At 62.5% G+C, this 57,205-nt stretch carries 50 protein-coding genes and 1 pseudogene (1 of these 51 cut by a window edge); 29 read left to right on the top strand and 22 right to left on the bottom strand.

The window, feature by feature from the left end:
- Positions 1–1,277, top strand: partial view of a methyl-accepting chemotaxis protein gene (locus OIN59_RS22630; RefSeq protein WP_274114113.1) — the 3' portion only. 385 nt of this gene lie to the left of the window's left edge; only the last 1,277 of its 1,662 coding nucleotides appear in the window; its start codon lies off the left edge, out of view; its stop codon occupies positions 1,275–1,277.
- A 246-nt stretch (positions 1,278–1,523) separates the two neighbouring features.
- Here OIN59_RS22630 and gntR read toward each other — a convergent pair whose 3' ends face one another.
- The gene (gntR, locus tag OIN59_RS22625; RefSeq protein ID WP_274114111.1) at positions 1,524–2,549 is read right to left on the bottom strand and encodes an HTH-type transcriptional regulator GntR; all 1,026 of its coding nucleotides are present in this window, start codon (positions 2,547–2,549) and stop codon (positions 1,524–1,526) included.
- Positions 2,550–2,717: 168 nt separating this feature from the next.
- Between gntR and OIN59_RS22620 the strand changes: the two genes are divergently transcribed.
- The 4 genes from OIN59_RS22620 to OIN59_RS22605 are packed head-to-tail and all read left to right on the top strand — an operon-like array spanning position 2,718 to position 6,119.
- Positions 2,718–3,239 (top strand): gluconokinase, encoded by a 522-nt coding sequence (locus tag OIN59_RS22620; protein ID WP_274114109.1) that lies wholly within the window; start codon positions 2,718–2,720, stop codon positions 3,237–3,239.
- The gene (locus OIN59_RS22615; protein ID WP_274114107.1) at positions 3,236–3,748 is read left to right on the top strand and encodes a TRAP transporter small permease; all 513 of its coding nucleotides are present in this window, start codon (positions 3,236–3,238) and stop codon (positions 3,746–3,748) included. The genes OIN59_RS22620 and OIN59_RS22615 overlap by 4 nt, the downstream gene beginning before the upstream one ends.
- A gap of 12 nt (positions 3,749–3,760) precedes the next feature.
- On the top strand, positions 3,761–5,053 hold the full coding sequence (locus OIN59_RS22610; protein WP_274114190.1) for a TRAP transporter large permease: 1,293 nt from the start codon (positions 3,761–3,763) through the stop codon (positions 5,051–5,053).
- 46 nt (positions 5,054–5,099) lie between these two features.
- Positions 5,100–6,119: a TRAP transporter substrate-binding protein gene (locus tag OIN59_RS22605; RefSeq protein ID WP_274114105.1), complete on the top strand. Its 1,020-nt coding sequence runs from the start codon at positions 5,100–5,102 to the stop codon at positions 6,117–6,119.
- 152 nt (positions 6,120–6,271) lie between these two features.
- Here OIN59_RS22605 and OIN59_RS22600 read toward each other — a convergent pair whose 3' ends face one another.
- Positions 6,272–6,565, bottom strand: coding sequence for a hypothetical protein (locus OIN59_RS22600; RefSeq protein ID WP_056058309.1), 294 nt, complete (start codon positions 6,563–6,565; stop codon positions 6,272–6,274).
- Positions 6,566–6,649: 84 nt separating this feature from the next.
- Complete coding sequence (locus tag OIN59_RS22595; RefSeq protein WP_274114103.1) at positions 6,650–6,940, bottom strand: DUF4148 domain-containing protein; 291 nt, start codon at positions 6,938–6,940, stop codon at positions 6,650–6,652.
- A 538-nt stretch (positions 6,941–7,478) separates the two neighbouring features.
- On the opposite strand from OIN59_RS22595, the gene OIN59_RS22590 reads away from it, so the two are divergent.
- Entirely contained in the window at positions 7,479–7,916 is a 438-nt protein-coding gene (locus tag OIN59_RS22590) for a CBS domain-containing protein (protein ID WP_274114101.1), read from the top strand.
- Between the two features lie 243 nt (positions 7,917–8,159).
- Here the strand turns inward: OIN59_RS22590 and OIN59_RS22585 are convergent, their stop codons facing one another.
- The 4 genes from OIN59_RS22585 to OIN59_RS22570 all read right to left on the bottom strand — a co-directional run bounded on the left by OIN59_RS22585 (position 8,160) and on the right by OIN59_RS22570 (position 12,414).
- The gene (locus tag OIN59_RS22585; protein WP_274114099.1) at positions 8,160–8,999 is read right to left on the bottom strand and encodes an ABC transporter ATP-binding protein; all 840 of its coding nucleotides are present in this window, start codon (positions 8,997–8,999) and stop codon (positions 8,160–8,162) included.
- A complete protein-coding gene (gene ntrB, locus OIN59_RS22580) occupies positions 8,996–9,958 on the bottom strand; it encodes a nitrate ABC transporter permease (RefSeq protein WP_274114097.1) in 963 nt (320 codons plus the stop codon). The genes OIN59_RS22585 and ntrB overlap by 4 nt, the downstream gene beginning before the upstream one ends.
- A 65-nt stretch (positions 9,959–10,023) precedes the next feature.
- Positions 10,024–11,268 carry a CmpA/NrtA family ABC transporter substrate-binding protein gene (locus tag OIN59_RS22575; protein WP_274114095.1) on the bottom strand — a complete coding sequence of 415 codons (1,245 nt, stop codon included), beginning with the start codon at positions 11,266–11,268 and terminating at the stop codon, positions 10,024–10,026.
- 519 nt (positions 11,269–11,787) lie between these two features.
- Complete coding sequence (locus tag OIN59_RS22570; RefSeq protein ID WP_274114093.1) at positions 11,788–12,414, bottom strand: ANTAR domain-containing response regulator; 627 nt, start codon at positions 12,412–12,414, stop codon at positions 11,788–11,790.
- A 256-nt stretch (positions 12,415–12,670) separates the two neighbouring features.
- Here OIN59_RS22570 and OIN59_RS22565 point away from each other — a divergent pair, with 256 nt between their 5' ends.
- A complete protein-coding gene (locus tag OIN59_RS22565; RefSeq protein ID WP_274114091.1) occupies positions 12,671–13,831 on the top strand; it encodes a branched-chain amino acid ABC transporter substrate-binding protein in 1,161 nt (386 codons plus the stop codon).
- Positions 13,832–13,891: 60 nt separating this feature from the next.
- A complete protein-coding gene (gene tsaD, locus OIN59_RS22560) occupies positions 13,892–14,941 on the top strand; it encodes a tRNA (adenosine(37)-N6)-threonylcarbamoyltransferase complex transferase subunit TsaD (RefSeq protein ID WP_274114089.1) in 1,050 nt (349 codons plus the stop codon).
- A 53-nt stretch (positions 14,942–14,994) separates the two neighbouring features.
- Here tsaD and OIN59_RS22555 read toward each other — a convergent pair whose 3' ends face one another.
- From OIN59_RS22555 to OIN59_RS22530, 6 genes are read right to left on the bottom strand one after another with little or no spacing between them, the layout of a single operon-like run.
- Positions 14,995–16,446, bottom strand: a complete 1,452-nt coding sequence (locus OIN59_RS22555) for an aldehyde dehydrogenase (RefSeq protein ID WP_274114087.1) — start codon at positions 16,444–16,446, stop codon at positions 14,995–14,997.
- 47 nt (positions 16,447–16,493) lie between these two features.
- The gene (locus OIN59_RS22550; RefSeq protein ID WP_274114085.1) at positions 16,494–17,204 is read right to left on the bottom strand and encodes an ABC transporter ATP-binding protein; all 711 of its coding nucleotides are present in this window, start codon (positions 17,202–17,204) and stop codon (positions 16,494–16,496) included.
- Positions 17,201–17,989, bottom strand: a complete 789-nt coding sequence (locus OIN59_RS22545; RefSeq protein ID WP_274114083.1) for an ABC transporter ATP-binding protein — start codon at positions 17,987–17,989, stop codon at positions 17,201–17,203. Before OIN59_RS22545 ends, OIN59_RS22550 begins: the two co-directional genes overlap by 4 nt.
- The gene (locus OIN59_RS22540) at positions 17,982–18,914 is read right to left on the bottom strand and encodes a branched-chain amino acid ABC transporter permease (protein ID WP_274114081.1); all 933 of its coding nucleotides are present in this window, start codon (positions 18,912–18,914) and stop codon (positions 17,982–17,984) included. The genes OIN59_RS22545 and OIN59_RS22540 overlap by 8 nt, the downstream gene beginning before the upstream one ends.
- Positions 18,911–19,789 (bottom strand): branched-chain amino acid ABC transporter permease, encoded by an 879-nt coding sequence (locus OIN59_RS22535; RefSeq protein WP_099730813.1) that lies wholly within the window; start codon positions 19,787–19,789, stop codon positions 18,911–18,913. The genes OIN59_RS22540 and OIN59_RS22535 overlap by 4 nt, the downstream gene beginning before the upstream one ends.
- A 4-nt stretch (positions 19,790–19,793) precedes the next feature.
- Entirely contained in the window at positions 19,794–21,002 is a 1,209-nt protein-coding gene (locus tag OIN59_RS22530) for an amino acid ABC transporter substrate-binding protein (protein WP_274114077.1), read from the bottom strand.
- A gap of 220 nt (positions 21,003–21,222) precedes the next feature.
- On the opposite strand from OIN59_RS22530, the gene OIN59_RS22525 reads away from it, so the two are divergent.
- The 5 genes from OIN59_RS22525 (at position 21,223) to OIN59_RS22505 (ending at position 27,330) form a co-directional block, all read left to right on the top strand.
- Complete coding sequence (locus tag OIN59_RS22525) at positions 21,223–22,218, top strand: AraC-like ligand-binding domain-containing protein (protein WP_274114075.1); 996 nt, start codon at positions 21,223–21,225, stop codon at positions 22,216–22,218.
- A 165-nt stretch (positions 22,219–22,383) separates the two neighbouring features.
- A complete protein-coding gene (locus OIN59_RS22520) occupies positions 22,384–23,838 on the top strand; it encodes an efflux transporter outer membrane subunit (protein WP_407655134.1) in 1,455 nt (484 codons plus the stop codon).
- Between the two features lie 158 nt (positions 23,839–23,996).
- Positions 23,997–25,352, top strand: coding sequence for an efflux RND transporter periplasmic adaptor subunit (locus tag OIN59_RS22515; RefSeq protein WP_274114073.1), 1,356 nt, complete (start codon positions 23,997–23,999; stop codon positions 25,350–25,352).
- Positions 25,349–26,125 (top strand): ABC transporter ATP-binding protein, encoded by a 777-nt coding sequence (locus OIN59_RS22510; RefSeq protein WP_274114071.1) that lies wholly within the window; start codon positions 25,349–25,351, stop codon positions 26,123–26,125. The genes OIN59_RS22515 and OIN59_RS22510 overlap by 4 nt, the downstream gene beginning before the upstream one ends.
- Positions 26,125–27,330 carry an ABC transporter permease gene (locus OIN59_RS22505; protein WP_274114069.1) on the top strand — a complete coding sequence of 402 codons (1,206 nt, stop codon included), beginning with the start codon at positions 26,125–26,127 and terminating at the stop codon, positions 27,328–27,330. Before OIN59_RS22510 ends, OIN59_RS22505 begins: the two co-directional genes overlap by 1 nt.
- Positions 27,331–27,501: 171 nt before the next feature.
- On the opposite strand, the gene OIN59_RS22500 is transcribed toward OIN59_RS22505, so the two are convergent.
- On the bottom strand, positions 27,502–27,894 hold the full coding sequence (locus OIN59_RS22500) for an Hsp20/alpha crystallin family protein (protein WP_274114067.1): 393 nt from the start codon (positions 27,892–27,894) through the stop codon (positions 27,502–27,504).
- Between the two features lie 92 nt (positions 27,895–27,986).
- Between OIN59_RS22500 and OIN59_RS22495 the strand changes: the two genes are divergently transcribed.
- Positions 27,987–29,330: a branched-chain amino acid ABC transporter substrate-binding protein gene (locus OIN59_RS22495; protein ID WP_274114065.1), complete on the top strand. Its 1,344-nt coding sequence runs from the start codon at positions 27,987–27,989 to the stop codon at positions 29,328–29,330.
- A gap of 148 nt (positions 29,331–29,478) precedes the next feature.
- On the opposite strand, the gene OIN59_RS22490 is transcribed toward OIN59_RS22495, so the two are convergent.
- The 6 genes from OIN59_RS22490 to OIN59_RS22465 all read right to left on the bottom strand — a co-directional run bounded on the left by OIN59_RS22490 (position 29,479) and on the right by OIN59_RS22465 (position 36,810).
- The gene (locus OIN59_RS22490; RefSeq protein ID WP_274114186.1) at positions 29,479–30,240 is read right to left on the bottom strand and encodes an ABC transporter permease; all 762 of its coding nucleotides are present in this window, start codon (positions 30,238–30,240) and stop codon (positions 29,479–29,481) included.
- A gap of 5 nt (positions 30,241–30,245) precedes the next feature.
- Positions 30,246–31,238, bottom strand: a complete 993-nt coding sequence (locus OIN59_RS22485) for an ABC transporter ATP-binding protein (RefSeq protein WP_274114184.1) — start codon at positions 31,236–31,238, stop codon at positions 30,246–30,248.
- A gap of 199 nt (positions 31,239–31,437) precedes the next feature.
- A complete protein-coding gene (mltB, locus tag OIN59_RS22480) occupies positions 31,438–32,394 on the bottom strand; it encodes a lytic murein transglycosylase B (RefSeq protein ID WP_407655133.1) in 957 nt (318 codons plus the stop codon).
- A 281-nt stretch (positions 32,395–32,675) separates the two neighbouring features.
- The gene (locus tag OIN59_RS22475; RefSeq protein WP_274114061.1) at positions 32,676–34,727 is read right to left on the bottom strand and encodes a transglutaminase family protein; all 2,052 of its coding nucleotides are present in this window, start codon (positions 34,725–34,727) and stop codon (positions 32,676–32,678) included.
- A 115-nt stretch (positions 34,728–34,842) separates the two neighbouring features.
- Positions 34,843–35,886 carry a DUF58 domain-containing protein gene (locus OIN59_RS22470; RefSeq protein WP_274114059.1) on the bottom strand — a complete coding sequence of 348 codons (1,044 nt, stop codon included), beginning with the start codon at positions 35,884–35,886 and terminating at the stop codon, positions 34,843–34,845.
- A gap of 3 nt (positions 35,887–35,889) precedes the next feature.
- Positions 35,890–36,810: an AAA family ATPase gene (locus tag OIN59_RS22465; protein ID WP_108498974.1), complete on the bottom strand. Its 921-nt coding sequence runs from the start codon at positions 36,808–36,810 to the stop codon at positions 35,890–35,892.
- Between the two features lie 53 nt (positions 36,811–36,863).
- Between OIN59_RS22465 and OIN59_RS22460 the strand changes: the two genes are divergently transcribed.
- From OIN59_RS22460 to OIN59_RS22420, 9 genes are all read left to right on the top strand, one after another.
- Complete coding sequence (locus tag OIN59_RS22460; protein ID WP_274114055.1) at positions 36,864–37,817, top strand: histone deacetylase family protein; 954 nt, start codon at positions 36,864–36,866, stop codon at positions 37,815–37,817.
- Positions 37,818–37,956: 139 nt separating this feature from the next.
- A complete protein-coding gene (locus OIN59_RS22455) occupies positions 37,957–38,745 on the top strand; it encodes an enoyl-CoA hydratase (RefSeq protein ID WP_274114053.1) in 789 nt (262 codons plus the stop codon).
- Positions 38,746–38,756: 11 nt separating this feature from the next.
- Positions 38,757–40,085, top strand: a complete 1,329-nt coding sequence (locus OIN59_RS22450) for a mechanosensitive ion channel family protein (protein ID WP_274114051.1) — start codon at positions 38,757–38,759, stop codon at positions 40,083–40,085.
- Between the two features lie 223 nt (positions 40,086–40,308).
- Entirely contained in the window at positions 40,309–41,058 is a 750-nt protein-coding gene (locus OIN59_RS22445; RefSeq protein WP_274114049.1) for an electron transfer flavoprotein subunit beta/FixA family protein, read from the top strand.
- Positions 41,059–41,991: an electron transfer flavoprotein subunit alpha/FixB family protein gene (locus OIN59_RS22440; RefSeq protein WP_274114047.1), complete on the top strand. Its 933-nt coding sequence runs from the start codon at positions 41,059–41,061 to the stop codon at positions 41,989–41,991.
- A 76-nt stretch (positions 41,992–42,067) separates the two neighbouring features.
- Positions 42,068–43,858 carry an acyl-CoA dehydrogenase gene (locus OIN59_RS22435; RefSeq protein WP_274114045.1) on the top strand — a complete coding sequence of 597 codons (1,791 nt, stop codon included), beginning with the start codon at positions 42,068–42,070 and terminating at the stop codon, positions 43,856–43,858.
- A 144-nt stretch (positions 43,859–44,002) separates the two neighbouring features.
- Positions 44,003–44,956, top strand: a complete 954-nt coding sequence (locus OIN59_RS22430) for an NAD(P)H-dependent flavin oxidoreductase (RefSeq protein ID WP_274114043.1) — start codon at positions 44,003–44,005, stop codon at positions 44,954–44,956.
- Positions 44,957–45,222: 266 nt separating this feature from the next.
- Entirely contained in the window at positions 45,223–46,353 is a 1,131-nt protein-coding gene (locus OIN59_RS22425; protein WP_274114041.1) for an ABC transporter substrate-binding protein, read from the top strand.
- 240 nt (positions 46,354–46,593) lie between these two features.
- Positions 46,594–47,712, top strand: a complete 1,119-nt coding sequence (locus OIN59_RS22420) for an acyltransferase family protein (protein ID WP_274114039.1) — start codon at positions 46,594–46,596, stop codon at positions 47,710–47,712.
- A 66-nt stretch (positions 47,713–47,778) separates the two neighbouring features.
- On the opposite strand, the gene OIN59_RS22415 is transcribed toward OIN59_RS22420, so the two are convergent.
- Positions 47,779–48,159, bottom strand: coding sequence for a hypothetical protein (locus OIN59_RS22415; protein ID WP_274114037.1), 381 nt, complete (start codon positions 48,157–48,159; stop codon positions 47,779–47,781).
- Positions 48,160–48,320: 161 nt separating this feature from the next.
- Between OIN59_RS22415 and OIN59_RS22410 the strand changes: the two genes are divergently transcribed.
- From OIN59_RS22410 to OIN59_RS22385, 6 genes are all read left to right on the top strand, one after another.
- Complete coding sequence (locus OIN59_RS22410) at positions 48,321–48,917, top strand: GspH/FimT family pseudopilin (RefSeq protein WP_274114035.1); 597 nt, start codon at positions 48,321–48,323, stop codon at positions 48,915–48,917.
- 1 nt (position 48,918) lies between these two features.
- On the top strand, positions 48,919–49,566 hold the full coding sequence (gene pilV / locus OIN59_RS22405) for a type IV pilus modification protein PilV (protein ID WP_274114033.1): 648 nt from the start codon (positions 48,919–48,921) through the stop codon (positions 49,564–49,566).
- Between the two features lie 7 nt (positions 49,567–49,573).
- Entirely contained in the window at positions 49,574–50,686 is a 1,113-nt protein-coding gene (locus OIN59_RS22400) for a PilW family protein (protein ID WP_274114031.1), read from the top strand.
- A 91-nt stretch (positions 50,687–50,777) separates the two neighbouring features.
- The gene (locus OIN59_RS22395) at positions 50,778–51,467 is read left to right on the top strand and encodes a pilus assembly PilX family protein (RefSeq protein WP_274114029.1); all 690 of its coding nucleotides are present in this window, start codon (positions 50,778–50,780) and stop codon (positions 51,465–51,467) included.
- A gap of 53 nt (positions 51,468–51,520) precedes the next feature.
- Positions 51,521–56,419, top strand: a complete 4,899-nt coding sequence (locus OIN59_RS22390) for a pilus assembly protein (protein WP_274114027.1) — start codon at positions 51,521–51,523, stop codon at positions 56,417–56,419.
- Positions 56,416–56,898, top strand: a complete 483-nt coding sequence (locus tag OIN59_RS22385) for a type IV pilin protein (protein ID WP_274114025.1) — start codon at positions 56,416–56,418, stop codon at positions 56,896–56,898. The genes OIN59_RS22390 and OIN59_RS22385 overlap by 4 nt, the downstream gene beginning before the upstream one ends.
- A 57-nt stretch (positions 56,899–56,955) precedes the next feature.
- On the opposite strand, the pseudogene OIN59_RS22380 reads toward OIN59_RS22385, so the two are convergent.
- Positions 56,956–57,066: pseudogene (locus tag OIN59_RS22380) on the bottom strand (IS481 family transposase); the annotation flags it as partial.
- Between the last annotated feature and the right edge of the window lie 139 nt (positions 57,067–57,205).

The following is a 57,205-nucleotide window of genomic DNA, read 5'->3' as shown; positions in this document are numbered from 1 at the left end:
TCTACAAGCAGATGCAGGCCGAGAAGCAGGCGGGCACATTGGTGCACAGGCTGTCGGCCGGGCAATTGATCAAGAACACGCTGTGGGGCCGCGTGGGCCGGGCTCTGGCGCTGGGCCCGCGGGGCAAGATGACGGTGTGCACCATGCTGCTGGTGGTGACCTCGTGGTGCGCTGCCTGGCTGGGTGGGAACACGCTGTCGTTGGCATCGGGCGCTGCGTGGCTGGGGGTGGTGTTGCTGGCGCTGGGCATGGCGGTGTACCTGCACCAGGTCACGGTGGCGCCTTTGTCGCAGATGCTGCTGTGGGCCAACCGCATGGCTGCGGGCGACCTCACGCAGAAGTTCTCGGCATCGCGTAGCGATACCGTGGGCCAGTTGCAGAAGGCATTGGCCCAGCTTAATGTGAACCTGCTGTCCATCGTGCGCGACGCCCGGCAGGAGAGCGAGCACATGCAAGTCTCGACCCGCGAGATTGCCCAGGGTAACCAGGACCTGTCGTCCCGCACCGAGGCGCAGGCCAGCAACCTGGAGCAGACGGCCGCATCGATGGAGGAGATCACCGGTACCGTTAAGCAAACTGCCGAGTCCGCGCGCCAAGCCACGGTGCTGGCCACCCAGGCCACCCAAGTCACCGAACGCAGCGGCGCCGCTGTCGATGGCGTGGCCGACACGATGAAGCAGATCCAAGCCGCGTCGGGCCGCATCAGCGAGATCACGCAGCTGATCGACTCCATCGCCTTCCAGACCAACATTCTTGCGCTCAACGCAGCGGTGGAGGCCGCGCGGGCTGGGGACCAGGGGCGGGGCTTTGCCGTGGTGGCGTCGGAGGTGCGCAGCCTGTCGCACCGCACGCTTTCGGCCGCCAAGGAGATTCGTCAGCTCATTGACGACTCTGCCGCCAAGGTCACCGAGGGCCATGAAAAAACCGACGCTGCGCAAAAGACCATGACCGAGTCGCTGGATCTGGTGCGCCGGGTCAACACGCTGATCGGTGAGATCCACAGTGCGTCCAACGAGCAGCTCAGCGGTATCTCGCAAGTCAACTCGGCGGTGGCTCAGCTGGACACCATCACGCAGCAGAACGCCGCTCTGGTGGAAGAAAACGCCGCCTCGGCCATGCAGCTCAACGGCCAGGCGCAGAGCATGACCGAGACCGTGCAGGTGTTTCGCATCGACGCCGCAGCGCCCGCCCAGTCGCGGGATGCAGTGGCGCTGCGCAAGGAGATGCGGGCCGGCAAGGGCGCATCGTCGTCCAGCCGCGCCCTGGCTGCGGTCTGAGTCGGATTCGCTTTCGACCCCTCCGAACCGTTCTGGCTGGACCTGTCGAAGCCTTGCGCGGCGCTTCGACAAGCCCAGTGTGGACGGCTTTTGTATCTTTGGATGCTGATGGGGCTGGGGTGCCCTGCATTTTGCACAGTGCTGGAAACTGGCACGACGCCATCGCCAGTGCCACCGTGGAACTGGCTTCGCCAGGCCACGGGTGGCGTCCCCCTCGGGGGAAGACGCGTAGCGGCTCAGGGGGGCTTACGTACTCTCGCGCACCGTCAGCTCAAACCCCAGATTGACCGAGTTGTGCTCTGGCACCTCGCCGCGCATCAGCGCCAGCAGCATGCGCGCGCTGGCCTCGCCCACGGCAGAGCGGGGGGTGTGCACGGTGGTCAGCGGCGGCAGCATCTGGTCGCTGCCTGCCAGGTCGTTGAAGCCTGCAATGGCCACCTGGCCGGGCACAGAAATACCCAGGCGCTGTGCGGCCAGCAGGCCGCCCTGGGCCAGGTCGTCGTTGCAGAAGAACACAGCGTCCACTCCGGGGCGTGTGCGCAGCAGCTCTTCCAGCAGTTCACTGCCTAGCCGCATGGATGAGGGCTGGGGGCTCAGCAGCTCCAGCTTGGGGTCGTACAGGCCTGCTTCGCGCAGGCAGCGGCGGTAGCCCTCGGCGCGCTGCATGGTGCGCGGGTCCAGTTGGGCCGCGACAAAAGCGATTTTTTGGTAGCCCCGCGCCAGCAGGTGGGCCGTCATGCTGTGGCCTGCGTCCTGCTGTGAAAAGCCCACGCAGAACACGCCGGGGGCCGAGGTCATCTCCATCAGGTGCACGCAGGGCACGCCGCTGGCCGCAATCAGGTGGCGTGCGGCTTCGGTGCGGTCAAAGCCGGTCACCAGCAGACCCGCCGGGCGGTGCGCGAGATAGGTGCGCAGCAGTTGCTCCTCCTCCTGCGGGTCGTAGTGCGTGACGCCGATCAGCGCCTGGTAGCCCTGCGGGAACAGCGTGCGGTGCACGGCCTCCAGCACGTCCACAAACAGAGCGTTGGACAGCAGGGGTACCAGCACCGGCACTTGAACGCTGCGCTGTGAAGCGAGTGCACGGGCGGCCGGGTCGGGCACATAGCCCAGTTGCTCGGCGGCGGCTTTTACGCGCTGTACCAGTTCTTGCGCCACGCCGCGTTCGCCACGGAGGGCGCGGGACGCCGTGATGGGGCTGACCTCTGCGGCCTTGGCCACGTCGCTCAGCGTGATGCGGCCGCTGGAGCGGCGTTTTGTCTCGGATTTGCTCAAGGGTTAACCCTCATGGGGGTTGGGGTTGATCTGGTTAGGATAGCGCTGTCCAAACACGGAGGCAAGGCAATGCCAGCCATTTTGGACCAAGTTGCAGAACTTGCCACAGTTTTTGCGGCATCCAGAGCGGATGCCTTTTTTATGGATTGTTTGGATAGCGCTACCAATATGAGTTTTCAAGCGTCACCGGCTTTTTTGGTCGTCATGGGTGTGGCGGGCTGTGGCAAGTCCAGCCTGGGTTCTGCCTTGGCCCAGGCCGAAGGCCTGCCGCTGATCGAAGGGGATGACCACCACAGCCCCGCCAGCCGCGAAAAGATGCGCCAGGGCATTGCATTGACCGATGCGGACCGCGAGGGCTGGCTGGCCACGTTGGGGCAGCTGTTGCAGGGCCAGCCCCAGGGCGTGGTTCTCACCTGCTCCGCGCTCAAGAGAGCCTATCGAGATCGCTTGCGCAACGCCTGCCCTGGGCTGCGGTTCGTTTTTCTGGAGATTGACCGCGCCAATGCAGGCCAGCGAGTGGCCGCCCGCGCGGGCTCCCACTTTTTCTCCAGTGCCTTGGTGGACAGCCAGTTCGCCACGCTGGAGTCGCCTGTGGGCGAGGCCGGTGTGTTGCGCCTGGATGCGTTGCTAGACCTGCCCACGCTGCAGCAACAGGCCTCGGCCTGGCTTGCAACGAAGGAGACCGCATGAGTTCCCCTGCACAACATGCCGTGCCGCAGAGCCGTTTTGCCCGGATATCCCAGGTGCTCATGGCCAGCTGCCTGGGCGTGATGGCCGTGGCCGTGTTCATCAACGTGGTGCTGCGCTACGGCTTTGGCAGCGGCGTTGCGGCCAGCGAAGAGCTGTCTCGCCTGCTGTTTGTCTGGATGGTTTTTATCGGCGCCGCAGCGGCCTACCCCGCAGGCGAGCACATGGCCTTCACCAGCCTGGCCGGTCTGCTGGCCAAGCGCCCTGTAGCGTTTGGCGTGCTCACCGCCGTCATCCGCCTGCTGGTGATCACCGCCAGCGCCATGCTGGCCTGGGGCGCCTGGCAGCAGGTGGTGGTGGGCATGGGCAGCCGCTCGGTCGTCATGGCCTACCCAGTGGCCCTGCTGCCACTGCCCGCCTTTTTGTGCGCGGTGGCCATTGGCGTGATGGCGACCATCGAATTGATTCAACGCAAGCCATTGGACCTCGGTCATGGCGCTGAGGTGGAGTAAGCAATGATGGCCATGGGACCTGAAGCGCAGGCTTTTCTTGTTTTTTCGCTGGGCATGCTGGTGCTGATGGGCACGGGCATGAACATGGGCCTGGCCCTGGTGCTCACGGGCGCCGGGATGGCCTGGGTGCTCGACTTCTGGGACGCGCAGTTGCTCGCACAGAACCTGGTGGCTGGGGTGGACAGTTTTCCGCTGCTGGCCGTGCCCTTCTTCATCCTGGCGGGTGAGTTGATGAACTCGGGCGGCATCAGCCGCCGCATCATCGACATGGCGCAGGCCTGGGTGGGGCATATCCGGGGTGGGCTGGGCTACGTGGCCATCGGCGCTGCGGTGCTGATGGCGAGCATGAGCGGGTCGGCCCTGGCCGACACGGCCGCGCTGGCCACCATCCTGCTGCCCATGATGCGCCAGCAAGGTTATCCCATGAACACGTCTGCCGGGCTGATTGCCTCGGGCGGCATCATCGCGCCCATCATTCCGCCGTCCATGCCGTTTGTGATCTACGGCGTGACGACCAACACCTCGATCTCGGCACTGTTCGTGTCAGGCATCGTGCCGGGGCTGATGATGGGCGCAGGTCTCATCTTTGCCTGGCGCTGGGTGCTGCGCGGTATGGACTTGCCAAAAGGCGAGCCGCTGCCCATCAAGGATCGCCTGCGCGCCACGGTGCGCGCCTTCTGGGCCATGCTGATGCCGCTCATCATCATCGGCGGCATGAAGACCGGCGTGTTCACCCCTACCGAGGCCGCCGTGGTGGCTGCGTTCTATGCGCTGGTGGTGGCACTGTTCATCCACCGCGAGATGAAGCTGGCCGACATCTATGGCGTGCTGGTGCGTGCGGCCAAGACGACCTCCATCGTGATGTTTTTGTGCGCAGGCGCCCAGGTGGCCAGCTACATGATCACCCTGGCCGATCTCCCCAATGTGCTGACCAGCTGGCTGGGCCCGCTGGTGGAGAACCCGCGTCTCCTGATGGCCGTGATGATGATCGTGCTGGTGCTGATCGGCACGGCGCTGGACCTCACGCCCACCATCCTGATCTTCGCGCCCGTGATGCTGCCGATTGCCGTCAAGGCGGGGATCGACCCGGTGTACTTCGGCCTGATGTTTGTGCTCAACGGCGCCATTGGCCTCATCACCCCGCCCGTGGGCACCGTGCTCAATGTGGTGGCCGGGGTGGGGCGCATCTCGATGCACAGCGTGATCAAGGGTGTGAACCCGTTCCTCTTCACCTATGTGCTGATCCTGGCGCTGCTGGTCGTTTTTCCCCAGATCGTGACTGCACCTGTGGTGTGGCTGCGCTGACTTGCCTTCACTCATTTTCCCTTCCCCCTCGCCAATGGAGACAACCATGAAAACTTTCCGCCGTACCTTGCTCGCCGCCCTGTCGGTCGCTGCCATCGCCTGCTCGTTCCAGGCCGCAGCGCAAGACTTCAAGCCGCGCATCATCCGTTTTGGCTACGGCCTGAACGAGGACTCCAACCAGGGTCGTGCTACCAAGCTGTTTGCCCAGGAAGTGGAAAAGGCCTCGGGCGGCAAGATGAAGATGCGCGCCATTGGCGCTGCCGCGCTGGGCTCGGACGTGCAAATGCAGCAGGCCCTGATCGGCGGTGCGCAGGAGATGATGGTGGGCTCCACCGCCACGCTGGTGGGCATCACCAAGGAAATGGCGATCTGGGACACGCCGTTTTTGTTCAATAACGCCAAGGAAGCCGACGTGGTGCTGGACGGCCCCGTGGGCCAGAAGGTGATGGACAAGCTGCAGGAAAAGGGCCTGGTGGGCCTGGTGTATTGGGAGAACGGCTTTCGCAACCTCACCAACAGCAAACGCCCGGTTAACAAGCTGGAAGACATGGACGGCATCAAGCTGCGCGTGATGCAGAACAACGTGTTCCTCGACAGCTTCAAGACCCTGGGCGCCAACGCGGTGCCGCTGCCGTTCTCGGAACTCTTCACTGCCCTCGAAACCAAGACGGTGGATGGCCAGGAGAACCCCTACAACACCATCTTGTCGAGCAAGTTCTATGAGGTGCAAAAGTACCTCACCGTGACCAATCACGTCTACAGCCCCTGGATCGTGCTGGTGAGCAAGAAGTATTGGGATGGCCTCTCGAAGGCCGAGCAGAAGGTGCTGCTTGATGCCGCCAAGAAGAGCCGCGATTTCGAGCGCCAGGACACACGGGCCGAGGCAGACAAGGCGCTGGCCGACCTCAAGGGCAAGGGCATGCAGGTCAACGAACTGCCCGCTGCCGAAGCCAACCGCATGCGCGAAAAGCTCAGTGCAGTGAACGCCAGCATCGCGGCCAACGTGGGTGAAGGCCTGTGGAAGGAAGTGCAGGCAGCGGTGGCCCAGGCGCGCGCCGGCAAGTAGTTCTTGGCGGAGGGCCTTGGCGGCCTTCACGCTGCGATGGCGCTCTTCTTTTTTTGACGAAGCGCCATGAAAAAGGCCGAGGCCCCCACAGGGGCCTCGGCCTTTTTGGCATTTGCAATCTTCCACCTGCACCGTGGTGCAGGCCGAGCGAATTACATGGAGCCGATTTCGCCGGACGAAATCTGGCCAGTGCGCAGGGCTTCAGCAGCTTGGGCACGCACAGCAGCGCGGTCAGCCGTGGACTTGTAAGTCACCACACGCGAACCTGCTGGCTCAATGCTGCGGGTCTGGGCCACGGTAGCGGCTTCAGCAGCCACTTCAGCGCGGGTGCGGTTGGTTTCAAACTTGGTGGCGAACTGCGAAGCATCGGCTTCGTCAGCCTGGGCACCAAAGGAAGCGAAAGCGGCCACAGCGGCGATAGAGAGGAAACGGGCAGTCTTGTTCATGATGAAACTCCTGTGAAATTCAAAAAATATTGACGAGGTATCTGGAATACGCGAAGGGTGAAGCCGTGGATTCAAAAAGTTGAATCAACCGCCTTCAGCAGGGCCCACGCGGCCAGTGCGCATGGCTTGAGCGGCCGCTTCGGCACGCACAGCGGCGCGGTCAACCGTGGACTTGTAGGTCACCACGCGGGAGCCTGCGGGCTCCTGGCTGCGCATCTGCACTGCGGTGGCGGCTTCGGCGACCACTTCAGCGCGGGTGCGGCTGGTTTCAAACTTTGTGGCGAACTGCGAAGCATCGGCTTCATCAGCCTGGGCACCAAAGGAAGCGAAAGCGGCCACAGCGGCGATAGACAGGAAACGTGCGGTGTTGTTCATGATGGAAATCCTTGAAGTTAAAAAAGCGTCTCAAAAAAACCGGGTGAAGATCAAAAACGACTCGCTTCGCACCGGGTTCGGTGAGTCGCCTTGCGGGTTCGGCTCATCGATGGGATGAACTGTACGCCGGTGCTGTTCAGAGAAAAACCACTGAGTCGCGAACTAACTGTTCCAGTATTGGAAACAATCCTCTGAGGCTTCCGTGTCGCCTGGTCGCCTTCGCAATACCGACGGGTTACCGTGGATACCGCTGGGCGCCGGTGGGTTGCAGAAGCCGGTGATGGATGTGTGGCCGGTGCGTTGAACATGGGCTCCATCGTGCCGGGCTGGGCCGGTGGCGTCGTCTCGCTGCGGTTTCGCTTCTTTTCAGTTTGTTTCGGGTAAGGCGGGATGCAACGGGGCAGAAACATCCGTTGCATTCGCCGTGCAACAAGATGATCAAAAAGCGCCGCAAATGGGGCTTGCGTGGGTTGCGCGCACGGGGCTTATGGGCTGAAATCTCTCTGTGCCCGTTTTCGTTCTCACGAGGGAGGTTTCCATGACCGCAGTCGCCAAGATTCTTCAGTCCAAACCCGACGCCACCGTCCACACCATCACCCCCGCAGCTTCTGTGCTGGATGCCCTCCAGCTCATGGCTGACAAGGGCATTGGTGCGCTCATCGTGACCGAGGGCACGGCCATCGCCGGCATCTTCACAGAGCGGGACTACGCCCGCAAAATTGCCCTCATGGGGCGCACCTCGGCCGTCACGCAGGTCAAGGATGTGATGACCTCGGCCGTGATGTTCGTGCGCCCCGACCAGACCAGCGAGCAGTGCATGCAACTCATGAGCAACAACCGCCTGCGTCACCTGCCCGTGGTGGATGGCGGCAAGCTGGTGGGCATGATTTCCATCGGTGACCTGGTCAAGGACATCATCTCCGAGCAAAAATTCATCATTGAGCAGTTGGAAAACTACATCACAGGCACGCATTAACGGTAAGGGGCCGCCCCCTGAGGCGCTGCGCGCCTTCCCCCCCCTTCTGTCGTACGGCTGCGCCATTCGAAAAGGGGGGCCACCCCGGCGCGGCGGGGCGGCCTTTGCGCGCGGGGGCACTGGCTTGAGTCAGCGCGCGTTCTGTCGGCGGTTACCTTTGACGTTACGCTGTAAAAAGGGCTCTGACCGATCTGGTCAGAGCCCTTTTGTTTCGGGTGTCTGGGGCGTCGCCGACCCGGCCGCTCAAGCGGCTTTTTCGACGTGGCCCTGCCGCGTGTAGAGGAAGTCAATCACCGCCTTGCGGTAGTGCACGTACTGCGGGTCTTCGGCCAGTTCCACGCGCTTGCGGGGGCGGGGCAGGTCCACGGCCAGTACCTCGCCAATCGTGGCTGCAGGGCCGTTGGTCATCATCACGATCTTGTCGGACAGTAGCACGGCTTCGTCCACGTCGTGCGTCACCATCACCACGGTGCTTTGGGTACGCGCGACGATCTCCAGCAGCTCGTCCTGCAGCTTGGCACGGGTGAGTGCGTCCAGTGCGCCAAAGGGCTCGTCCATCAGCAGCACCTGGGGTTCCATCGACAGGGCGCGGGCAATGCCCACGCGCTGCTTCATGCCACCCGAGATCTCGCCGGGGCGCTTCTGGCCTGCGGGCGTGAGGCCCACCAGGGCCAGTGCGGCGTCGGTGCGTGCTTTGAGCTGGGCCTTGCTCTCCTTGCCGCCAAACACGCGCTCCACCGCCAGGTAGATGTTGTCGAAGCAGGTAAGCCACGGCAGCAGCGAGTGGTTCTGGAACACCACGGCCCGCTCGGGGCCCGGGCCCCGGATCTCCTTGTTGGCGCACAGCAGAGCGCCGTTGGTGGGTGTGGTCAGGCCCGCGATCAGGTTGAGCAAGGTGGACTTGCCGCAGCCCGAGTGGCCGATGAGCGCCACGAACTCGCCCTTGGCAATCGTGAGGTTGATGTCGCGCAGCGCCGGGAACAGGCCCTTGGCGGTCTTGAAAGTCTGCTCGACGCCGTGGACCTCGATGAACTTGGTGCTCATGGAGGGGTGTGCGGATGCTGCAGTGGTGGTCGTGTTCATGCTTTTACCTCTTCGAACGTGAATGCAGTGGCCAGCTTGATGAGGGCGTACTCCAGCACGAGGCCCACGATGCCGATCACGAAGATCGCGATGATGATGTTCTTGACGTTGAGGTTGTTCCACTCGTCCCACACCCAGAAGCCAATGCCCACTCCGCCCGTCAGCATCTCGGCGGCCACGATCACGAGCCACGCGGTGCCCACGGCCAGGCGCACACCGGTCAGCATGTAGGGCAGCACGGCGGGGAAGAGGATTTTGGTGGCGATCTTCCATTCGCTCAGGTTCAGCACGCGGGCCACGTTCATGTAGTCCTGCGGCACGCGTTGCACGCCTACGGCGGTGTTGATGATCATGGGCCAGATGGAGCAGATGAAGATGGTCCAGATGGCGGCCGGGTTGGCGCCCTTGAACACCAAGAGGCCAATGGGCAGCCAGGCCAGGGGCGACACAGGGCGCAGCAGGCTGATGAGCGGATTGAACATGCGCGACAGGAAGTTGAAGCGTCCGATCACAAACCCCGCCGGAATGCCCACCAGCGCCGCCATGCCGAAGCCGATGGCCACGCGCTGCAGGCTCATCAGCACGTTCCAGCCCACGCCCTGGTCGTTGGGGCCGTTGCGGTAGAAGGGGTTGCTGAACACTTCCAGCGCCTGCAGCCAGGTGTCCCTGGGGCTGGGGATGCTGCCGCCCGTGGTGGTGGATACCACCGCCCACAGGCCCACCAGCAAGCCCAGGCCACACAGCGGCGGCAGCACCGCCATCCAGAAGCTGCGCGACAGCGCAGCCCAGTCGCGGGCTGGGGCCGCCGGGGTGGCTGTCCCAGTGCCTGCGGTTGCAGGCTTTGAGTGTTTTTGGCCTCTAGCGCTTGATGGTAAAGCGCTGCTAGCTACATTAGTCATAGCATTCTGTGCAGCCACGGGGGCTGCATCCAATGGGGAGTGAAAGACGGCACTGACCATGGTTTTCTCCTGTGCAGGGCTTGCTTGCGGGGATGGGCCGGGTGGGCGCTGGGGTGGGGCCGTTGTCAGGCCTTGATCTTGAAACCGTCGGCGTACTTGGCGGGGTCCTTGCCGTCCCACACCACACCGTCGATGAACTTGCTGGTGCGCATCACGTCCTTGGGTACGCTGATCTTCATGGCGCTGGCCACCGACTTGTACAGGTCCACCTGGTTGACCTCCTTGGCCACGGCCAGGTAGTCGGGATGGCTCTTGAGCAGGCCCCAGCGCTTGTGCTGGGTCAGGAACCACATGCCGTCCGACAGGTAGGGGAAGTTCACCGCGCCGTCGTTGAAGAACTTCATGTGGTTGGGGTCGTCCCAGGTCTTGCCCAGGCCGTTCTGGTAGCGGCCCAGGATGCGCTGATTGATCGCGTCCACGCCGGTGTTTACATACGCCTTGCCCGCCACGGTTTCGGCCATCTTCATCTTGTTGGACAGGCTGGCGTCGATCCACTGGCTGGCTTCCAGCACGGCCATCATCACGGCGCGGGTGGTGTTGGGGTACTTCTTGACGAATTCGGCCGTGGTGCCCAGCACCTTTTCGGGGTGGTCCTTCCAGATGTCTTGCGTGGTGTTGGCCGTGATGCCGATGCCGTCCATGATGGCGCGGTGGTTCCAGGGCTCGCCCACGCAAAAGCCGTCCATGTTGCCCACGCGCATGTTGGCCACCATCTGTGGCGGCGGCACGGTGATGAGCTTGGCGCCCGACAGCGGGTTGATGCCTGCCGCTGCCAGCCAGTAGTGCATCCACATCGCGTGGGTGCCGGTGGGGAAGGTGCCCGCAAACGTGTATTCGCGCTTCTCGCTGGCCATCAGTTTGGCCAGGGACGGGCCATCCACGGCGCCCTTGTCGGCCAGCGCCTTGGAGAGGGTGATGGCCTGGCCGTTGTTGTTCAGGTTCATCAGCACTGCCATGTCCTTCTTGGGGCCAGCGGTGCCCAGGTGCACGCCATAGACCAGGCCGTAGAGCACATGGGCAAAGTCCAGTTCGCCGTTCACGAGCTTGTCGCGCACGCCGGCCCAGCTGGCTTCCTTGTTGGGGACGATGGTCACGCCGTATTTCTTGTCGAACCCCAGCACCGAGGCCATGACCACGCTGGCGCAGTCGGTCAGCGGGATGAAGCCGATCTTGACTTCCTTCTTCTCGGGGGCGTCGGAGCCCGCTGCGTGGACGAGCGCGCGCAGCGCGGGGCTCACACCCGCAGCGCCCACGGTGGCGGCCTGCAGCACGGTGCGGCGGTTGAGGCTGGTTTTCAACAGATCGGTCATGGGGCATCCCTGGTGGCGTGAAAAACAAAAAAGGCGTCCTCACACCGCGCCTGGCTGCTGCAAAGCAAAGCCGGGTGCGGGTGGGGACGCCTTTGTCCTTGGTGGAGCCTGGAACGGGTCCGGGGCTCCTTGTCAGCACCGGCCCGCCGTTGGGTCAGTGCTGTCAGTGGTCAGACCTGCATTGGTCTTGCACTGAGCAATGCAAAGCGCGTGCCAGCGCGCGCTGCGCCATGTTGGAGCGTTGGGTGCTATGGAATATATAGCTGCCTGCGCTTGATTAATAAGCGCAAGAAGCCCATCGAGCTTAAAAACTGGCATGCACTCATCAATGTGAGGGTGATCGCACCGCCTTTGTGCGTTGCACCATTTGGAGAGGGCTGTAGCCTTGGGCGCGGCCTAGGCGAGTGATGCCGAGCAAGGGCCGCCCCGCAGCGAGGGCATCGTCCCCCTTCCCGACTTGCGCAGCAAGTCGAGAGAAGGGGGAAGCGGCGCAGCCGCTCAGGGGGATGTTCCCTACCTCTACCCCAGCAGGTCCATCACATCCAGCATGCGCTGGGCCACGTCCACCAGCTTCAGGCCCTTGTCCATGGCCGTCTTGCGCAGCTTTTCGTAGGCGGCCTGTTCGGTCAGGCCTTGGCGCTGCATCAGCAGGCCCTTGGCGCGGTCGATAGTCTTGCGGTCGCGCAGTTCGGTCTTGGCGTCGGCCAGCTCGGCGCGCAAGGCCTGTTCGTGCTGGAAGCGCGCCATGGCCACGTCCAGAATGGGGCGGATGCGCTGCGGTGCCAGGCCCGCCACGATGTAAGCAGACACGCCTGCCGCCACCGCATCCTTCACGTGCGAGGTGTCTTCGTCGTTGGTGAACATCACGATGGGGCGGCGCTCGTCGCGCGTGGCCATCACCACATGCTCCAGTGCATCACGGGCTTCGCTCTCGGCGTCCACGATGATCAGGTCGGGCTGCAACTGGGCGATGCGTTCGCTCAGAAACACGTCGGCGGGCAGCGTGGCCACCAGATTGAAGTTGTTCTCCAGCAGCCCGATGCGCAGCGCCCGCGACCGCTCCGCCTGCTCCACGGCGTGTTCGTCGTCAGGGTCGGTGACTGCCAGATCCGGGGCAACCACCACGATGCGCAAAGCCTCATTCATACCCGCGAGCATAAGCAATTTTTACGCCACAAATTGGTGCGCCGGGGTGGTGCATGGCCCCGTGCGGCCCCTGGGGCGGCCCTTCACTCAGGGAAATAGTGGCCCCAAGCCCGCCACGCCTGGGTGTCATGGCCCCCGTTACGGGGCCTGAAAGTTGCTAATACTGACGCCGTGGGAGGGCATACCCGGTAGCTCACCTAGCGGGGCGTCGCATATACATCTGCACACACAGACACACTGAAATGGAGTTTTTTGCATGAACAAGCACATGAACCGGCGCCGCTTCTCGGCCAGTCTGGCCTTGACCGCAGTGGCGACTGCCGCACTCCTGACCGGATGCGGCAAAGTGCCGGACACCATCAAAATTGGTGTTGCACAGCCTCTGAGCGGCCCTCTGGGCGCGCTGGGGCAGGATCTGCTCAATGGCGTCAAGCTGGCGGTGGACGAACTCAACAAGTCCGGCTACACCGTGGACGGCAAGCGCGTGACGCTGGAGGTCGTGTCTGTGGACGATAAGGCCGACGCTGCCACCGGCAAGGCTGTTGCTCAGCAGCTGGTGGATGTGGGGGTGGTGGCGGTGGTGGGGCACCTCAATTCGGGCGTGAGCATCGAAACCGCCCCCATCTACGCCGCCAAGGACATCGCGCAGATCGCCATCTCCACCAACCCCAAGTTCACGCAGCTGGGCTTCCCGACCACCTTCCGCATGGTGGCCAACGACACCCTGCAGGCCCGCGCCATTGGCTCGTTTGCTGCCACGCAGCTGGGCGCCACCCGCTATGCCGCGCTGGATGACGGCACGCCCTATGGCAAGGGCCTGGCCGACGGCGCGGCCCAGCAGCTCAAGGCCGAGAAAAAAGAAGTGGTGGTGCGCAAGTCGTTCGACGACAAGACCGTTGCCTTTGACGCGCTGGCTGGTGAACTCAAGGCGGCCAATGTGGAGGTGATTGTTTCGACCCTCAACGACTTCCAGGCCCTGGCGCTGCTCGAAGCGCTCAAGAAGGTGGACCACACCAAGGTCAGCCTGCTGGGCGGCGACACCATCAAGACCACCGACATGACCAAGGGCGCGGGCATTGTGCAGGGCCTCTACGCCACCTCACCCGTGCTGGAGGCCAAGGAGTTCACCACAGGCAAGCCTTTCCTTGAAAAGTACATCGCTGCTTTCAAGAAGCCCCCGGCCTACGGCGGCCACTACAGCTACGACAGCACCTATGTGCTCTCTGCCGCCATCCAGAAAGCCAAGTCCGCCGACCCCAAAGACATCACCAAGGCCCTGCACAGCATCAACGGCTACGCCCCGGTGATCGGTACCATGACCTGGGACGACAAGGGCGAACAACGCTACGGTGCGGTGGGGGTGTACGAGTTGCGCAGCGGCAACTGGGAACTGCGCATGCGGTCGGACCGCTGGTAAGCAGGGTTGCCGTGGCGGGCCAGCCCAGGGAGATCGTAAGCAGGCTCTTACACTCGGGGCATGAGTTTGCTGATCCTGGGTATTGAATCTTCGTGCGACGAAACGGGCGTGGCATTGGTCCGTACCACGGGCAATGCTGTGCCCACCCTGCTGTCGCATGCGCTGCACAGCCAGATCGAGATGCACCAGGCCTATGGCGGCGTGGTGCCAGAGCTGGCCAGTCGTGACCATATCCGGCGTGTGCTGCCGTTGGCAACACAGGTGCTGACGGAGTCCGGCCAGTCGCTGGCCGATGTGGACGTGGTGGCCTATACACGCGGCCCTGGTTTGGCGGGTGCGTTGCTGGTGGGGGCAGGAGTGGCCTGTGCGCTAGGCGCTGCATTGGGCAAGCCGGTGCTGGGCGTGCACCACCTGGAGGGGCACCTGCTGTCGCCCTTCCTCAGCGCCGACCCGCCGGAGTTCCCCTTTGTGGCCCTGCTTGTATCGGGCGGCCACACCCAGTTGATGCGTGTGGACGGCGTGGGCCACTACGAGATCCTGGGCGAGACCATTGACGATGCGGCTGGCGAGGCGTTCGACAAGTCCGCCAAGCTCATGGGCCTGGGCTACCCCGGTGGCCCTGCGCTGTCGCGCCTGGCTGAGCAGGGCGATGCCACGGCCTTCAAGCTGCCGCGCCCGCTGCTGCACAGTGGCAATCTCGATTTCTCTTTTGCCGGGCTCAAGACGGCGGTGCTCACGCAGGCCAAGAAGCTGGGTGACGAGCTAGAGGCGCGCAAGGCCGACCTGGCGGCGAGCACCGAGGCCGCGATTGTCGAAGTGCTGGTGAAGAAGACGCTGGCCGCGCTCAAGCAGACAGGTCTGCGACGTGTGGTGGTCGCCGGTGGTGTGGGGGCCAATCGGCACTTGCGCGCCCAGCTCAACGCCGCCTGCGCCGCTGCCAAGGTGCGGGTGCATTACCCCGAGCTGCACCTGTGCACCGACAATGGCGCCATGATTGCCATGGCGGCGGCCATGCGGCTGCAGGCTGGGCAGCAGCAGGCCAACACCGATTACGCCTTTGACGTGAAGCCGCGCTGGCCACTGGATGCCATCACCGTGGATTCCGAATAAAAATGGCACCTGGCGCAGGTGGATCATGCGCTGGGTGCTATATTTTTTGATGTTCAGAACGGATAGTGACGCGGCGTTGTTTGCACCGTGATCCAGCGCAGTTCGGTGAATTCACGCACCCCGGCCATGCCGCCAAAGCGGCCGTAGCCCGAACTCTTCACGCCCCCAAAAGGCATCTGGCCTTCGTCGTGCACCGTGGGGCCATTCACGTGGCAGATGCCCGACTCGATGCGTGCCGCCACGTTCCACGCCTTGGCTACATCGCGGCTGAACACGGCGGACGACAGGCCGAATTCGTTGTCGTTGGCGCAGGCAATGGCTTCCTCCATGCCGTTCACGCGCACCACGGGTTTGACCGGGCCGAACGACTCCTCGCGGTAGATCAACATCTCGGCCGTGACGTGGTCGAGCACGGTGGCCTGCATCAGCGTGCTGTCGCTCTTGCCGCCGCAGACCAGCTTGGCGCCCTTGGCCAGCGCGTCGTCGATCATTGCGTTGCAGCGGTGCACGGTGGTCATGTCCACCACCGAGCCCAGCACCACCGGGCCCTTGCGCGGGTCGCCCAGGGGCAGGGCCTTGGCGCGCTTGCCGAGCTTGGCGACGAACTCGTCGGCCACGACGTTGTCCACGATGATGCGTTCGGTGGACATGCAGATCTGGCCTGAGTTGGCGAATGCACCAAACACCGTGCCTGCGACTGCGGCGTCGATATCGGCATCATCCAGCACCAGCAGCGGGGCCTTGCCGCCCAGCTCCAGCACCACGGGCTTGAGGTACTTGGCGCAGGTTTGCGCAATGATGCGGCCCACCTTGGTGGAGCCGGTGAAGTTGACGCGGCGCACTGCGGGGTGGGCCACGATGGCCTCGACCACGGCGCCTGCATCGGCGGGGGCATTGGTCACAAAGTTCACCACACCTGCGGGCAAGCCTGCTTCTTGCAGCGCCTCGATGATGAGGCCGTGTGTGGCCGGGCACAGCTCCGATCCTTTCAGGATCACCGTGTTGCCGCAGGCCAGTGGCGTGGCGATGGCCCGCACGCCGAGAATCACGGGCGCGTTCCACGGTGCGATGCCCAGCACTACGCCAGCGGCCTGGCGCACGCCCATGGCCAGGCTGCCGGGCACATCGGACGGGATCACCTCGCCAGCGATCTGTGTCGTCAGTGCCGCAGCCTCTTGCAGCAGACCCGCAGCCAGGTGCACGTTGAAACCGGCCCACATGCCGGAGGCGCCGGTTTCTGCGGCCATGGCAGCGGCAAAGGCTTCGGTTTTGGCTTCGAGTGCGTGGGCGGCCTTGAGCAGCAGCGCCCGGCGGGCACTAGGGCCCAGGGCGGACCAGGCGGGGAAGGCCTTGGCGGCCGCGTCTGCGGCTGCCACGGCATCGGCCACCGTGGCAGCGGGCGCGATGGTGGCGACAGAGCCATCAAGCGGGTTGCGGCGCTCAAAGGTAGCGCCGCCGGTGGCTTGCACGCGCTCGCCGTTGATCAGCATGGAAATGGCAGTCATGGAAGAAAGCTCCTGAAAAAGAAGAGAGAAAAAATGGGAGGAGGTGTTCAAGCGACGCCGAGGTAGGCCTGGCGCACCACGTCGGACTTCAGCAAATCAGAGGCATCACCAGACGCCACGATGCGTCCGCGCTCCAGCACATAGCCGCGCTGCGCAATCTGCAGCGCCTTGCGCACGTTCTGCTCCACCATCAGCACCGTCACGCCCTGCGCGGCAATGCGCTGCACGATGGCCAGCAGTTCATCGACCATGCGCGGTGCCAGGCCCAGTGAGGGTTCGTCCAGCATCAAAAGGCGCGGGCCGCTCATCATGGCGCGGGCCACGGCCACCATCTGCTGCTCGCCGCCGCTCATGGTGCCCGCCAGTTGCTGGGCCCGTTCCTTCAGGCGGGGGAAGTCCTCGAATGCCTGGTGCAACCGCTCTGCGCGTGTGCGCGATGGCACCAACCAGCCGCCCAGCTCCAGGTTCTCGGTCACCGTCATCTGAGGGAAGAGTTGGCGGCCCTCGGCCACCAGCGCCAGGCCGCGTTGCACGCAGGCCGTCGCATTCATCGCGGGCACGCTCTGGCCGTCCAACTGCACCGTGCCCTGGCGCGGCAGCAGGCCCGCCAGGGCCTTGAGCAACGTGGTCTTGCCCGCGCCATTGGGGCCCACGATCACAGTGATGCCGGGCGCGGCCTCCAGCGTCAGGTCCTGCAGCACCTGAAAGCCGTGGTAGCCCGTGGTCAGGTTCTGTACTTGCAGGTGGGCGCCGCTCATGCCGTGGCTCCTTGTTCCGCGTGTTCTGCGTGTTTTGCGTGTTTTGCGTTCTGGGTCATCTCGTCACCCAGATAGGCCTCGATGACGTGCGGGTCGCGCACCACCTCGGCGGGCGTGCCGTCGGCGATCTTGCGGCCCTGGTGCAGCACCAGGACGCGCTCCACGTACTTGAGCAGGGTGGTCACCGCATGCTCGATCCACACCACGGTCAGCCCCCAGTCGTCGCGCAGGCGGCGGATGCGCTGGGCCATGGCGTCCACCTCGGCCTCGGTCAGGCCGGCGGCCACCTCGTCGAGCAGCAACAGGCGCGGGCGCGTGCCCAAGGCCATGCCGATCTCCAGCAGGCGCTGCTGCGAAGGCGTCACGTCGGCTGCAGGGCGATCGGCCAGGTGGGCAAGGCCCAGCATCTCCAGAATCTCGTCTTCATTGCGCAGGCCCACGGGCCCCTGGCGGTGGCGGCCCGCGAATTGCATGCCAAAGCGCACGTTGTCGCGCACCGTCATGTCGGGAAACACGCGGGGCGTCTGGAAGGTGCGCGCAATGCCGTGGGCCGCGTAGTGGTGCGGGCCTTTGCCGGTGAGGTTGTCGGTGCCGCTCACCAGCGTGCCCGAGGTGGGCGGCTGCACGCCCGAGATGGCGTTGAAAAACGTGGTCTTGCCCGCACCGTTGGGGCCGATGATGCCGATGAGCTCGCCCGTGTGCAGCGTGGCGCTCACGCCATCCACGGCAGTCAGGCCGCCAAAGCGCACGGTCACGCTGTCAATGGTCAAAAGGGCTTCAGCCATGGTGCGCCTCCGCAGCAGGCTTGCGCCGTTGCCACAGTGTGGCCAGGCCATTGGGAAGGTACATCACGCACAGGATCAGCAGCAGGCCCAGCACCATCATGTAGCCGTAGGGCAGCTGCAGGCGCAGCGTTTCGGCCAGCAGGCTGAACACGATGGCCGCGAGGATGGGGCCGCCCAGGCTGGTGGCGCCGCCGATCAGCGCGATCAGCACGGTCTGGAAGCCGATGAAGGGGCTGAACACGGCTGCGGGTTCGATGTACGTCCAGCGCACCGCCATGGCCGCGCCCACGGCGCCTGCGAAGGCGGCAGTGATGCCAAAGCCCGCGATCTTGGCCAGGCGCGTGTCCACGCCCAGGGTCTGCGCGCGCTGCTCGTCCGCACCAATGCCCGATAGCGCCAGGCCAAAGCGGCTGCGCTGGATGGCAATGGATGTGGCAATTGCGGCTGCGGCGATCAGCAGCACCGTGAGGTATACCGTCTCATTGCTGGGCACCACGGTGAGCACGCGGCCTACGGTGCCGGACACCTGCTTTTCGACAAAGGTGACGGCGTGGCGGATCAGCTCCGTCATGCCGAAGGTCAGCACGGCAAAGTAGGTGCCGCGCAGGTGCAGCACAGCAGCGCCCATCACGACCGCCACGATGGAGGCAATCAACGCACCGGACAGGATCACCAGCGGCCACGGCAGTACGGTCAGCAGCGTGGCACTGGTGTACGCACCAATGCCGAAGAAGGCTGACGTGGCGAGTGAGAGGTAGCGGGTGGCACCGCAGAACAGCGACCAGCTGGTGGCCAGCGCGATGTACATCAGGCAGCTGAGAAGCACCGAGGTGGCGAACTCGGACACCAGCCAGGGCAGAGTGGCGACCACCGCCACCCCCGCAGCCAGTGCCAGCCAAGGCTTGTTGGAATGAAGGGAAGTCATTTTTTGGAGAACAGTCCGTTGGGGCGCCAGATCAGCACGCCGATGAACACCGCGTAACTCAGCAGCATCTTGAGAGACGGGCTGCTGAAGTGCATGCCCAGGGCTTCGACTACACCGAGCAGCAGACCACCGGCCAGGCTGCCCGCCAGGCTGCCAAAGCCGCCCAGTGTGATGACGATGAGGGCGGTCACGGTGTAGGGCTCGCCCATCGATGGCGAAATCTCATACGTCATGGACAGCAGCGCACCCGCCACGCCCGACAGGCCCAGGCCAATGCCGAACATCATCGGGTGCAGCCGCCGGGTGTTGATGCCCACCAGCTGCGCCCCGGTGGGCGACTGCATCAGTGCCCGCACGGCCTTGCCCAGCAGCGTGAGCTTGAGCAGCGCGATCAGCGCGGCCGACAGCGCCAGTGCCACGCCAAACAGCACCAGCTTGTTCTCGGTGAAGCGCATGCCCGCAATCTGCACCGGGTCGGCCAGGTATTCGTACCCGCGCAGGTCACCGCCCCAGATCAGGAGTGCGGTGTTCTGCACCAGGAACATCAGGCCGAAGCCCACCATCAGGCTGCGCGCCTCGAACACGTCCACGTTCGGCGCGCGCGCCGCCAGGCGCTTGAAGCACAGCGCGTGCACCACGACCCCCAACACAAACAATGCGATGAAAGCCAGCGGCATCAGCAGCAGCGGCGAGATGCCCCACAGGGTGTGCGCCGACCAGGTGAGGAAGGCGCCCAGCATCAGAAACTCGCCATGCGAGATGTTCATGATGCGCATCAGCCCATATTGCAGGTTCAGGCCCATGGCCACTAGCGCATAGATGCCGCCGGTAATGAGGCCACTGGCGACCAGTTCGGCCCAGGAGGTCAAAGACACTTTGTTATTTCCAGGCGGGTTTGGATGTGTTGAGCTGTGCTGTAGCACGGTCCTTGGGCCACACGACCTCGAAGTCGTTGCCCTGCCACTGGCTCACGGTGCCAGGAATGGAGGCGTTTTCGCTGCCCTGGAAGCGGATGCCGCCCAAGATGGTCTTGAACTCGTTCTTGGCGATGTGCTCGCGCAGTGCCTTGCGGTCCAGCCCCGCCTTTTCCACCGCCTGCTGCAGGATCTGCAGGCCCGCCCAGGCGTGGCCACTGGCCCAGCGGTCGGGCTCCTTGTTGAACTTCTTCACGTGGGCGTCGAAGTACGCCTTGGCCTCGGGGCTGGTCTTCACGCTCCAAGATCCCATGCCAATCACGCCCTCGGTGTTGGCGGCCATCACGTTCTTGTAGAGCTGGAAGGCCGTGCCCACCGCGGCGTAGAAGAACTTTGGGGTCAGGCCCACTTCGCGTGCCTGGCGGCTGGCCAGGATGGTGTCGGGCGGATAGGTGATGCCGATGAAGGCGTCGGGGTTCTGGTCCTTGATGCCGCGCAGCACGGGCGCCAGGTCCTTCACGCCCAGCGGGTAGCTCTTGCGCTCCTGCACCTGGATGCTGGTCTTCTTGAGCGCGTTGTTCAGCGCAGCAAAGTTCTCCAGCCCAAACAGGTCGTCCATGTAGACGATGGCAATGGTCTTGACGTTGTTGGCCACCAGCATGTCCACCAGCGCGCCCATCATCTTGTCGGGCTGCTGCAGCAGGGAGAAGAAGTAAGGCAGGTTCATATCGATCAGCTTGCGCGACAGCGCCGTGGGCGCCAGCAGCGGGTAGCCGAAGCGGTTGGCCAGCGGTGCGATGGCGAAGTTGGCACCCGAGCCCCAGGGCGGCAGGATCAGGTCCACCTTGTCGCTGCCCATCAGCTTTTCGTAGGTGCGCACGCAGGTTTCGGTCTCGCTGCGGTCGTCATATCCGATGAGTTCGATGGGACGCTTGGTGCCCTTGATGTTCAGGCCCCCTGCTACGTTCACCTGTTCGGCCCACAGCAGGTAGTTGGGCTCCTGGCTGACCTGGGCACCGGCCGCCCAGGGGCCTGTGCGCGCGATGGCGTAGCCGATGCGCACGGGGCTGGCACTGCTGCCTTGGGCCCACAGCTGGGGTACCACAGCCAGGGTGCCGACCGTGGCGGCGGCGCCTTTGATCCACTGGCGCTTGGAGGGTTGGTGTGCTGTCATTGTGTGTCTCCTCGGATGGGGCCTGCGTGGTGCACGCCGTGCTGGGAATCGTAGGTAGACGGGCTCCTGCGCGCTGCGCTCAGCGTGCACAAAACGCTTGCCTCAGCGTGCAAGCGGCAACGGGTTTACCCGGATTTCCCTTGGTGGCGCGGGGTACCTGGGCGTCCGATAATTCAGCCGCATAACCATCAGGCTTGCGCACCCCCGCACTGGAGACACCATGGCCCACCCCCTGACCGAGGTATCGACCGACGCTGTGCCTGCGCGCGACCGCCTGCACCTGTGGGGCGATGCGGTGTGGCGCCTCATTGGCGGGCTGGAGTCCGATGCCTTTGGCGACGAGGCCTTTGCGGGCCACATCACCTCCGGCAGGGCGGGGTATGTGAACCTGTGCCAGCTGAACGTGAGCCGCCACCGTGTGGTGCGCACCCCCAGCCTCATCCGGGGCAGCGACCGCGCCTACATCAAGGTGGTGGTGCAGTTGGAAGGGCGCGCGTGCTTTGAGCAGAACGGGCGCCAGGTGTGGCTGTCGCCCGGCGAGTGGAGCGTGTACGACACCACGCGCGCCTATGCCGTGAGCAACCCCGAGGCCGTGCGCCAGATGGTGCTGATGATTCCCAAGGAGCAACTGCCCGAGCGCAAGCTCAAGCTGGACGACCTGATGGTGCAGCGCTTTTCGGGCACCTCGGGCGTGTCGCGTCTGGCCTGGGACACCATGCGCGCTGCATTTTCCGAGTTGCCCACCATGTCGGATGCCGCCGCCGATGGCGTGGCCGATGTGATCACGCACCTGGTGCAGCTGTCGCTGCTGGAGCGCAACGGGCAAGAGAGCCTGCTGTCGCAGCGCGAGGCCCTGCGCGACCGCATCAGCCAGTACATCGACCGCCACCTGGGCGACCCGGACCTCACCATCGACCGCATGGCCCAGGCGCTCAATTGCAGCAAGCGGCACCTGTACAACGCGGTGGCTGATGACGAGGAAACCCTGGCCGCCATGATCCAGCGCCGCCGCCTGGAGGCCTGCCTGCGTGACCTGCGCCACCCGGCGCATGCACAGCGCTCGGTCACCGACATTGCGCTGTCCTGGGGTTTCAGCAACAGCGCGCATTTCAGCCGGGCGTTCCGCTCGCATGTGGGGTACAGCCCCAGCGAATACCGGGCTCGGGCATTTGCGCCCGTGGTGCTGTTGCGCGACGAGTCGCTGCACGCACACTGAGCGGAGCCTGGGCCAACGGCGTGTTGAGCCGTCTGCGCGGTGCGGCGACAGGCGGTGGCGCAGTCGTCGCCTTGCATCAATTCTTTACGCGGGCTTGACCCAGTGGGTACGTTGTGAGCGCAATCGCTGCTCACAATGGGGTTTTCCCTTGCGTAGCCCTTGCCCATGCGTTTTCTCTACCCGGCCTCTCCAGGCGCACCCACCGCCCGCGCAACGCGCACCTTGCGCGCGGCGCCCTGGAGGCATGCGGCCCTGACTTTGTGTGTGCTGGCCGCCACCGGGTGCGCCAGCCTGGCACCCACAGACGGCACGTTGCCCGTGGTGGCTGTTCCCCCGGCCTGGGCAGGCAACGGGGCCAGCGGCACCGTGCAAGGTGCAGCGGCCACGCCCCTGGCCCTGTGGTGGCAGCGCCTGGACGACCCCTTGCTGACCACGCTGGTAGAACAGGCCCTGCAGGCCAATACCAGCGTGCGCACCGCGCAGGCTGCGCTGCGGCAGGCCCGAGCCCAGGTGGATGTGCAGTCGGCCAGCTTGTTGCCCAGCGTGGGCGCATCCGCCTCGGCGCAGCGCAGCCGGGCCAGCAACGGCACGGACAATACCTTTCAAGCCGGTTTTGATGCGAGCTGGGAGCCCGACGTGTTTGGCCGCCTGCGCAGCGGCGTGAACGCCAGCGAGGCCGATGCCCGCGCAGCCGAGGCCAGTCTGGCCGACGTGCAGGTGTCGCTGGCCGCCGAGGTGGCCGTCAACTACATCGAGCTGCGCGGGCTGCAGCAGCGCCTGGCCATTGCGCGCAGCAACCTGGCCAGCCAGCAGGAGACCCTGCAGATCACGCAGTGGCGTCTGCAGGCCGGGCTGACCACCTCGCTCGTCACCGAGCAAGCCCGCGCCGCCGCAGAGCAGACCGCCGCGCAGATTCCCACCCTCGAAGCCAGTCTGGCGCAGTCGCGCTACAGCCTGGCCGTGCTGACGGGCCAGGTGCCCGGCGCGCTCGACGCGGCCCTGGCCGCCAGCGCGCCCGTGCCGCAGCCCACGGCAGAACTGGCGCTGGCGATCCCGGCGGAGACGCTGCGCCAGCGCCCCGATGTGCGTGCGGCCGAGCAGCGCATTGCTGCCGCCCTGGCGCGCGTGTCGCAGGCCGATGCGGCGCGCTACCCCAGCTTCTCCCTCGGCGGCTCGCTGGGCCTGCGTGCCCTCACGCTGGGCGCGCTGTCGGGCGGTGGTGCGGTGACCAGCGCCTTGCTGGGCAGTGTGTCCATCCCGCTGCTGGACGGTGGTGCCGCCCGCGCCCAGGTGCGCGTGCAGTCGGCAGCGCTGGAGCAGGCTCGCGTGGCCTACGAGGCCACGGTGCTCACGGCCCTGCAGGATGTGGAGAACGCGCTGGTGGCCCTGCGTGGCGACCGCGAGCGGCTAACGCGCCTGGTGGCCGCCGCCGATGCAGCGGGCAATGCGGCGCTGCTGGCGCAGCAGCGCTACAGCAGCGGCCTCATCGACTTTCAGGCGGTGCTGGAGACGCAGCGCACGCTGCTGTCCACGCAAGAAAGCGTGGCCATCACCACCGCTGCCGTCGCGGCGGACCATGTGCGCCTCTACAAGGCACTGGGCGGTGGCTGGAAGACATGAAGCACCCCCCTGAGTCGCTGCGCGCCTTCCCCCCCGCTCTCGCATTGCTGCGCAATGCGGGCTGGGGGACGCAGCCCTCGCTGCGGGGCGGCCCTTGCTCGGCTGCCTGCGCTTTGGCCGCGCCAGTTTCATGCGCTATGAGTAACTGATTTGATCTTATGACTGATAAACCTTCCTCTCCTTCGTCCAGCCTCGAAGCACTTCTGGGTGCGGACCGCAGGCGCCGTTGGTGGCAGCGTACGTCGTTGTGGCTGGGTGTGGCAGCGCTGGCCATCGTGGCGGGCGGTGTCTACGCCTGGCAGACGCGCCAGAGCGCCAGCACTGCACCCACCTATGTCACCGAAGAGCTGCGCCGGGGCAATCTCACACTCACCGTGTCGGCCAACGGCACGCTGCAGCCCACGCGCTCGGTCACCATTGGCAGCGAGCTGTCGGGCACCGTGCGCAACGTGCTGGTGGATGTGAACGACAAGGTCAAGAAGGGGCAGCTGCTGGTGGAGCTGGACACCGCCAAGCTCGAATCCCAGGTGCTGCGCTCGCGCGCCTCGCTGGCGTCGGCGCAGGCCCGCCTGGCCCAGGCCGTGGCCACCACCAAGGAGGCTATTGCCAACTTTGGTCGGCTCGAAGAAGTCGCCCGCCTGTCCGGCGGCAAGGTGCCATCGGCCTCCGAGCTGGACGCAGGCCGGGCCACGCTGGACCGCGCCCGCGCTGATGAAACCAGCGCACGCGCCACGGTAGAGGATGCACGCGCCGCGCTGTCCACCGACGAGACCAACCTGTCCAAGGCTTCCATCCGTTCGCCCATCGACGGCGTGGTGCTGACCCGCACGGTAGAGCCCGGCAACGCGGTGGCCGCATCGCTGCAAGCGGTGACGCTGTTCACCGTGGCCGAAGACCTCACGCGGCTGCGGCTGGATGTGAGCGTGGACGAGGCCGATGTGGGCTCGGTCAAGGTGGGGCAGGACGCTAGCTTCACGGTCAGTGCCTATCCCTCTCGCCGCTACCCGGCCCAGGTCACGCGGGTGTCGTTTGGCTCCACCAAGACGGACAACGTGGTGACCTACATCACCTGGCTGGAGGTGAACAACAGCGACATGAGCCTGCGCCCCGGCATGACGGCTGCAGCCACCATCACCTCCACCGAGCGAAAGGACGTGCTGCTGGTGCCCAACACGGCGCTGCGCTTCACGCCCGCGCAGGCTGCGGGTGCGGAGGGCAAGCCGGGTGAGGGTGGTGCCAAGCCTGCTGCATCGGGCGGCAGCAGCAGTAGCGGCGGCATCATGTCGCAGCTCATGCCGCGCATGCCCCGCTCAGGCTCGGGCCCACGCAAACCGGGTGCGGGGGGCGAGGCGGGCAAGACGCGGCAGGTGTGGGTGCTGCAGGACGGTGCCGCTAAGCCCATCGATGTGCAGGTGGGCATCAGCGATGGCCGCCACACCGAGGTGACTGGCGAAGGACTCACCCCCGGCATGGCCGTGATCACCGACCAGCGCGCGGCAGGGGCCAAGCCATGAGCGTGGCGGGCGACACTCCCATCATCCGCCTGCGTGGCGTGACCAAGGTCTATGGCGAAGGGGCACTGGCCTTTCAGGCGCTTAAGGGCGTGGACTTGGACATCGCGCAGGGCGACTTCGTGGCCATCATGGGCCCCAGTGGCTCGGGCAAGTCCACGGCCATGAATACCCTGGGCTGCCTGGACCGGCCCACCACGGGCGAATACCTGTTCAAGGGCGTGCATGTGGAGTCGCTCTCGCGCGACGAGCGGGCGCGGCTGCGGCGGCGCTACTTTGGCTTTGTGTTCCAGGGCTTCAACCTGCTGGCACGCACCTCGGCGCAAGAGAATGTGGAGCTGCCCCTGCTGTACCGGGGTGAGTCGGCCACCGCACGCCACGCTGCGGCAGCGCGCGCGCTGGCGGCCGTGGGCCTCACGGGCTGGGAGCACCATACCCCCGCCGAGTTGTCGGGCGGGCAGCAGCAGCGCGTGGCGATTGCACGCGCCATCGTCACCGAGCCTGATGTGCTGCTGGCCGATGAGCCCACCGGCAACCTCGACACGCAACGCAGCTTCGAGATCATGGAGCTGCTGTGGCGCCTGAATGTGGACCATGGCATCACCGTGCTGATGGTCACGCACGAGCCCGACATGGCCCAGTACGCGCGGCGCATCGTGCGGTTCGTGGACGGGGTGGTGGACAGCGACGCGCCGAATCCGCACCCCAAGGGCCTGGACACTGCTGCGGTATCTACCGCACCGGCCGTGGTCTCCTCGGATTCAGGGGACCACTGATGCTGCTCAACACATTACTGCTGGCGCTGCGCTCCATCCGGCGCAACCTCATGCGCTCCTTCCTCACCATCCTGGGCATCGTAATCGGCGTGAGCGCAGTGATCACCATGGTCACGCTGGGCAACGGCGCCACGTTGGCCATCCAGAACCAGATCTCGGGCCTGGGCACCAACCTGTTGCAGGTACGCCCCGGCCAGCGCATGGGGCCCGGCGGCGGCACCGGCGCCCCGGCCTTCAAGGACACCGATGCCGACGTGATCGCGCAGCAGATCGGCGGCATCCTGGCCGTGGCGCCCGAGGCGCGCGCCGCCGCCACCGCCGTGGTGGGCGGGCGCAACTGGACGACCAGCGTGATCGGCAGCACCAACGCCTGGCTGGAGACCGGCAACTGGACGCTGCGCAGCGGCCGCGTCTTTACCGATGCGGAATTGCGCGCGGGTGCCGCCGTCTGCCTGATCGGAGAAACCGTGCGGCGCGAGCTGTTTGGCACCGCCGATGCCGTGGGCGGCCAGCTGCGCGTGAAGGCGTTTTCGTGCGAGGTGGTGGGCGTGCTCGCGTCCAAAGGGCAGGGTGCGTTTGGCAACGACCAGGATGACACCGTGCTGGTGCCCCTGCGCACGCTGCAGCGTCGCGTGACCGGCAACACGCGGGTGAACACGCTGCTGGTGTCGATGAAGGATGGCAGCGACCCAGAGAGGGTGAAGGCCAGCCTGACGCAGCTGCTGCGCGAGCTGCGCAAGCTCTCAGACTCGGACGAAGACAACTTCAACGTGCTCGACACCAAACAGCTGGCCGACACGCTCTCGGGCACCACCAAGGTGCTGACCACGCTGCTGGGCGCCGTGGCCGCCGTGAGCCTGCTGGTGGGCGGCATCGGCATCATGAACATCATGCTGGTGAGCGTGACCGAGCGAACCCGCGAGATCGGCCTGCGCCTGGCCATCGGCGCGCTGGAGCGCGAGGTGCTGCTGCAGTTCCTGATCGAGGCCGTGGTGCTGGCTGCACTGGGTGGGCTCATCGGCATCGTGCTGGCCACGGGTGCGTCGCTCGCGCTGTCGGGGCTGATGGGCGTGCCCTACCTGTTCAACCCCGGCGTGAACCTGCTGTCGTTTGTATTCTCCGCCGGGATTGGCGTGGTGTTTGGCTACTTCCCGGCGCGGCGCGCTGCGCGCATGGACCCCATCGATGCGCTGCGGCATGAGTGAGTAGGGCCCTGGGCGGCTGGAGGGATGCCTTGGCGTGTCTCACCAAGCCTGCGCAGGCCTGTGGGAGAAAAACAAGCAAAAAAGGCATGAAGCGCTAGTGCATCATGCCTTGATTGCTATTGAAAATATAGCGATGGTCGCCATGCGCCATCGCCCTGGGGGTAACCCGCTTCAGTGGATGGTCAGCGTGGTGGCCTTGCTCACAGGCTCCAGGCGGACCAGTGTCAGGGTCAACACGCCGTTTTCCAGCTTGGCGGTGCTGGCGCTGGCGTCAATCTCGGTGGGCAACTCCCATGCGCGCTGCACCTTGCGCGGCGCGCCTTCTACGCTTTGCACCTGCACCACTTGGCCTTCAATGCTGATCGAGAGCTGCTCGCGGGCCAGGCCGGGCACATCCAGTTGCAGGGTGGTGGCCTTGTCGTCCTGCGTCACGCTGCAGCCAGCGGCGGGTGCTGTGGCTGCAGGCTGTGCCAGCGCGCCCATCAGAAAACGTTGCAGCGCCAGATCGGCGGAACGGGGGGCTTGGGCATAAGCGGCGCGGCGGATCATGGGGGCGAAGATCATGGGTAACTCCTATACACTGCGCGGCTCTCGACGTGGTCGCCGCATGGCAGAGAGGTGTGTGCGGCCACGCCGCATTTCAAGGGAAAAATGCCATGAATAAATTGCAATCTGTGGGCTTGAAATCAGGCGCTGCGGCATTACGTCACGCCGTTTGGGCGGCCGCCATCGCCGTATCAGGCGCTTTGGCTCCGGTGACTGCCGCATGGGCACAAGCCCCGGCCCCCGCAGCGGTGGCCCAGGCCAAGCCGGTCAAGCTGGCGCTCATCGAAAGCCTTTCCGGCCCGTTCGCCAACACGGGCGAGGCCGTGTACCGCAACATCTACTGGGCCTTGGAGCGCGTGAACGCGCGCGGTGGCGTGCAACTGCCCGCCGCCGTGGGCGGCCCCCGCCAACTGGTGCTGGAGCGCTACGACAGCAAGGGCCAGAACGAAGAGGCGCTGTCGGCCCTGCGCGCCGCGATTGACGATGGCGCGCAGGTCATCCTGCAGGGCAATTCGTCGTCCACGGCCGCCGTGCTGATCGAGGCCATCAACAAACACAACGAGCGCGAACCGAACAAGCGCGTGATCTTTCTGAACTACTCGGCGGTGGACCCCATCCTCACCAACGAGAAGTGCAGCTTCTGGCATTTCCGCTTTGACGCCCATGCCGACATGCGCATGGCGGCACTGATGGAAGTGATGCGCGAGGACAAGTCCTTGAAGAGCGTGTACCTCATCGGCCAGGACTACAGCTTTGGTCAGGCCGTGCTGCGCGAGGCCAAGAAGCAATTGGCCGCCCAGCGCCCCGATGTGGCGGTGGTGGGCGAAGAGCTGCACCCCATCGGCCGCGTGAAGGACTTTGCGCCCTACGCCGTCAAGATCAAGACCAGCGGCGCGCAGGCCGTGGTGACCGGCAACTGGGGCAACGACCTCACGCTGCTGGTCAAGGCCGCGCGGGACGTGGGCTACGAGGGCAGCTTCTACACCTTCTACGGCAATGCGCTGGGCGCTCCGGCCGCGATTGGCGATGCAGGCATCGGCAAGGTAGTGGCCGTGGCCGACTGGCTGCCCAACGTGCCGGGCGCGCAGAGCGAGGCGTTCTACCAGTCGTTCCGCACGCGCTTTCCCAAGCCGCAGGACGACTACGTGCACATGCGCATGCAGCTCATGGTGGAGGTGCTGGCGCAATCCATCGAACGTGCGGGCAGCACCGACGCAGTGGCTGTGGCGCGGCAGATGGAAAACGCCAAGGTGCAGCTCTCGGGCCAGGGTGGCAGCATGCGCGCGGCGGACCACCAGTTCCAGCAGGCGCTGGTGGTGGGCGTGATGGACAAGAAGGGTGTGCCGGGTGTGAGGTTCGACGTCGAAGGCTCGGGCTACGGCTTCCGCGTGGTGCGGCAGATCGCAGCCGCCAAGGCGCAGCAGCCGCACAGCTGCAACATGCAGCGGTACTGAGCCTTCAACAACACACCCTGAACCGTTCACGCTGAGCCTGTCGAAGCGCCGCGCAAGGCGTCGACCCTTCGACGAAGCTCAGGACAGTCAAGCTCAGCCCGAACGGTTTTGCTGGATCAGCCCGAAGAGGTTCTTTCGGGCCCAGGGCTCAGCGCCGGATGCGGTGCCCGGTCTTGAACACCCACCACACCACACCCAGGCACAGGGCCATGAAGACGAGCGTCATGCCCGTGCTCACGCCGATGTGCACATCGGCCTGGCCGTAGAACGCCCACCGCAGCCCGCTGATGAGATAGACCACCGGATTGAATAGCGAAACCGTCTGCCAGAACGGTGGCAGCATGTTGATGCTGTAGAACGCACCACCCAGAAACGTCAGCGGCGTGATGACCAGCAGGGGGATGACCTGCAGCTTTTGAAAGCTGTCCGCCCACAGGCCGATGATGAAGCCGAACAGGCAGAACGTGATGGCCGTGAGCACCAGGAAGCCCACCATCCACACCGGGTGCGCTACTTCGTACGGTACGAACACCCGGGCCGTGGTGAGGATGAGCACCGACACCAGCAGTGATTTGCTGGCCGCCGCGCCCACATAGCCCAGCAGCACTTCCACCCAGTTCACCGGCGCGCTGAGCAGCTCGTAGATGGTGCCGGACCACTTGGGCATGTAGATGCCGAAGGCCGAGTTGGAGATGCTCTCGGAGAGCAGCGACAGCATGAGCAGGCCGGGGATGATGTAGGCGCCGTAGCTTACGCCGCCGATGTCGCCCATGCGCGAGCCGATGGCGGAGCCAAATACGATGAAGTACAGCGCCGTGGAGAGCACGGGGGCGATCAGGCTCTGCATCCAGGTGCGAAACGCGCGGTTCATTTCAAAACGGTAGATGGCGCGCACGCCATGGAGGTTCAGGCCGGTCATGCTTGGGGCGCTTTCTGTGCGGAGGGGGCCTGGTTCTGGTCTTGGTGCACCAGGCTCACAAAGATGTCTTCGAGCGAGCTTTCGCTGGAGTGCAGGTCCTTGATGTCAATGCCGTGTTCGGCCAGTGCGCGCAGCAGGGCTGCAATGCCCGTGTCTTCCTGTTGCGTGTCGAAGGTGTAGGTGAGCATGGTGCCGTCCTGGCCCAGCACCAGCGGCCAGCGGGCCAGCGCTGCGGGCACCTGCTGCATGGGCTGCTGCAATGTGAGGGTCAACTGCTTCTTGCCCAGCTTGCGCATCAGCACGGCCTTGTCTTCCACCACGATCAGTTCGCCCTTGCGGATCACGCCGATGCGGTCGGCCATGTCCTCGGCTTCTTCCAGGTAGTGTGTGGTCAGGATGATGGTGGTGCCCGCATCGCGCAGCGCCCGCACCAGGCGCCACATGTCATGGCGCAGTTCCACGTCCACGCCCGCGCTGGGTTCATCCAGGAACAAAATCTTGGGCTCGTGCGACAACGCCTTGGCAATCAGCACGCGGCGTTTCATGCCGCCCGACAGCGAGAGGATCTTGTTGTCCTTCTTGTCCCAGAGCGACAGGTCCTTGAGGATCCTCTCAATGAACGCGGGGTTGGGCGCCTTGCCAAACAGGCCCCGGCTGAAGTTGACTGTGGCCCACACCGTCTCGAACGAATCGGTGTGCAGCTCCTGGGGTACGAGGCCAATGGTCGCGCGGGCTGCGCGGTAGTCCCGCACGGTGTCGTGACCGTCGGCGGTGATGGAGCCGGCCGTGGCATTGCTCATGCCGCAGATCACGCTGATGAGCGTGGTCTTGCCCGCCCCGTTGGGCCCGAGCAGGGCAAAAATCTCGCCGCGGCGGATGTCCAGGTCGATGTTCTTGAGCGCCTGAAAGCCGCCCGCGTAGGTTTTGCTCACGCCGCGCACACGAACGATGGCGTCTGCAGCGGGCGTTGAAGAAGGTGATGCAGGCATGGGGAAGGTGGGGGCAAAGATGCGTGCCGCTGCAGCTGTGCTGCCGGGGGTGCGGTCCAAGCCGGGCATTGTGGACTGACTTGCGCAAGTGCGCTTGCGGGCGCCGCCAAACCCCACCTCGGCCGTGCGGCCGTCCTCCTGTCGGCCTGCGGTGTGTAGCAGCCCCTCCCCGAAAGCGCTCCGGTGCGCGTATGCCGGGTCAGCGTGCGCGCGCCGCCGCCACCTCGCGGCCCAGCTCGATCACGGCCATCGCGTAGTAGCTGGACCAGTTGTAGCGTGTGATGGCATAGAAGTTCTCGGTGCCCGCCACGTAGCTGGGGGGCTCGCTGCCGTTTTGCAGCTCCACCAGCGCCAGCGGCCCGGTGTGCTGCGCGCCCTGGGCGTCCAGCACCGCGCCTTTGGCCAGCATGCTGGCCGCGCTGAAGGTGGGCAGGATGTCGGGGGCGAGCAGATCATCGAGCTGCAGGCGCGCGGCGTCGAACTGCACGCCGTAGTACGTGGGCATGTCGGGCGTCCAGCCATGGCCCCGGAAGTAATTGGCCACCGAGCCAATGGCGTCGGCCGGGCTGTTGAACAGGTCCACACGGCCGTCGCCGTCGAAGTCCACCGCGTAGCGCACCCAGCTCGACGGCATGAACTGGCCGAGACCCATGGCACCGGCGTAGCTGCCGCGTGGCTCGAAGGGGTCGGTGTTGCTGCGGTTGGTGAGGCTCAAAAACTGTTCCAGCTCGCGGCGGAAGAATTCGGTGCGCTCCTTGGCGCGAGGGTGGGCCGACGGAAAGTCGAACGCCAGCGTGGCCAGCGCGTCCATCACGCGGTAGGTGCCCATCTGCTGGCCGTAGATGGTCTCCACGCCGATGATGCCGACAATGATCTCGGCGGGCACCCCAAACTCGCGCTCGGCCCGCTCCAGCGTGGCCTGGTTCTCCTGCCAGAAACGGGCGCCTGCACGGATGCGGATGGGGTCGATGAAGCGGCTGCGGTACACGCGCCAGTTCTTGGCCGTGCCCTTGGCGGGCGGCAGCATGAGGCGGGGCACCTGGGGCAGAAAGTGCGCCTGACCCATCGCCTGGCGCACCCATTCGCGATCGAGGTCGCGGCGCGCGGCCAGGTCGTCGGCAAAGTCCATGGCCTCGGGGCGCGATGCGTAGAGCACCGGGGCCCTGGCGTTACCTCCACTCTGGCCATTTTTTGCGTTGTGCCTAGTGGTGGCAGGCTTGGAGGGTTTTTCGGGCTTTGCGCTAGCGGGTAGTGCACAAGCAGCTATTAAAAATATAGCTGCCGTGGTCCATCGTGCTGTCTTCTTCATGTCAGTTGTTCGTCAAGTTGTTGCTCCCTGTAGCGTCCGATACCGGCGCGCACCAATACCAGGGATGCCAAGCAAGGGCCGCCCCGCCGCGAGGGCATCGTCCCTCTGGGGGGAAGCGGCAAAGCCGCTCAGGGGGGATTCAACTTTTTCGGCCAGGCCATACGGCGGAACTCCCGCCGCAAATCGCCCAGAGCGGCTTCGGGGTGGGGGGCGTAGCGCAGGTGCTCCAGCCGCAGCAGCCAGTCGGCCACGGCAGCGGCGGGTGCGCCGAATTGTGCCTGCACCCGCTCTGCCATGGCGCGTGGTGGCAGGGTATCGGGCAATACCAGCCCGGCGCGGGCCAGGCGTTGGCGAGCGCGGGCCAGCAGGCGCAGCCAGGGGTCGTGCTGGCTGCGCTCCCACAGCGTCCAGGCCATACCACCCAGCGCGGCTACGATGATCAGGATGCCCAGCACCGTGGTGAGGTCCTGCCAACTGGGCGATTCAAAACCCAAGGACTTGAGCAGGTCTAGCTGGCGGCTTTGTGTGTAGTTGAGCACCCACTGGTTCCAGCTGTTGTTGACGGCCTCCCACACGGCGCGCAGGTTCTGCGCCAGGCCCGGGCTGATGACCGTGCCCACGGCGGTGGCAAACGCGCTCTGGGGTGCTCGCAGCCGCTGAAAGGCGCCTGTTCGGCCGGGTGACACGGCGCCGGTCGGGTCTACCCGCACCCAGCCGCGCCCCGCAAGCCAGACTTCGGCCCAGGCATGTGCGTCGCTCTGGCGCACGGTCCAGAGCCTGTCCACGGGGTTGCGGTCGCCGCCCTGGTAGCCTGTGACGATGCGGGCCGGGATGTCGAGCGCGCGCATCAGCACCACAAACGCCGAGGCGATGTGCTCGCAAAACCCCTCCTTGCGGTCAAACCAGAATTCGTCGGCTGTGTGCTGGCCGTACACCCCCGGCTCCAGCGTGTAGACGTACCCACCGGTGCGCAGGCGGTTCAGGGCGGCGTTGATCAGGGCCTCGGTGTTGTCCTGCGCGGGGTTGGGGTTGAGCTGGGGGTCATTGCGCAGTTGCAGGGCCAGCGCCAGGGTGCGGGGGTTGAAGCCGGTGGGCAGCTCGGTGTAGGTGCGCAGGCCCGCAGTGGGTGCGCTGGGGCCATGCGCAAACTGCGTGTAGCTCTCTGCCTTGTAGCGCACCACGTCGGTCACGGCGCGGCTGGTCAGCCACTGCAGGTCCCGCGTCATGAAGGTGTCCATGCCCGCGACGGCAGGTTTGTCCACGGCGGCGTCGAGCAGCAGCAGCCACGGGCGCTGGTGGGGCTCCAGCGTCACCTCATAACGCACAGGTTGGCCGCTCACACGCAGGTTGGCTGCAGCGCTGGCGCGTGCCTGCGAATAATCGCCGGGGCGGGGCGACACCGGGTGCCATTCGACGCCGTCGAAGGTGCCGAACACCGGGCCGCGGAAGTACAGGTCGCTCTGCGGTGGCGCGGCGCCGTCAGAGGTGTCAAACCGCACGCGCATGGCCACGCTGTCGTCCAGTGCCAGTTCGGCAATGTTGCCCACCTTCATCACACCCGACAGGCCGCTGCGCCCGCTCATCGTGTCGCTGGGCATGCCCCACAGCGGCGCCATGCGCGGGAACAGCATGAACAGCGCTGCCATGATGGGCGCGCCCAGCAGCGCCATGGTGCCTGCGGTGCGCAGCGCCTGCGACAGCGGTGGTCGCCCCACGGGCATGTGGGCGTTGACCAGGGCCGCGAGCAGCCCCAGCAGCGCCACCAGCATGGCGGCGGCCGTGAACAGCGACTGCGAGAAGAAGAAGTTGCTGAGCATCGTGAAGAAGCCCAGGAAGAAGACCACCAGGGCATCGCGCCGTGCGCGCAGCTCCAGCATCTTGAGCGCCAGCAGCATCACGATCAGCGTCACCCCGGCATCGCGGCCCAGGATGGTGCGGTGGGTGTACAGCGTGCCCGCCACTGCGATCACCAGCGGAATGGCCAGCACCCAGCGCGTTGGCAGCGGGCGCCCCTTGAAGGCCAGCCAGCCGCGCCACAGCATCAGCCCGGCCGCCAGCAGGCTGGCCCACACGGGCAGCACATTGATCTGGGGCGCAATGACCCAGGCGATCACAAACAGCAAAAACAGCGTGTCGCGCGCGTCACGGGGCAGGGAGTCGAGGGTTTGGCGCAGGGTCATGGCAGCGCGGCGATGGTGGGGGCAAGGGGATGCATGGCGCTATTCAAATGATAGCTTTCGAGACAATAAGGATGGGCGCTTGAGGCCAATTTTTTCTGAAGTTGGTCGCAGTAAATCAACACAGCGCCAAGGCCTCCAGGCAGCGGCGGCGGTGGGCTGCACCGGCGTCGGGGGCGATCTCGGTGCCGGGCAGGCGCAGGCCATAGTCCAGGCCCAGGCGGTCGGCCTGCAGCACCCAGGCCGTCAGGCGCGACACGCGGGCTTCATGGTTGGGCAGGGCCGCGTGGGCCAGGTCCAGCCACAGTTCATGCCGCTGGGCTTGCTGGGCGTCGCGGCTCACCAGGTCGTCGGTGCCGGTGGCCAGCGACTTGGCCGCCTTCTTCCAGACCACCAGTTTGAGTGGGTCGCCACGCCGGTAGGCCCGCACGCCGTCGAATTCGCCAATGCCCTGCGATGGCGCGTTGCCGGTGCCGCCCGCGCGGGGCTCGCCCGGCGGCAGGGGCGGTGGTGGCACCTCGGGCGCTGGGTACACCAGCACCTCGGAGGCGGGGCGCCAGTAGGTCCACACCCTGAAGGTGCCGAGCGGAAACCGCGTCTCGGCCGTCAAGCTGGGCACGCGGTGCAGCCCCCGGCGCCCAGGCTGGAAGGCGACCTGCACGCTGGCCTGGCCCTGGCCGGGCACATCCGTCCAGGCCCAGTGGTGTTCAGCCTTGCCCGTGCCGTGCACCGATAGGGCAATGCCATAGCGCGGCGACTTGCGCTCGCTCGAAAGCTGAATCTCAAAGGCCGTGCTGGTGCCCAAAAAATGCGGCTCCGGCGCCTTCAGGTGCAACGTCAGGCCGCGCAGGTTGGCGTGGCAGATGTGTATGCCCACCACCGCGCTGCCTGCCAGCAAAAAGGTCAGCAGGTAGCCCAGGTTGAGCTGGTAGTTGATGGAGGCCACCAGCAGCACCACGAGCGTGAGCGCCAGCATCCAGCCCGAGCCGGTGGGCAGGATGTAGACGTTGCGCTGGGTGAGTTGCAGCGTGTCGGACAGCGGCAAACGCGCCTGCCACCAGCGCTGAAACCGTTTGCGAAGGGGGGCCATGGGGTTGAGCCGCGCGGCCATGCTGCGCCAGCCCGTGGCCGTGGTGAGGGGAGGGGGGGCAGCGGATTCCATTGCTCAGGGCAGCGGCACGGCATCGACCATGGCGCGCACCTGTTCGACCGCGCCGCGCCCGGCGTCGCCCACGGGCACCAGGCGGTGGGCAATGGTTTGTGGCAGCACCGCCTGCACATCGTCAGGGGCCACGTAGTCGCGCCCGCTGATGAGCGCCTGGGCCTTGGCGGCGCGCAGCATGGCAATGCCCGCGCGGGGCGACAGGCCCTGCAAAAACCAGCGGCCCGAGCGGGTGGCGGCGATCAGATCCTGCACGTAGTTGAGCAACGGGTCGGCGGTGTGCACGGCCTGCACCTGGCGTTGCAGTTCGGCCAGTTCTTCGGCGGACAGCAGGGGCAGCAGGCTGCTCACCATGTCGCGCCGGTCAGCGCCCGACAGCAGCAGGCGCTCGGCCGCGCGGTCGGGGTAGCCAATGGAGATGCGCATCAAGAAGCGGTCGAGCTGCGACTCTGGCAGCGCAAAGGTGCCCAGCTGGTCGTGCGGGTTCTGGGTGGCGATCACAAAGAAGGGGTGGGGCAGGGCGCGGGTTTCGCCCTCGACCGACACCTGCTTTTCCTCCATCGCTTCGAGCAGGGCGCTTTGCGTCTTGGGGCTGGCGCGGTTGATTTCGTCGGCCAGCAGCACCTGGGCAAACACCGGGCCGGGGTGGAACACAAAGGCTTCCTTGCCCCGTTCGTACACCGACACGCCGGTCAGGTCACTGGGCATCAGGTCAGCGGTGAACTGTACGCGCGAAAACTGCAGCCCAAAGGTGTGGGACAACGCGTGCGCCAGCGTGGTCTTGCCGACGCCAGGCACGTCTTCGATGAGCAGGTGGCCGCCCGCCAGCAGGCAGGCCACGCAGTCCTGTACCTGGGCCTTTTTGCCTACGATCACCGTGTTAAGCTGATCCAGAAGCGATTTGATCTTGTGCTGTGCATTCATGGCGCGACGTTATCCGAAAAACTGCAAAAAATGCGAGACGCGGGGACAAGACTGTGAGCAAGACGGGCTATTTCACCCACCGGGATTGTTGGAAACACGAGATGGGCCCGGGCCACCCCGAATGCCCCGAGCGGCTGGACGCGATTGAAGACCGTTTGCTGGTCACCGGCGTGGGGGACGCGCTGGAGCGCTACGAAGCCCCCGAAGCCTCGCTGGCCGATATCGAACTGGCCCATGGCCGCATGCACATTGCGGCCTTGCGTGGCCTGTCGGACCGGCTCAACGAAGAGCTGATGGCCGGCGGCCCCAGTTATGCGCAGATCGACACCGACACCTCCATCAACGCCCACACCTGGAAAGCCTCGCTGCGCGCCGCTGGTGCCGCGTTGGCGGCTACCGACGCCGTGATGGCGGGGGAGGTCGAAAACGCTTTCTGCTCCGTGCGCCCCCCAGGGCACCATGCCTGCCGTGACAAGGCCATGGGTTTTTGCTTTTTCAACAACGTGGCGGTGGCCGTCAAATATGCGCTGCAGCGCTACAACCTGCAGCGCGTGGCGGTGGTGGACTTTGACGTGCACCACGGCAACGGCACCGAAGACATCCTGGCGGGCGACTCGCGTGCGCTGATGGTCAGCATCTTCCAGCACCCGTTCTACCCCTACAGCGGCGACCACGATCCCGCCCCCAACATGGTCAACGTGCCCGTGCCCGCCTATACGCGCGGCATGGACATCCGCGAGATCATCGAAATGATGTGGATGCCCCGGCTGGAGGCCTTCAAGCCCGAGATGATCTTTGTGAGCGCAGGTTTTGACGGCCACCGCGAGGACGACATGGGCCAACTGGGCCTGACCGAGCAGGACTACGCCTGGATCACCCAGCGCGTGAAAGATGTGGCCCGCCGTTACTCAAAGGGTCGCATCGTGTCGTGCCTGGAGGGTGGCTACGTGATGGGGCCGCTGGCGCGCAGCGTGGAGGCGCACTTGCGCGTTCTGGCTGATCTTTGACTTCCCCCTGAGCCGCCTGCGGCGTCTTCCCCCCAAGGGGGACGCCACCCGTGGCCTGGCAAAGCCAGTTCCACGGTGGCACTGGCCTGGAGCCGCGCCGGTTTCGGCGGCCTCGTGTCGCGCAAACACTGGAGAAATAATGACGACGAATGCCCATGAACTGCTGCAGACCACCCGTGATGCGCGCGGCGTGGTCACCTTGACCCTGAACGACCCGGCCCGCTTCAACGCCCTGGGTGCAGAGATGCTGTCTGCGCTGCAGCAGGCGCTGGACGATGCGGGCCGCGACGAGTCGGTGCGTGTGGTGGTGCTGGCCGCAGCAGGCAAGGCCTTCTGTGCCGGGCACAACCTCAAGGACATGGCGGCGAACCCGGAGCTTGCGTACTACCAAAAGCTGTTTGCGCAATGCAGCCGCATGATGCTGACCATCCACAAGCTCAGCGTGCCCGTCATTGCGCGGGTGCAGGGCATGGCGACGGCCGCAGGGTGCCAGCTGGTGGCGCAGTGTGACCTGGCCGTGGCGGCCGACAGCGCCAGCTTTGCCACCAGCGGCATCCACTACGGCCTGTTTTGTGCCACGCCCAGCGTGCCGTTGGTGCGCAACGTGTCGGCCAAGCGGGCGATGGAAATGTTGCTCACCGGCGATTTCATTGATGCGCCCACTGCGCTGGCGCAAGGGCTGGTGAACCGGGTGGTGACTGCGGATACGCTGGATGCCGAGGTCGAGCAACTGGTGCAGTCCATCCTGCAAAAGCCCCGCGTGGCCGTGGCCATGGGCAAGGCGCTGGTGTACCAGCAGCGTGAGCTGGGCATCGACGCCGCGTATCAGCTGGCGGGCCAGACCATGGCCACCAACATGATGGATGCGGCCGCCCAAGAGGGCGCTCGCGCCTTTGCCGAGAAGCGCCAGCCCGCCTGGAAGCGTTGAGGTCTCGCACGATGGACAAGCCAATGCTTGACGATGTGGGCCAGTGGGTGCGGGCCTTTCTCAGCCCCACGGTGTTGGTGGAGCTGGCTGCCTTGGCGGTTTGTGTGGGGCTGGCCTGGGGGCTGGTAGCGCTGCTGCAGCGCGGCCTGCGCCGGGGGGACCCCCGCTCCATCCTGTTTGGCGTGCGGATCGTGGATGGCGCGCTGTTCCCGCTGGTGTTGCTGAGTCTGGCCTACATCGCGCGCACGCTGCTGCACCACTGGGTGGCGCTGGCCGCCTTCAAGGTTGCGATTCCGGTGCTGGTGGCGCTGGTGGTCATTCGCATCGGCGTGAAGGTGCTGCAGGTGGCCTATCCGGACGCAGCCTGGGTGCGGCCTATCGAGCGCTCCATCTCCTGGATGGCCTGGCTGGGCATGGTGCTGTGGGTTACCGGGCTGCTGCCGCTGGTGCTGGACGAGCTGGACCAGATCCACTGGAAGGTGGGCGGGGCTACGCTGTCGGTGCGCACCATCATCGAAGGGGCAGTCACCGCCGGTGCGGTGCTACTGATTGCGTTGTGGATATCGGCGGCCATCGAGTCGCGGCTGCTGCGCTCGGCCACGGGCGCCGAGTTGTCGCTGCGCAAGGCGGTGAGCAATGCGGTGCGGGCGCTGCTGGTGTTTGTGGGTTTGCTGGTGGCCTTGTCGTCGGTGGGCATTGACCTGACTGCGCTGTCGGTGCTGGGCGGTGCGGTCGGTGTGGGCATTGGCTTTGGCCTGCAGAAGCTGGCGGCCAACTACGTGAGCGGGTTTGTGATCCTGGCCGAGCGCAGCATGCGCATTGGCGACAACGTCAAGCTCGATACGTTTGAGGGGCGCATCACGCAGATCAATGCCCGCTACACCGTCATCCGCTCGCCCTCGGGGCGCGAATCCATCGTGCCCAACGAACTCTTGATCACCCAGCGGGTGGAAAACCTGTCGCTGTCGGACCCGCGCGTGTGGATGTCCACCGTGGTCAGCGTGGCCTACGAGAGCGATGTGGACCAGGTGGCCCAGTTGCTGACCGATGCCGCCCTGGTCAGCCCGCGGGTGCTGCGTGACCCCGCCCCTAGCGCCGCGCTGTCGGCCTTTGGTGCCGACGGGCTGGAGTTCACCGTGGGCTTCTGGATTGCAGACCCTGAAAACGGATCGCTGGGACTGCGCTCGGACATCAACCGGGCCATCTTGAGTGCGCTGCGAGCCCACCAGATCGAAATCCCCTATCCCCAGCGGGTCATGCATGTGCAGGTCGATGGCGCAGTCCCTGCAGCGATGTCGCCGGGTGGGGCTCCCGCGCCAGCACCGGCTTCGGCGAGTTGATCCGGTTGCAGGGTGATACCCCGGCGGGTGCCCGGTAGCGCAGGCGACAGCAAACTCTAGACACTGTCCGGGTTCACTCGCCTATAATTCGCAAAAAGCACGATCGTTCTTTTTTGTGATTGTGCAGTCTGTGTGGTGGCTCCGTAGCGGTTTCGCTGCAGTGCGACATAGAATGTTCTAGTTTACGTAAACGTCAATTCAACCAACTCTAGGAGCCGCAGCAATGAAGGTCTTGGTCCCTGTCAAGCGCGTGGTGGACTACAACGTGAAGGTCCGCGTGAAGTCGGACAACACAGGTGTAGACATCGCCAACGTGAAGATGAGCATGAACCCCTTTGACGAAATCGCCGTTGAAGAGGCCGTGCGCCTGAAAGAAAAAGGCCTGGTGACCGAAGTCATCGCAGTCTCCTGCGGCGTAGCCCAATGCCAGGAAACCCTGCGCACCGCCATGGCCATTGGTGCCGACCGCGCCATCCTGGTCGAGACCGACGCCGAGCTGCAGCCCCTGGCCGTGGCCAAGCTCCTGAAGGCCCTGGTGGACAAAGAGCAGCCCGGCCTCATCATCCTGGGCAAACAAGCCATCGACGACGACGCCAACCAGACCGGCCAGATGCTGGCGGCCCTGGCCGACTTGCCCCAGGCCACGTTCGCCAACAAGGTGGAACTGTCGGCCGACAAGGTCAGCGTGACCCGTGAAGTGGACGGCGGCCTGGAAACCCTGGCCCTGACACTGCCCGCCGTCATCACCACCGACCTGCGCCTGAACGAGCCCCGCTACGTCACCTTGCCCAACATCATGAAGGCCAAGAAGAAGCAGCTCGATACCGTCAAGCCCGAAGACCTCGGCGTGGACGTGGCTCCGCGCCTGAAGACCCTGAAGGTGACCGAGCCCGCCAAGCGCGGCGCTGGCATCAAGGTGGCGGACGTGGCCGCCCTGGTCGAGAAACTCAAGAACGAAGCGAAGGTGATCTAAATGTCGGTACTCGTTATTGCTGAACACGACAACGCGTCCATCAAGGGCGCCACCCTGAACACCGTCACGGCCGCTGTGGCGTGCGGTGGCGACGTGCATGTGCTGGTGGCTGGCCACAATGCCGCCGCAGCCGCCGCTGCTGCTGGCCAGATCGCTGGTGTCGCCAAGGTCATCCACGCAGACGCCCCCGGCCTGGCACACGGCCTGGCAGAAAACGTGGCCGCCCAGGTGCTGGCCATCGCTGGCAACTACAGCCACATCCTGTTCCCCGCCACCGCTAGTGGCAAGAACGTGGCCCCCCGCGTGGCGGCCAAGCTCGATGTGGCTCAGATCAGCGACATCACCAAGGTGATCGCAGCCGACACCTTCGAGCGCCCCATCTACGCTGGCAACGCCATTGCCACGGTGCAAAGCGCCGACAGCGTCAAGATCATCACCGTGCGCACCACCGGCTTTGATGCCGCTGCCGCCACCGGTGGCTCTGCTGCCGTCGAAACGGCCGCTGCCACTGCAGACGCCGGCAAGAGCACCTTCGTGGGCAGCGAAATCGCCAAGAGCGACCGCCCCGAGCTGACCGCAGCCAAGATCATCGTCTCCGGTGGTCGCGCGCTGGGCAGCAAGGAAAAGTTCGACGAAGTCATGACCCCGCTGGCCGACAAGCTGGGCGCCGCTCTCGGTGCCAGCCGTGCGGCGGTGGATGCAGGCTACGCACCGAACGACTGGCAAGTGGGCCAGACCGGCAAGATCGTGGCACCGCAGCTGTATGTGGCAGCCGGTATCTCGGGTGCGATCCAGCACTTGGCCGGGATGAAGGACTCCAAGGTGATCGTGGCGATCAACAAGGACCCTGAGGCGCCGATCTTCAGCGTGGCCGACTACGGCCTGGAAGCCGACCTGTTCACGGCCGTGCCTGAACTGGTCAAGGCCCTGTAAGAACGCCCCTGTGCGCACAAAGGCATCGCTTGCGATGCCTTTTTTTTGACGAAATTTCGATTTTCTGGAGACATCCATGAGCTACACCGCCCCCGTCAAGGACATGTTGTTCGACATCGAGCACCTGGCCAACATTGAACAAATCGCCCAGATCCCCGGCTTTGAAGATGCAGGCCTGGACACGGCGGCCGCTGTGCTGGAAGAGTGCGCCAAGTTCAATGAAGGGGTGTTGTCTCCACTCAACTTCGAAGGCGACAAGAACCCATCGAGCTGGAAAGACGGCGTGGTCACCACCACCCCCGGCTTCAAGGAAGCCTTTCGCCAGTACGGCGAAGGCGGCTGGCAAGGGCTGCAGCACCCATCCGACTTCGGCGGCCAGGGCCTGCCCAAGACCATTGGCGCAGCCTGCATCGAGATGACCAACAGCGCCAACATGAGCTTTGCGCTGTGTCCGCTGCTGACCGACGGCGCCATCGAGGCGCTGCTCACGGCGGGCAGCGATGAGCTCAAGGCCACGTACCTGGAGAAGCTGGTGACCGGCGAGTGGACCGGCACCATGAACCTGACCGAGCCCCAGGCGGGCTCGGACCTGGCCCTGGTACGCACGCGCGCCGAGCCGCAACCTGATGGCACCTACAAAATCTTCGGCACCAAGATCTTCATCACCTACGGTGAGCACGACATGGCCGAGAACATCATCCACCTCGTGCTGGCCCGCGTGCAGGGCGCGCCCGAGGGTGTGAAGGGCATCAGCCTGTTCGTGGTGCCCAAGTTCATGGTCAACCAGGACGGTAGCCTGGGCGCGCGCAACGACGCCCACTGCGTGAGCATCGAGCACAAGCTGGGCATCAAGGCATCGCCCACGGCCGTGCTGCAGTTCGGCGACCATGGCGGTGCGGTGGGTTACCTGGTGGGGCAGGAAAACCGCGGCCTTGAATACATGTTCATCATGATGAATGCGGCGCGCTACGCCGTGGGCATGCAGGGCATTGCGATCTCCGAGCGCGCCTACCAAAAGGCCGTGCAGTACGCGAAGGACCGCGTGCAAAGCCGCCCTGTGGACGGCTCCATTGCTGCCAGCGCCGCCATCATCCACCACCCCGACGTGAAGCGCATGCTCATGACCATGCGCGCCACCGTGGAAGGCTGCCGCGCCATGGCCACTGTGGCGGCTGCCGCGTTCGATGCTGCCCACCACCACCCCGATGCCGAGACGCGCAAGCAAAACCAGGCGTTCTACGAATTTATGGTGCCGCTGGTCAAGGGCTACAGCACCGAGACCAGCCTGGAAGTGACCAGCCTGGGCGTGCAGGTGCACGGCGGCATGGGCTTCATTGAAGAAACCGGCGCAGCCCAGTACTACCGCGACGCCAAGATCCTGACCATCTACGAAGGCACCACCGCCATCCAGGCCAACGACCTGGTGGGCCGCAAGACGGCACGCGATGGCGGCCAGGTGGCCAAGGGCATCGCTGCGCAGATCGAGAAGACCGAGGCCGACCTGCTGGCCAGTGGCACGCCTGCTGCGCTGGCCGTGGCCAAGCGCCTGACGGCCGCACGCAAGGCGCTGCTCGACGTGATCGACTTTGTGGCCGGTGGCACCAAGGCCCAGCCCAACGCCGTGTTTGCGGGCAGCGTGCCCTACCTGATGCTGGCGGGCAATGTGGTGGCGGGCTGGCAACTGGCGCGCAGCCTGCTGGTGGCGCAAGACCTGTTGCAAAAGGGACAGGACGAAGCCTTCATGCGCGCAAAAATCACCACGGCCCAGTTCTACGCCGACCACATTCTGGTGAAGGCACCCGGCTTGCGCGACAGCATTGTGGAAGGCGCTGCCAGCGTGACCGAGCTGGCTCTGGACGCCTTCTGAGGGCGAGCCCCATCGCCCGTGGATGAGTGAGACAAGGCCTGTGCAGGGTGCAGGTCTTTACTATAAAAATAATAGCTTCTTGCGCATATTGAATAAGCGCTAGAGGGCTATTTCAATCAAAACCTGTTCCTGGAAGTTGTTGCCATGTCCAAACTGCCTCCCGTGTTGCAAAACCTGTCGCTGCCCGTCATCGGCTCGCCGCTGTTCATCATCAGCAACCCCAAGCTTGTCATTGAGCAGTGCAAGGCCGGTGTGGTGGGCTCCATGCCCGCGCTCAACGCACGCCCTGCCGAGCTGCTGGACGAATGGCTGGCCGAGATCACCGAGACCCTGGCCGCTTACAACAAGGCCAACCCCGACAAGCCTGCCGCGCCTTTTGCCATCAACCAGATCGTGCACAAGAGCAACGACCGCCTGGAACACGACATGCAGGTGTGCGCCAAGTACAAGGTGCCAATCATCATCACCAGCCTGGGCGCGCGTGAGGACGTGAACCAGGCCGTGCATGCTTGGGGTGGTGTGGTGCTGCACGACATCATCAACAACAAGTTTGCGCACAAGGCGATTGAAAAGGGCGCCGACGGCCTGATCGCCGTGGCGGCGGGCGCAGGGGGCCACGCGGGTACCAAGAGCCCGTTTGCACTGATTCAGGAAATCCGTCAGTGGTTCGACGGCCCGCTGGCCTTGAGCGGCTCCATCGCCAGCGGCGGCGCAGTGCTGGCTGCGCAGGCCATGGGCGCGGACTTTGGCTACGTCGGCTCGGCGTTCATTGCCACACACGAGGCTCGCGCCAGTGACGCCTACAAGCAGGCCATCGTGGACGGCAACTCGGACGACATCGTCTACAGCAACCTGTTTACCGGCGTGCATGGCAACTACCTGGCACCATCGATCCGTGCAGCGGGCATGGACCCAGACAACCTGCCCGAGTCCGACCCCAGCAAGATGAACTTTGGCGGCGATGCCAAGAAAGCCTGGAAGGACATCTGGGGTTGCGGCCAGGGCATTGGCTCCATCAACGCGGTGACCAGCACTGCCGAACTGGTCGCCAAGCTGCGCGGCGAATACGAGGCAGCCCGGGCCCGCCTCAAGCTCTGAACCCGCGTTGCGTGATGGTGTGGAGGTGGTCCCGCGCATCCAGGGCCACTTCGCCACTCCCACCTCACAACACCTTGTAGCTTGTTTCGCCCGCCATGTGCGCCAGCACATGGCGGGCGAATGTCTTTGAGGGGGCTTGACGTGGTGCATTCAAGGGGAAACCCGCGTGAGGCGGTGAGGGGCTCTGCAGATAATGGTGATGAAAAATAATCAAAGATCGGTGTTGTTCTTGCCGGTTTACCACCATTTTGCGAGGGAGATGCCTGATGTTCCGTGCTTTTCTGTGCCTGCTGGCCGTGTGCGCCACCACCTTGGTACACGCCCGCAATGAAGGCGTGACGGCCGACGAGATCCGCCTGGGGGCCTCGGTGGTGCTGTCGGGGCCGCTGGGCGCACAGACGGCGCAATACGGCGAGGGCTCACGCCTGCTGTTCGATGCGGTGAATGCGCAGGGCGGTGTGCATGGCCGCATGATCCGCTACACCACGCTCGATGATGCTTTCGACCCGCAAAAAGCCGTGGAGAACACGCGCCAGCTGCTGGAAACCGACAAGGTGTTCATGATCTTCAACAGCACCGGCACGGCCCAGACGGCAGCCATCCTGCCGTTGATCAAGGAGCAGCGCACCCTGCTGTTTGGCCCCGTCACGGGAGCCTCGGTGTTTCGCGATGCATTCAATCCCTACGTGTTTCATGTCCGCGCGGGTTACGCGAGCGAGGCCAACAAGGTCGTGTCGCAGCTGCGCCAGCAGGGCATCACCCGTGTAGCGGTGTTCTTTCAGGACGACGGCCTGGGCAAAACGCTGATGGCCGAGCTCAAGAAGGCATCGGACGAGGAGAAGTTGCCCTTTGTGGCCGAAATCAAGGTGGACCCCAAGCAGCCCGACTTTGCCGCAGCCGCGCAGGCGACCGAAAAAGCCCAGCCCCAGGCGGTGATTGTGGCCACTGCGGGCACCACTTTCACCAGCTACATCAAGGCCGTGCAGGCCACCGCAGCGCGGCCGGCGTACTACGGGTTCTCTGTGGCCAGCATGGATGTGATCCAGCGCGAGCTGAAGGACAAGGCGCGGGGCATCATCCTTGCGCAGATCATGCCTTCACTGCGCAACACCACTATCCCGGTGGTGGCCGAATACCTGGGCCTGCTGCGCGCCAAGTCGCCCGGCGCCCAGCCATCGGCCTCGCAGTTTGAAGGTTTTGTCCATGCGCGTTTGCTGGTGGAAGGGCTGCGCCGTACGGGGCGTAACCTGACCACCGAGTCGTTCTCCAAAACGATGGAAGACGCGGGTGAAATTGCCTTCGGCCGTTTCGGCGTGAAGTATTCGCCACGCAACCACAATGGCTCCTCTTATGTAGAGCTGGCCATCGTGGATGCGGAAGGCAGCCTGCGGTACTGAGGGCTTCCACAAGCCGAGCGGTAGCCGGGCTCTTGGTCATCCGGCCCGCTGCCGGTGACGGCAGACCAGCAGGAGACAGAGCCATCGTGCAAAAAAATCTCTGTCGGAGGACAATAACGGGTTTTGTCACTCCCATCCCGTGTGCAGTCCGTCTTGGCGCTAGACCCAATAGACGGGGCTAACGTGGGTGGATTGGGATGTCCGGTGGCGTTTTGTCCGCCGGAGTCCACGCCGAACCACATGTCTTCGTCCACCTCCCGCACGCCCCTGATCGACATGATCAAGGGCATGGCTTGCGCCACCATCGTGTGGCATCACCTGGCCTTCTATGGCCCGATGTCCGACATCGCCCATCCCTTGGCACCGGCCCTCATGGCCTGGTTGTATGACTATGGGCGCATGGCGGTGCAGGTGTTTCTGGTGCTCGGGGGCTATCTGGCTGCTGCCAGTCTGGCGCCACAAGGCGTGGCGCGTTTTGATCATGCTGGCACCGCCATCGCCAAGCGTTTTGTCCGGCTGGTAGTGCCGTATGCCGTGGCGCTGATGCTGGCGGTGGTGGTCTCGGCCCTGGTGCGACCTGGGATGGAGCACCACTCCGTACCCGACCAGCCCACCTTGTCTCAACTGTTGGCGAATGCTTTACTGCTGCAAGACATCATGGGTGAAGACGCGTTGTCGGCGGGCGTCTGGTACGTGGCCATCGACTTCCAGCTCTTTGCGCTGACCGTGCTCATGTTGGCGGGTGTGCGCGCACTGCCAGCGCGCTGGGTTCAGCACCACGCGGCAGCCCTGTCGCAGGGGCTGGTGCTGCTGATGGCGGGTGCCTCGTTGTGGGTGTTCAATCGCATGGCGGGGTTGGACATGTGGGCACTGTATTTTTTTGGTGCCTACGGTCTGGGCATGCTGGCCTACTGGGCAGCGCGAGCGCCTCGGGCGCAGGCGTGGATAGGGGTCATGGTGTTGTTGGCGGGGGGGGCGCTGGCGGTGGACTTTCGCGCACGTATTGCCGTGGCAGCGGTCACGGCCCTGTGTTTGGTGGTGGCCATGCGCTCTGCTCGCATGCGTGGCTTCTCCGGTGTGTCACCTCTCGTCAAGCTCGGCCAGATGTCGTATTCGGTGTTTCTGGTGCACTTTGCGGTGTGCCTGGTGGTGAACGCGGTGGTCAGCCACCTCTGGCCAGCCTCCCCAGTGCTGAACGCAATGGGCATGTTGCTGGCATTTGTTCTGTCGCTGGCAGTCGGCCGATTGCTGTACTTGCGCGTGGAACGTCACGTGCCATCATGGTCCACGGCCCTGCGCTGGCAACTGGGGCTGGTGGGGGCGGGCATGCTGGTCGTCATCAGCAGCAACTGGGCCTGAGCGTTTTTAGCCGTCTTTCTACGGCTGTCGTTAGCTATCTGGCGTGCTCTTGGTGTGAGCGCGGCGCTACCGCAAAAGTTGGCGTTCCCGGCGTTTGCGCTGCTTGTCCAGAAACCAGGCCATGAAGGGCAGCAGCAGCATCGAGCCGGGAATCACCCAGATGAACAAATAGGGGCTGACCGAAGACGCTGACCGCATCACATCGCGCAAATGGGCACGCTCTTTCGCACTCCAAGTGCCCTGACGACGCTGCTGCACCAGCCAGACCACCGAGCCTTTCATGGTGGCCATCTCTCGTCGCAAGCGGCTCTTTTCCCTGCTGTTACCCGCCAAAAAAGAGCAAAACCACTCCGGCGCCCGCTCCATCCGGCGCTGGAATGCCAGGGTTGAATCCGGGTCGAATGCGTCGGTGGGCGAGGGGTTGTCAGAGCGCTGCGGTGTGGTCATGGCGAGCGCCATTGTCTCTGCAGAAGCTGACAACATCAAACTAGGGGAAGCCCAATGTGATGCGGAAAAAATGGACACCTGAGGCAACTCAGAACGACCGACGGTACGGCTGGACATCCGAGTGGCTACTTGCACAGGGACCGTGGCGCGATAATTTAGACATGACTATGCACGCTTACCGTTCGCGTCTACATCAGGCGCAAGGTTTTACATTGATCGAGTTGCTGGTAACGATTGCTATGGCCGCAATCTTGGCCAGCCTCGCCGCGCCTTCGGTGCGAGATTTCATTGTGCGTAGCAAGCTAACGAACCTGGGCGGTGAGTTCACTGCCAGCGTGCTAAAGGCCCGGAACGAAGCTGTGAATCGCAATACCTGTGTGACGATGTGTATGAGTAGCTCGGCAGGCGGCGTGGCGCCTGCTTGTACCACCTCGGGTACAGATTGGCAGGTGGGGTGGATCGCATTTTTAAATCCAAGCTGTGATAGTGGCGCTAGTGCCCCGGCTGATTCGGTAGATATGCTTTTAGCTCGCCCGACCACGGGTAGTGATTATCTTTTGCAAACTCAAGATAGCAAGAAAAAATTTCTTTTTAATGCCAGAGGGGCTCCAGGTTTGAGCAGCGCAGGCCAATTCAATATTGTCTATCAAGACGTCAGCAATCCACTGAATGATAAATTTTCTATAAATATATGCATGGACGGGTTAGGTCGTACTCGAACTATTCCTTCGGATAAAACTTGCGCAGGGTACAAGTGAAATGCCAAAAGAAAAATTACTCTCAGCCAGAGAAAATCCATCATTGTTGACGAGATCTCGTGGAGTAACATTGGTCGAGATGATGGTGGCTGTTCTGGTTCTTTCGATTGGCCTACTGGGAATCGCCGGGCTTCAAGCTGCAACGAGCAAGTACAAAATCAACACGTGGGCGCGCTCATCGGCATCCATGTTGTTGTCTGACTTTTCTGAGCGTGTACGCGTAAATGCAGATGCGGCGGGTACGAGTTTTGCAGAAGAGGGTGTTGTAAAAACTTCACTATATCTTCTTGGCGACAATTGGACCACTCAGCAGGCAGATCCGCTAACCATAAGCAAAAACTGCGAAACATCGGTATGCACCACGGCAGAGCGGGCTACCTATGATTTGAAGATATGGCGTCAGCGTGTACGAGCCGGTTTGCCGCAGGGTGCTGGTTGGATAGAGGGAGACCGTCGCGATGGTTTCAATGTGACGATGATGTGGTTTGATAAGAATCAGGTAGACGATCCCAATGCAGATACTCCTGTCCTAGTTGCGCCGCCTATATGTACGGGTAGTGAGGCGGGCATGGCGCAGCAAACTTGCTGCCCTGAGGACGCAGCAGTTCCTGACGGAGCTCGTTGTATTCGTTTTTCTTTTATACCCTGATATGCTTATGTATAAATCCAATAATTATCAGCGAGGTCTGACGATCATCGAATTGTTGGTAGCCATGACCATTAGTTTGGTAATCGTAATTGCTGCGGCATACACTTACTTGGCCTCGCGCGAGTCGCAGCGTTCATTGGATCGCAATAGTAATAGTCGGGAGACTGGTGCATACATAATGCAAATGCTAGGGCGTGAAATCATGAATGCCGGATTTTATCCAGCTAATGCACTTCCCATTGCTCCAGACGCTACGCAGCAAGGTATGTACGACACCTATCCTCCGCTGCCCACTGTGCCAAAGGCCGTTACAGATTGGCAGAATATAGATACGGGCTGGCCGCCGGTTGCTTTTCAAACCGGAATTTATGGGTGTGACGGTGGCAAATTTGACGTTGCTACGAGTACCTGCCCTTCGGTCGACGCGACTGCACCTGACACGATTGTTATTAATTACTTCACATCTGACACTGCAGAGATGGGGAAAAGTACTGGGAGGCGCGCAGATTGCACGGGCGCCGACGTAGCGCCTGCCGGGGCTGGAGGTGATCCTAGCAATGCGGAGAGAAAGAAGAATTCTGGAGGGGCTCCACCTGCGACTCCTCATACGGCGACCGTTGAGAATATACCACCGCAGCTGCCCGTGTTTGTGTCTAATCGATTTACGTTAAGTGAAGTCAAAATTTCAGTAGATCAAAATGACGTCACCACTAAAAGCTTGGCCTGTAGTGGCAATGGGCAAAGCCCACATGGTACAGCTGATGCAACTGCTTATCAGCCAATTATTCCGGGGGTGGAGAACATCCAATTTACATATGGTGTGTATGACACAGACGCCTCTTTGTCGCCGTCCCGTTATTACACCGCAACTGAAATGAATGCGCTGGCAAACGTGACTTTGAATGGTCTGACTTTGACTTCTTGGCAGCGTGTTACTGCTGTAAGGGTTTGTGTGCTATCGCGCACGATGGGTGGAAATACTCGAATTGCTGACAAAGCAAGCTCGCCACGAACTTATCTTGATTGCAGTGATGCGTCTAAAAACCAGCCGTCTGGTGACACCATAACACGGTATGTAGAAGTTTTTGGATTGAGAAACAATCTTAAGCAGTATTATTAGGATATAGATAATGCAATATATATGCAAATCTGTGTCGTCGCGTGAATGGATGTCGCAAATTTCGTTTCGGCATAAGGAGCGAGGCGTTGCCTTGGTAGTTGTCCTTCTGTTTTTGGTGGCTATTACAGGGATTAGTGTGTGGACGGCTCGTCAGTCTATGCTTGCGGAGGGAATGGCGCGGAATCAAATGGATCAAGAAGCCGCTCGCCAAGCTGCAGAGTCTGCGCTGAGAGACGCAGAGAGAGATATAGACAATGCTCCTCTTGGGTTTTTGATGACCAATGCCTCTTGCCAGAGAAATACTACTACTGTGGATACTGACGGCATCAATCCTAGTAGTTTCACCAGCGATTGCGCTCAAGGACTGTGCCTTAAAGACGACGCGAGTTATTTTCTGACTGACTGGGCTGCCGCTACTGCAGTGAATTCTGCTGTTGCCGAGCCATGGTGGCCCGTAGGCAAGGGTGGTCTTTGGAATGACAATGAGGACGATAAGCCAGGGCGCAACCCAGTTAGCAGTGACCACTGCGATACTTTTACAGGAGGTGTTCCGCTAGGCACCTATACCGGAGTACCTCCGATGCGCGGTGTTGCTAAACAACCCGAGTACCTGATCGAAGTTTTTCAGCGCAAGCATGTGCGAATTAATATTGCAGAAACGCAGGTGACGTCTACCGGAGAGAAAGCTAATCAATGGTCAACGATGTACCGTATTACAGCTCGAGGTTTTGGATATTCGCAAAGGACGCAGGTTGTTTTGCAGTCTGTATTTTTCCCTTAGGCTTATGTCGATAGTCTACTGTTGCTTTGCTTAGATTGTTTTGGGGGTGTGTCGTGAAATTTGAAAAGTTTTTTAGAATTGCGCTGCTTGGCATTGGTTTGTCCAGCGCTCCCGCTGTGTTTGCAAGCCCTCAAGAAGTATCTACGCCCCAGCCTGCGATACCGCCAAATATAGTAACAACGGCTAATAAGCCGATGATTATGTTGACGGCATCTAAAGACCACTTGATTTTCGGGCCGGTCTATACAGATTTTGAAGATCTTGATGGCGATGGAATTATAGATACAACATTTAAACCGACATTTAAGTATTACGGATACTTCGATGCGACCAAGTGTTATTCCTATAGCACTTCCACTGGTCAGTATGAACCCAGCGCTCTTGCTATTCAGACTTCAGTTACTGTAGGGACAGTGACGTCTATCAAATATAGTTGTTCGTCTGCGCAGTCGCACTGGAGTGGCAATTTCCTTAATTGGGCCACGATGACACGGTTGGACACGGTTCGTCGTATGCTTTATGGTGGTTTTCGCTCCACAGACACAAACGGTTCTACTGTGCTCATGGGTTCTAGGCTTGTGTGGGATGCACATTCATTTGTTAAATATTACAAAGAAGCTGATATCCGGGATTACACGCCATTCACACAAGCGGATCTGACAAAGACTACAGGTGCCAATGCGAATGTATACGCAGGTTTAAGTATTTGTGTCACTGGGAGTAGTGAAGATCCCAAGGCGTCTGTGCCGATCATGCGGCTGGTAAAAGGCAATGTACGTTTCTGGTCAACAGTAGAAATCCAATTGTGCCGGTGGCGAGATAGCCCAGACAACTACAATAAAGGGACTTTTGGTCCTAAGCTTGCTCGTTTTTATTCAGATGCGGACAAAGGTAATGGCGTTGTAAAACATGAAATTACGATTCCATCGCGCACCGCAGATGGGGCCACATATTCAGGGATTGGGCCTGATTTAAATGTGCGCACTAAAGTCTGCGACCCCGCATTTCTTGGAGAAGAGCATTGTCAAGCTTTCCCGCCGACCTCCACGACCAATTTTAAACCCTATGGATTATTACAAGAATTTGGTTATCCGAAAAATTTGGGTGATGCAGCGCGTGTTGAATTTGGACTAATTACTGGAAGTTATGATCGTAAAAATACTGCCGGAGCGTTGAGAAAAAATGTTCGCGATCTGGAAGATGAAATAAATCGAAATACGGGAGTGTTCTGTCACAGTCCGTCATCAGGTTGCTCGGCTACACTCCCTGCTCCGGATGGTCGCGCAACAGGTGCGGGGGCTATCAAAGCATTTGACTCGATCGTTTTATATGGTAGAACTTCTGGTAATAGTTATGGTGGGGGTAGCACTCCGAGTGCTTCAAATGAAACTAATTTACCTGCTTGGGGAAATCCAATCGGGGAAATGGTAGTACAAGCGTTGCAATATTATGCTTACAACGGATCAACTCCTACACCAAACAATCCATCGACTACTACCGCTGATACAAGTGTTGGCATGCCCATTGCCACTTGGAGCGATCCATTGGCCAGTGCCACTGCGCGCGCCAAATACGGAAACGGCGTGTGCAGACCTCTCAATGTTCTTGCGTTTTCCTCTAGTGGCTTGAGTTTTGATGGGCAAGCGGGCTCGCTGTTTGGCACTTTGCCAAACTCAAGCGCCGGTTTGGACTCGTTTGTGAACAAAATTGGAGATGCGGAGGGAATCACTGGGACATTGCGGTCCGTGGGATCTACATCGGGCAAGGGCTTAACGACTGCAGATGACAAAAATTCTTGTGCTGCGAAAACAGTGGGGCAGTTGTCGGATGTTAACGGTATCTGCCCAGAAGCGCCTGCAATGGGTGGAACCTATCAAATTGCCGGTGCAGCACTTTATGGAAATACAACAAAAATCCGAACTTTAGCCACCCCGCCGGCTGATTTGAATAAAATCGAAAATGCACTCAAAGTAAAAACCATGGCGGCATCGCTTTCCGGTGGCGCTCCTCGTATTGATGTCCCGGTCCCTGGGACTAATCCTAAAAAGTACGTTTACATAACACCTGAAAGTGTGCAGGGTGGGGGCAATGTGAGCGCGCCTTTGACATTTGCTTCGATAAGTTCCGGTCCAACATACGGTGCATTTATAGTCACCTGGAATGATATTTTGATGGGTGGTGACTATGATATGGATATTACGGGATTTCTTAGATACGATCTAATAGCTAATGCTGCATCCCCTTCTGGGTGGGATATTAAAATAACCACAGATATCCCTGGTGTATGTGGTGGTGCCGCCGGAACTCACGGGTTTAGTGTGATTGGTGTTCAAAAAAGTGGGGTGAACGCTAACGGCCGCTACCTTACGCATCAACATGGTGGAGGTAGTTCGACATTCAACCTTTTGTCTGGCATGCCTGCCACATCAGAATATCTATGTGGAGATGCTGCATATCAAAATACTATTCTGACGGGCACTACGAAATATAAGGATACTGTTTGCAGTGTCACTGGCACCGGTGCAACTGGAGATCCAACGATTCCTACTTTGGCGAATTACTGCTCGGTCAAAAATGCGGACTATTTGGTGGGCATGACATTTAATATGGTTGGGGAAGTCGACGCCTTGATTAAGGATCCACTTTGGTACGCTGGAAAATATGGATCTTTTAAATCTAGCGCAAAAAACGCGGATGGGACGTTCAGTAACGTCGTTATGCCATCCACTCAAGAGTCTTGGGATAGTGTTCGTGCCGATGGCAGCATTGGGTCCGATGGTGTGCCCGATGGATATTTTCTTGCACGTCGCCCGGAATTGTTGGAAGCACAATTGCGACAAGCGTTAGATAATGCTGCTAAAAACTCGAATGCGGCTCCTGCTGTTTCGTCGGCTCAGTTGGTCGCGAACGGATATAAATATGTTGTGAAGTTTGATAGCACTACTGTGACCGGCGCCTTGGAGGCTTATAAAGTTGACTCGGAAGGCGAGTTTGCTGAGCTGCCTACGTGGGAGGCTGGTGCGCTTCTTGAAGCCGCAGCAGGCGCTAATGCTGGTGCTAACAGGAAAATTATTACCAATAGTGATAATGGCGCATCTGCCGGGGTTCCGTTCAGGTGGGCATCTCTGCCTGCTGCGTATAAAACCCAAATGACAACTGCCAGCATTAACGTGTTGTCTACCTCGAATGCCCAACTGGCCCTGAATTACATCCGGGGTGATAAAAGCCTTGAGGGTTTGAATGGACTTCGGCAAAGATCTGGTGGTCTGCTTGGACCAGTGGTCAATGGAACACCATGGATACAGAGTGCTCCGAGCGCTACCATGCCTGGCATGACTGCAGATGGATATGCCGCATTTTTAAGTGCCCACAAAAGCAGGGGGAAATTGCTTTGGGTTGCAGCTAACGATGGAATGTTGCATGCCTTCAATCCTGAAAGTGGGGCTGAGGTCTTTGCCTATGTGCCAGGCGCTTTGGCTAACAGACTGGCCGAGATACCCCTGCAGCGGGCCACAACAGCAAGCACTAAACTCAATGGCGCTAATTTTGTAACAGGTACAGAAGACAGGCCAACCGGGACAGTGTGGCCATATGTCGATGGAAATCCATTCACGGCAGACGTAAAGGTCGGATCGGATTGGAAGACGTATGCATTTGGCACTTTAGGGAGGGGTGGTAGGGGTGTTTTTGCCCTCGATGCGACTCAGCTTGACGATCTGGTTGAATCTAATGCTGCTAGTGTATTCAGGTGGCAGTTCACTTCGGATGATGATAATGATTTGGGGTATATCACCGGTGATGTTTCTGTTCACTCTGCTTCTAACCAGGCTCTACCTGTCGTTAAGTTAAATAATGGAAAATATGCGTTGCTTCTTGGTAACGGGAATAAATCAATTACTGGTAAAGCGGTATTGTTTGTGCTATTCATGGAGGGGCCTAATGGTAATAGTTGGTCCGGTCGATATGTGAAAATAGTGGCAGATGCTGGGGCGGGTAATGGTTTGTCTGCGCCTCGTTGGGAAGATGTTGATGGTAATGGGACCGCTGATGTTGTGTATGCTGGGGACCTTAAGGGCAACTTGTGGAAGTTTAATATCGGGTCTAGTAATCCTGTTACTTGGGATGTTGCATTCAAAAATTCCGGGGTGAACACGCCTCTATACAAGGCAACTTACACAAATATATCCAATCAGGTTATTCCATTGCCAATCACTACTGCTCCTCAGGTTTTATACATGGGGAAGGGTGGCTTGATGGTGACTTTTGCTACGGGGAATGCTTTTGAAACCGGTGATTTTCCGAGTGCTGGCGTCATTCAACGCGCGTACGGTATTTGGGATCGCCCAGGTATGGGTGCATCGGGTGGCAGAGCGTTACCGACTGGCCTTACGACGCTGATTGCTCGGAGTTATACTCGTGCTGCGGATGGCGTGCTGACTTTGAACACAGGTGCTACTCTCGATTGGGAGGTGCACGATGGTTGGTATTTCAATTTGCCGGCGACTTCAGAGGCTGTATTGTCGGACCCATCGTTAGATGCTGGGGTAATGTCATTTGTCACAGTGCGCCCGAAAAGCGACGTCAATGAATGCACGGCCACTCCCAATGCATCTCTTTACACTGTTGATCCGATCTCCGGTAGGCCTGAACGGAACACCCAAGGCACCATCACTGTTTCTTCGCAGAAAGTGATCATTGCGGGTAAAGAGATCGGAGATCAAAAGGTCAAAGTGGTTAACGATAGAACAAAAAAGCCATTTACAAAGTCGTGCAAGGCTGGTGAATCTGGCTGTACCTGCGTGGGGGCTACGTGTACTAAGGACACGCCTATTTGCAGCCCTGGCCAGCGCGCCAAGCGAGTTACTGGGCGCAGTGCGGATGCAGTCTTGTGTACGAGCAGTTCTCCACGATTGCAGTGGCGTGAAATCCCAGGATTGAGGACTAACCAATGATTAAAATCAGAAATCATGCGGGATTTACTTTGATTGAGGTAATGGTGGTGGTGGCTATTATTGGTGTCTTGGCTTCTGTGGCTTATCCATCATACCGGGAGTATGTTGCTCGCTCGCGAAGGGCAGAGGCTAGGGTGATATTGATTGCGGCTCAGCAGTGGATGGAGCGTTTTTATACGGAGAATTTTCGGTATGATCAGAATAGCGCTGGTACCGCCGTTACTGACTCTTCTCAGTTTCCATCGCGATTTACGGTGTCGCCAGTGCCCGGTCAGGGTACACCGGTTTATGATTTATCTGTTGTGGTCACGGCGGGAGTTCGAGATGTCTACTCTGTAAAGGCTGCTCGAAAATCGGGTGCATCAATGGCTTCTGATCGTTGCGGTGATTTTGAAATTGATCATTTGGGTCGAAAAAATTTAATCAATTACACTGGGTTCTCAAATAAGGCCGCTGCCATTGAAGCATGTTGGAAGTGATGTTGTAAATACGAATCAAGTGCACGATGCCCGTCTGCCGCGTCTTGGCTAGCTGTCTCATCCCGGACGATCATATGGTCGCTTGTGAAACAGGTGCGGGTGGGTCTGGTACCACTCTTTCATCGCCTGCATCGGCGTACTGCTCTTGAGCGCTGACTGCGGCAACTGAATCGCCCTGGGTTTCGAGGAGGCTGTTTGGTTTAAGTCAGACCACCACCTCGGTGCCCTGACTGGCGAGTTGCCGGTAGTAGTTTGCCTCAGCTTCTGCCGGTGGGATGTATCCGATGGGTTCGAGCAGGCGATGGTG

It is taken from the genome of Acidovorax benzenivorans (genome assembly GCF_028680575.1).
GTDB classification, from domain to species: domain Bacteria; phylum Pseudomonadota; class Gammaproteobacteria; order Burkholderiales; family Burkholderiaceae_C; genus Acidovorax; species Acidovorax benzenivorans.
Note: the sequence above shows the minus strand (reverse complement) of the source record. Positions and strands in the feature narration are given on the sequence as shown.

Excerpts from the sequence above, each read along its gene's own strand:
- OIN59_RS22620 (WP_274114109.1), top strand. The coding sequence starts at position 2,718 with ATGAGTTTTCAAGCGTCACCGGCTTTTTTGGTCGTCATGGGTGTGGCG.
- OIN59_RS22615 (WP_274114107.1), top strand. The coding sequence starts at position 3,236 with ATGAGTTCCCCTGCACAACATGCCGTGCCGCAGAGCCGTTTTGCCCGG.
- OIN59_RS22610 (WP_274114190.1), top strand. The coding sequence starts at position 3,761 with ATGGGACCTGAAGCGCAGGCTTTTCTTGTTTTTTCGCTGGGCATGCTG.
- OIN59_RS22605 (WP_274114105.1), top strand. The coding sequence starts at position 5,100 with ATGAAAACTTTCCGCCGTACCTTGCTCGCCGCCCTGTCGGTCGCTGCC.
- OIN59_RS22600 (WP_056058309.1), bottom strand. The coding sequence starts at position 6,565 with ATGAACAAGACTGCCCGTTTCCTCTCTATCGCCGCTGTGGCCGCTTTC.
- OIN59_RS22595 (WP_274114103.1), bottom strand. The coding sequence starts at position 6,940 with ATGAACAACACCGCACGTTTCCTGTCTATCGCCGCTGTGGCCGCTTTC.
- OIN59_RS22590 (WP_274114101.1), top strand. The coding sequence starts at position 7,479 with ATGACCGCAGTCGCCAAGATTCTTCAGTCCAAACCCGACGCCACCGTC.
- OIN59_RS22585 (WP_274114099.1), bottom strand. The coding sequence starts at position 8,999 with ATGAACACGACCACCACTGCAGCATCCGCACACCCCTCCATGAGCACC.
- ntrB (WP_274114097.1), bottom strand. The coding sequence starts at position 9,958 with ATGGTCAGTGCCGTCTTTCACTCCCCATTGGATGCAGCCCCCGTGGCT.
- OIN59_RS22575 (WP_274114095.1), bottom strand. The coding sequence starts at position 11,268 with ATGACCGATCTGTTGAAAACCAGCCTCAACCGCCGCACCGTGCTGCAG.
- OIN59_RS22570 (WP_274114093.1), bottom strand. The coding sequence starts at position 12,414 with ATGAATGAGGCTTTGCGCATCGTGGTGGTTGCCCCGGATCTGGCAGTC.
- OIN59_RS22565 (WP_274114091.1), top strand. The coding sequence starts at position 12,671 with ATGAACAAGCACATGAACCGGCGCCGCTTCTCGGCCAGTCTGGCCTTG.
- tsaD (WP_274114089.1), top strand. The coding sequence starts at position 13,892 with ATGAGTTTGCTGATCCTGGGTATTGAATCTTCGTGCGACGAAACGGGC.
- OIN59_RS22555 (WP_274114087.1), bottom strand. The coding sequence starts at position 16,446 with ATGACTGCCATTTCCATGCTGATCAACGGCGAGCGCGTGCAAGCCACC.
- OIN59_RS22550 (WP_274114085.1), bottom strand. The coding sequence starts at position 17,204 with ATGAGCGGCGCCCACCTGCAAGTACAGAACCTGACCACGGGCTACCAC.
- OIN59_RS22545 (WP_274114083.1), bottom strand. The coding sequence starts at position 17,989 with ATGGCTGAAGCCCTTTTGACCATTGACAGCGTGACCGTGCGCTTTGGC.
- OIN59_RS22540 (WP_274114081.1), bottom strand. The coding sequence starts at position 18,914 with ATGACTTCCCTTCATTCCAACAAGCCTTGGCTGGCACTGGCTGCGGGG.
- OIN59_RS22530 (WP_274114077.1), bottom strand. The coding sequence starts at position 21,002 with ATGACAGCACACCAACCCTCCAAGCGCCAGTGGATCAAAGGCGCCGCC.
- OIN59_RS22525 (WP_274114075.1), top strand. The coding sequence starts at position 21,223 with ATGGCCCACCCCCTGACCGAGGTATCGACCGACGCTGTGCCTGCGCGC.
- OIN59_RS22520 (WP_407655134.1), top strand. The coding sequence starts at position 22,384 with ATGCGTTTTCTCTACCCGGCCTCTCCAGGCGCACCCACCGCCCGCGCA.
- OIN59_RS22515 (WP_274114073.1), top strand. The coding sequence starts at position 23,997 with ATGACTGATAAACCTTCCTCTCCTTCGTCCAGCCTCGAAGCACTTCTG.
- OIN59_RS22510 (WP_274114071.1), top strand. The coding sequence starts at position 25,349 with ATGAGCGTGGCGGGCGACACTCCCATCATCCGCCTGCGTGGCGTGACC.
- OIN59_RS22505 (WP_274114069.1), top strand. The coding sequence starts at position 26,125 with ATGCTGCTCAACACATTACTGCTGGCGCTGCGCTCCATCCGGCGCAAC.
- OIN59_RS22500 (WP_274114067.1), bottom strand. The coding sequence starts at position 27,894 with ATGATCTTCGCCCCCATGATCCGCCGCGCCGCTTATGCCCAAGCCCCC.
- OIN59_RS22495 (WP_274114065.1), top strand. The coding sequence starts at position 27,987 with ATGAATAAATTGCAATCTGTGGGCTTGAAATCAGGCGCTGCGGCATTA.
- OIN59_RS22485 (WP_274114184.1), bottom strand. The coding sequence starts at position 31,238 with ATGCCTGCATCACCTTCTTCAACGCCCGCTGCAGACGCCATCGTTCGT.
- OIN59_RS22475 (WP_274114061.1), bottom strand. The coding sequence starts at position 34,727 with ATGACCCTGCGCCAAACCCTCGACTCCCTGCCCCGTGACGCGCGCGAC.
- OIN59_RS22470 (WP_274114059.1), bottom strand. The coding sequence starts at position 35,886 with ATGGAATCCGCTGCCCCCCCTCCCCTCACCACGGCCACGGGCTGGCGC.
- OIN59_RS22465 (WP_108498974.1), bottom strand. The coding sequence starts at position 36,810 with ATGAATGCACAGCACAAGATCAAATCGCTTCTGGATCAGCTTAACACG.
- OIN59_RS22455 (WP_274114053.1), top strand. The coding sequence starts at position 37,957 with ATGACGACGAATGCCCATGAACTGCTGCAGACCACCCGTGATGCGCGC.
- OIN59_RS22450 (WP_274114051.1), top strand. The coding sequence starts at position 38,757 with ATGGACAAGCCAATGCTTGACGATGTGGGCCAGTGGGTGCGGGCCTTT.
- OIN59_RS22445 (WP_274114049.1), top strand. The coding sequence starts at position 40,309 with ATGAAGGTCTTGGTCCCTGTCAAGCGCGTGGTGGACTACAACGTGAAG.
- OIN59_RS22440 (WP_274114047.1), top strand. The coding sequence starts at position 41,059 with ATGTCGGTACTCGTTATTGCTGAACACGACAACGCGTCCATCAAGGGC.
- OIN59_RS22435 (WP_274114045.1), top strand. The coding sequence starts at position 42,068 with ATGAGCTACACCGCCCCCGTCAAGGACATGTTGTTCGACATCGAGCAC.
- OIN59_RS22430 (WP_274114043.1), top strand. The coding sequence starts at position 44,003 with ATGTCCAAACTGCCTCCCGTGTTGCAAAACCTGTCGCTGCCCGTCATC.
- OIN59_RS22425 (WP_274114041.1), top strand. The coding sequence starts at position 45,223 with ATGTTCCGTGCTTTTCTGTGCCTGCTGGCCGTGTGCGCCACCACCTTG.
- OIN59_RS22420 (WP_274114039.1), top strand. The coding sequence starts at position 46,594 with ATGTCTTCGTCCACCTCCCGCACGCCCCTGATCGACATGATCAAGGGC.
- OIN59_RS22415 (WP_274114037.1), bottom strand. The coding sequence starts at position 48,159 with ATGACCACACCGCAGCGCTCTGACAACCCCTCGCCCACCGACGCATTC.
- OIN59_RS22410 (WP_274114035.1), top strand. The coding sequence starts at position 48,321 with ATGACTATGCACGCTTACCGTTCGCGTCTACATCAGGCGCAAGGTTTT.
- pilV (WP_274114033.1), top strand. The coding sequence starts at position 48,919 with ATGCCAAAAGAAAAATTACTCTCAGCCAGAGAAAATCCATCATTGTTG.
- OIN59_RS22400 (WP_274114031.1), top strand. The coding sequence starts at position 49,574 with ATGTATAAATCCAATAATTATCAGCGAGGTCTGACGATCATCGAATTG.
- OIN59_RS22385 (WP_274114025.1), top strand. The coding sequence starts at position 56,416 with ATGATTAAAATCAGAAATCATGCGGGATTTACTTTGATTGAGGTAATG.